Origin of the sequence: Rhodococcus sp. PAMC28707, assembly GCF_004795915.1 — a bacterium.
Lineage (GTDB): Bacteria > Actinomycetota > Actinomycetes > Mycobacteriales > Mycobacteriaceae > Rhodococcoides.
This window is the reverse complement of record NZ_CP039253.1, coordinates 1,265,032-1,321,607: the sequence shown is the minus strand read 5'-3', so window position 1 is coordinate 1,321,607 and position 56,576 is coordinate 1,265,032. Positions and strand designations below refer to the sequence as shown.

55 protein-coding genes (2 of these 55 only partly in view) are annotated in these 56,576 nt (G+C 62.6%); 28 read left to right on the top strand and 27 right to left on the bottom strand.

The features are described 5' to 3' along the window. The 3 genes from E5720_RS05955 to E5720_RS05945 form a co-directional block, all read right to left on the bottom strand. A protein-coding gene (locus tag E5720_RS05955) for a rhomboid-like protein (RefSeq protein ID WP_136169886.1) crosses the window boundary here: on the bottom strand, positions 1-331 show its 5' end (the start). 356 nt of this gene lie to the left of the window's left edge; the window shows 331 of its 687 coding nt (coding positions 1-331); its start codon is at positions 329-331; its stop codon lies off the left edge, out of view. Between the two features lie 86 nt (positions 332-417). Further along, positions 418-1,539 carry a phosphoserine transaminase gene (gene serC, locus E5720_RS05950; RefSeq protein WP_136169885.1) on the bottom strand — a complete coding sequence of 374 codons (1,122 nt, stop codon included), beginning with the start codon at positions 1,537-1,539 and terminating at the stop codon, positions 418-420. Positions 1,540-1,599: 60 nt separating this feature from the next. Beyond that, a complete protein-coding gene (locus tag E5720_RS05945) occupies positions 1,600-2,718 on the bottom strand; it encodes a citrate synthase 2 (RefSeq protein WP_136169884.1) in 1,119 nt (372 codons plus the stop codon). Positions 2,719-2,872: 154 nt separating this feature from the next. On the opposite strand from E5720_RS05945, the gene pdxH reads away from it, so the two are divergent. The 4 genes from pdxH to E5720_RS05925 all read left to right on the top strand — a co-directional run bounded on the left by pdxH (position 2,873) and on the right by E5720_RS05925 (position 6,791). Then, complete coding sequence (gene pdxH, locus E5720_RS05940) at positions 2,873-3,490, top strand: pyridoxamine 5'-phosphate oxidase (RefSeq protein ID WP_136172473.1); 618 nt, start codon at positions 2,873-2,875, stop codon at positions 3,488-3,490. Between the two features lie 59 nt (positions 3,491-3,549). Next, entirely contained in the window at positions 3,550-4,485 is a 936-nt protein-coding gene (locus E5720_RS05935; RefSeq protein ID WP_136169883.1) for an aldose 1-epimerase family protein, read from the top strand. After that, positions 4,482-5,420: a carbohydrate kinase gene (locus E5720_RS05930; protein ID WP_136169882.1), complete on the top strand. Its 939-nt coding sequence runs from the start codon at positions 4,482-4,484 to the stop codon at positions 5,418-5,420. Before E5720_RS05935 ends, E5720_RS05930 begins: the two co-directional genes overlap by 4 nt. A gap of 72 nt (positions 5,421-5,492) precedes the next feature. Continuing rightward, positions 5,493-6,791, top strand: coding sequence for a citrate synthase (locus E5720_RS05925; protein WP_136169881.1), 1,299 nt, complete (start codon positions 5,493-5,495; stop codon positions 6,789-6,791). An 81-nt stretch (positions 6,792-6,872) separates the two neighbouring features. Here the strand turns inward: E5720_RS05925 and E5720_RS05920 are convergent, their stop codons facing one another. Next, a complete protein-coding gene (locus tag E5720_RS05920; RefSeq protein WP_210730021.1) occupies positions 6,873-7,655 on the bottom strand; it encodes a carbon-nitrogen hydrolase family protein in 783 nt (260 codons plus the stop codon). Between the two features lie 203 nt (positions 7,656-7,858). Here E5720_RS05920 and E5720_RS05915 point away from each other — a divergent pair, with 203 nt between their 5' ends. Further along, on the top strand, positions 7,859-8,218 hold the full coding sequence (locus tag E5720_RS05915) for an FKBP-type peptidyl-prolyl cis-trans isomerase (RefSeq protein WP_136169879.1): 360 nt from the start codon (positions 7,859-7,861) through the stop codon (positions 8,216-8,218). A 21-nt stretch (positions 8,219-8,239) separates the two neighbouring features. On the opposite strand, the gene E5720_RS05910 is transcribed toward E5720_RS05915, so the two are convergent. From E5720_RS05910 to E5720_RS05895, 4 genes are all read right to left on the bottom strand, one after another. Next, positions 8,240-9,544 (bottom strand): HAMP domain-containing sensor histidine kinase, encoded by a 1,305-nt coding sequence (locus tag E5720_RS05910; protein WP_136169878.1) that lies wholly within the window; start codon positions 9,542-9,544, stop codon positions 8,240-8,242. After that, entirely contained in the window at positions 9,541-10,245 is a 705-nt protein-coding gene (locus tag E5720_RS05905) for a response regulator transcription factor (protein ID WP_136169877.1), read from the bottom strand. Before E5720_RS05905 ends, E5720_RS05910 begins: the two co-directional genes overlap by 4 nt. A gap of 13 nt (positions 10,246-10,258) precedes the next feature. Further along, positions 10,259-10,465, bottom strand: a complete 207-nt coding sequence (locus E5720_RS05900) for a hypothetical protein (protein WP_247596181.1) — start codon at positions 10,463-10,465, stop codon at positions 10,259-10,261. Positions 10,466-10,540: 75 nt separating this feature from the next. After that, a complete protein-coding gene (locus tag E5720_RS05895; RefSeq protein WP_168708287.1) occupies positions 10,541-11,692 on the bottom strand; it encodes a GGDEF domain-containing protein in 1,152 nt (383 codons plus the stop codon). A 111-nt stretch (positions 11,693-11,803) separates the two neighbouring features. On the opposite strand from E5720_RS05895, the gene E5720_RS05890 reads away from it, so the two are divergent. Further along, positions 11,804-13,132 carry a deoxyribodipyrimidine photo-lyase gene (locus E5720_RS05890; protein ID WP_136169874.1) on the top strand — a complete coding sequence of 443 codons (1,329 nt, stop codon included), beginning with the start codon at positions 11,804-11,806 and terminating at the stop codon, positions 13,130-13,132. A gap of 12 nt (positions 13,133-13,144) precedes the next feature. Here the strand turns inward: E5720_RS05890 and E5720_RS05885 are convergent, their stop codons facing one another. Together E5720_RS05885 and E5720_RS05880 are read right to left on the bottom strand one after the other, a co-directional pair. Then, positions 13,145-14,047, bottom strand: coding sequence for a DMT family transporter (locus E5720_RS05885; RefSeq protein ID WP_136169873.1), 903 nt, complete (start codon positions 14,045-14,047; stop codon positions 13,145-13,147). Between the two features lie 50 nt (positions 14,048-14,097). Then, positions 14,098-15,954, bottom strand: coding sequence for a propionyl-CoA synthetase (locus E5720_RS05880; RefSeq protein ID WP_136169872.1), 1,857 nt, complete (start codon positions 15,952-15,954; stop codon positions 14,098-14,100). Between the two features lie 232 nt (positions 15,955-16,186). On the opposite strand from E5720_RS05880, the gene E5720_RS05875 reads away from it, so the two are divergent. Further along, entirely contained in the window at positions 16,187-16,552 is a 366-nt protein-coding gene (locus tag E5720_RS05875; protein ID WP_136169871.1) for a hypothetical protein, read from the top strand. Here the strand turns inward: E5720_RS05875 and E5720_RS05870 are convergent. The 6 genes from E5720_RS05870 to E5720_RS05845 are packed head-to-tail and all read right to left on the bottom strand — an operon-like array spanning position 16,529 to position 22,619. Then, a complete protein-coding gene (locus tag E5720_RS05870; RefSeq protein WP_136169870.1) occupies positions 16,529-18,034 on the bottom strand; it encodes a carboxyl transferase domain-containing protein in 1,506 nt (501 codons plus the stop codon). The two genes, E5720_RS05875 and E5720_RS05870, sit on opposite strands and share 24 nt — an antisense overlap. 10 nt (positions 18,035-18,044) lie before the next feature. Further along, positions 18,045-19,238 carry an ABC transporter permease gene (locus E5720_RS05865; protein ID WP_136169869.1) on the bottom strand — a complete coding sequence of 398 codons (1,194 nt, stop codon included), beginning with the start codon at positions 19,236-19,238 and terminating at the stop codon, positions 18,045-18,047. Then, entirely contained in the window at positions 19,235-20,128 is an 894-nt protein-coding gene (locus tag E5720_RS05860; protein WP_136169868.1) for an ATP-binding cassette domain-containing protein, read from the bottom strand. Before E5720_RS05860 ends, E5720_RS05865 begins: the two co-directional genes overlap by 4 nt. 12 nt (positions 20,129-20,140) lie before the next feature. Continuing rightward, the gene (locus E5720_RS05855; protein WP_136169867.1) at positions 20,141-20,677 is read right to left on the bottom strand and encodes a hypothetical protein; all 537 of its coding nucleotides are present in this window, start codon (positions 20,675-20,677) and stop codon (positions 20,141-20,143) included. Then, complete coding sequence (locus E5720_RS05850; protein WP_136169866.1) at positions 20,674-20,946, bottom strand: helix-turn-helix transcriptional regulator; 273 nt, start codon at positions 20,944-20,946, stop codon at positions 20,674-20,676. Before E5720_RS05850 ends, E5720_RS05855 begins: the two co-directional genes overlap by 4 nt. A 38-nt stretch (positions 20,947-20,984) precedes the next feature. Further along, positions 20,985-22,619, bottom strand: coding sequence for an ABC-F family ATP-binding cassette domain-containing protein (locus E5720_RS05845; RefSeq protein WP_136169865.1), 1,635 nt, complete (start codon positions 22,617-22,619; stop codon positions 20,985-20,987). A gap of 269 nt (positions 22,620-22,888) precedes the next feature. Between E5720_RS05845 and E5720_RS05840 the strand changes: the two genes are divergently transcribed. From E5720_RS05840 to E5720_RS05830, 3 genes are read left to right on the top strand one after another with little or no spacing between them, the layout of a single operon-like run. Then, entirely contained in the window at positions 22,889-23,737 is an 849-nt protein-coding gene (locus E5720_RS05840; RefSeq protein ID WP_136169864.1) for an aldo/keto reductase, read from the top strand. A gap of 20 nt (positions 23,738-23,757) precedes the next feature. Continuing rightward, positions 23,758-24,600, top strand: coding sequence for a uroporphyrinogen-III synthase (locus E5720_RS05835; protein ID WP_136169863.1), 843 nt, complete (start codon positions 23,758-23,760; stop codon positions 24,598-24,600). A gap of 48 nt (positions 24,601-24,648) precedes the next feature. Beyond that, positions 24,649-25,440 (top strand): fumarylacetoacetate hydrolase family protein, encoded by a 792-nt coding sequence (locus E5720_RS05830; protein WP_136169862.1) that lies wholly within the window; start codon positions 24,649-24,651, stop codon positions 25,438-25,440. A gap of 21 nt (positions 25,441-25,461) precedes the next feature. Here the strand turns inward: E5720_RS05830 and E5720_RS05825 are convergent, their stop codons facing one another. The 5 genes from E5720_RS05825 to E5720_RS05805 all read right to left on the bottom strand — a co-directional run bounded on the left by E5720_RS05825 (position 25,462) and on the right by E5720_RS05805 (position 29,521). Continuing rightward, a complete protein-coding gene (locus E5720_RS05825) occupies positions 25,462-26,298 on the bottom strand; it encodes a mycofactocin-coupled SDR family oxidoreductase (RefSeq protein WP_136169861.1) in 837 nt (278 codons plus the stop codon). A 47-nt stretch (positions 26,299-26,345) separates the two neighbouring features. After that, positions 26,346-27,089 carry an SDR family oxidoreductase gene (locus tag E5720_RS05820; RefSeq protein ID WP_136169860.1) on the bottom strand — a complete coding sequence of 248 codons (744 nt, stop codon included), beginning with the start codon at positions 27,087-27,089 and terminating at the stop codon, positions 26,346-26,348. Further along, complete coding sequence (locus tag E5720_RS05815) at positions 27,086-28,027, bottom strand: 3-oxoacyl-ACP reductase (RefSeq protein WP_136169859.1); 942 nt, start codon at positions 28,025-28,027, stop codon at positions 27,086-27,088. The genes E5720_RS05820 and E5720_RS05815 overlap by 4 nt, the downstream gene beginning before the upstream one ends. Before the next feature lie 121 nt (positions 28,028-28,148). Beyond that, positions 28,149-28,631: a nuclear transport factor 2 family protein gene (locus E5720_RS05810; RefSeq protein ID WP_136169858.1), complete on the bottom strand. Its 483-nt coding sequence runs from the start codon at positions 28,629-28,631 to the stop codon at positions 28,149-28,151. After that, positions 28,628-29,521 (bottom strand): TIGR03619 family F420-dependent LLM class oxidoreductase, encoded by an 894-nt coding sequence (locus E5720_RS05805; RefSeq protein WP_136169857.1) that lies wholly within the window; start codon positions 29,519-29,521, stop codon positions 28,628-28,630. Before E5720_RS05805 ends, E5720_RS05810 begins: the two co-directional genes overlap by 4 nt. Before the next feature lie 209 nt (positions 29,522-29,730). Between E5720_RS05805 and E5720_RS05800 the strand changes: the two genes are divergently transcribed. Continuing rightward, positions 29,731-30,624, top strand: coding sequence for an IclR family transcriptional regulator (locus E5720_RS05800; protein ID WP_247596180.1), 894 nt, complete (start codon positions 29,731-29,733; stop codon positions 30,622-30,624). 72 nt (positions 30,625-30,696) lie between these two features. Here the strand turns inward: E5720_RS05800 and E5720_RS05795 are convergent, their stop codons facing one another. Beyond that, entirely contained in the window at positions 30,697-31,233 is a 537-nt protein-coding gene (locus E5720_RS05795) for a flavin reductase family protein (protein WP_210729962.1), read from the bottom strand. A gap of 195 nt (positions 31,234-31,428) precedes the next feature. Between E5720_RS05795 and E5720_RS05790 the strand changes: the two genes are divergently transcribed. The 4 genes from E5720_RS05790 to bphC all read left to right on the top strand — a co-directional run bounded on the left by E5720_RS05790 (position 31,429) and on the right by bphC (position 36,244). After that, on the top strand, positions 31,429-32,307 hold the full coding sequence (locus E5720_RS05790) for an alpha/beta fold hydrolase (RefSeq protein WP_136169855.1): 879 nt from the start codon (positions 31,429-31,431) through the stop codon (positions 32,305-32,307). Further along, complete coding sequence (locus E5720_RS05785; RefSeq protein WP_136169854.1) at positions 32,304-34,019, top strand: FAD-binding protein; 1,716 nt, start codon at positions 32,304-32,306, stop codon at positions 34,017-34,019. Before E5720_RS05790 ends, E5720_RS05785 begins: the two co-directional genes overlap by 4 nt. Positions 34,020-34,128: 109 nt before the next feature. Next, positions 34,129-35,307 (top strand): acyl-CoA dehydrogenase family protein, encoded by a 1,179-nt coding sequence (locus tag E5720_RS05780; RefSeq protein WP_136169853.1) that lies wholly within the window; start codon positions 34,129-34,131, stop codon positions 35,305-35,307. 28 nt (positions 35,308-35,335) lie between these two features. Next, positions 35,336-36,244, top strand: coding sequence for a biphenyl-2,3-diol 1,2-dioxygenase (gene bphC / locus E5720_RS05775; RefSeq protein ID WP_136169852.1), 909 nt, complete (start codon positions 35,336-35,338; stop codon positions 36,242-36,244). Positions 36,245-36,338: 94 nt separating this feature from the next. Here the strand turns inward: bphC and E5720_RS05770 are convergent, their stop codons facing one another. Genes E5720_RS05770 through E5720_RS05760 form a run of 3 tightly spaced genes read right to left on the bottom strand, consistent with a single transcriptional unit; the run spans position 36,339 to position 38,554 of the window. Next, positions 36,339-37,130, bottom strand: a complete 792-nt coding sequence (locus E5720_RS05770; RefSeq protein ID WP_136169851.1) for an SDR family NAD(P)-dependent oxidoreductase — start codon at positions 37,128-37,130, stop codon at positions 36,339-36,341. A 22-nt stretch (positions 37,131-37,152) separates the two neighbouring features. After that, the gene (locus E5720_RS05765) at positions 37,153-37,413 is read right to left on the bottom strand and encodes a hypothetical protein (protein WP_136169850.1); all 261 of its coding nucleotides are present in this window, start codon (positions 37,411-37,413) and stop codon (positions 37,153-37,155) included. Further along, positions 37,391-38,554: a Rieske 2Fe-2S domain-containing protein gene (locus E5720_RS05760; RefSeq protein WP_136169849.1), complete on the bottom strand. Its 1,164-nt coding sequence runs from the start codon at positions 38,552-38,554 to the stop codon at positions 37,391-37,393. The genes E5720_RS05765 and E5720_RS05760 overlap by 23 nt, the downstream gene beginning before the upstream one ends. 197 nt (positions 38,555-38,751) lie before the next feature. On the opposite strand from E5720_RS05760, the gene hsaA reads away from it, so the two are divergent. Beyond that, positions 38,752-39,918: a 3-hydroxy-9,10-secoandrosta-1,3,5(10)-triene-9,17-dione monooxygenase oxygenase subunit gene (gene hsaA, locus E5720_RS05755; RefSeq protein WP_136169848.1), complete on the top strand. Its 1,167-nt coding sequence runs from the start codon at positions 38,752-38,754 to the stop codon at positions 39,916-39,918. On the opposite strand, the gene E5720_RS05750 is transcribed toward hsaA, so the two are convergent. Beyond that, complete coding sequence (locus E5720_RS05750; protein WP_136172471.1) at positions 39,919-41,445, bottom strand: FAD-dependent oxidoreductase; 1,527 nt, start codon at positions 41,443-41,445, stop codon at positions 39,919-39,921. A gap of 232 nt (positions 41,446-41,677) precedes the next feature. Between E5720_RS05750 and E5720_RS05745 the strand changes: the two genes are divergently transcribed. The 5 genes from E5720_RS05745 to E5720_RS05725 all read left to right on the top strand — a co-directional run bounded on the left by E5720_RS05745 (position 41,678) and on the right by E5720_RS05725 (position 47,360). After that, positions 41,678-42,289 carry a TetR family transcriptional regulator gene (locus E5720_RS05745; RefSeq protein ID WP_136169847.1) on the top strand — a complete coding sequence of 204 codons (612 nt, stop codon included), beginning with the start codon at positions 41,678-41,680 and terminating at the stop codon, positions 42,287-42,289. 106 nt (positions 42,290-42,395) lie between these two features. Continuing rightward, a complete protein-coding gene (locus E5720_RS05740; protein WP_136169846.1) occupies positions 42,396-43,571 on the top strand; it encodes a steroid 3-ketoacyl-CoA thiolase in 1,176 nt (391 codons plus the stop codon). Between the two features lie 36 nt (positions 43,572-43,607). Further along, positions 43,608-45,800 (top strand): acyl-CoA dehydrogenase, encoded by a 2,193-nt coding sequence (locus tag E5720_RS05735; protein WP_136169845.1) that lies wholly within the window; start codon positions 43,608-43,610, stop codon positions 45,798-45,800. A gap of 40 nt (positions 45,801-45,840) precedes the next feature. Continuing rightward, complete coding sequence (locus tag E5720_RS05730; protein ID WP_136169844.1) at positions 45,841-46,713, top strand: MaoC/PaaZ C-terminal domain-containing protein; 873 nt, start codon at positions 45,841-45,843, stop codon at positions 46,711-46,713. Beyond that, entirely contained in the window at positions 46,710-47,360 is a 651-nt protein-coding gene (locus E5720_RS05725; RefSeq protein ID WP_136169843.1) for a PaaI family thioesterase, read from the top strand. Before E5720_RS05730 ends, E5720_RS05725 begins: the two co-directional genes overlap by 4 nt. Before the next feature lie 77 nt (positions 47,361-47,437). Here E5720_RS05725 and E5720_RS05720 read toward each other — a convergent pair whose 3' ends face one another. Further along, the gene (locus E5720_RS05720) at positions 47,438-49,099 is read right to left on the bottom strand and encodes a class I adenylate-forming enzyme family protein (protein WP_136169842.1); all 1,662 of its coding nucleotides are present in this window, start codon (positions 49,097-49,099) and stop codon (positions 47,438-47,440) included. Positions 49,100-49,367: 268 nt separating this feature from the next. On the opposite strand from E5720_RS05720, the gene E5720_RS05715 reads away from it, so the two are divergent. The 7 genes in view from E5720_RS05715 to E5720_RS05685 are tightly spaced (at most 53 nt apart) and all read left to right on the top strand, a layout consistent with a single transcriptional unit that may run on beyond the window. After that, complete coding sequence (locus E5720_RS05715) at positions 49,368-51,080, top strand: AMP-binding protein (protein WP_136169841.1); 1,713 nt, start codon at positions 49,368-49,370, stop codon at positions 51,078-51,080. Positions 51,081-51,133: 53 nt separating this feature from the next. Further along, positions 51,134-52,300: an acyl-CoA dehydrogenase family protein gene (locus E5720_RS05710; protein ID WP_136169840.1), complete on the top strand. Its 1,167-nt coding sequence runs from the start codon at positions 51,134-51,136 to the stop codon at positions 52,298-52,300. After that, the gene (locus E5720_RS05705; RefSeq protein ID WP_136169839.1) at positions 52,297-53,220 is read left to right on the top strand and encodes an OB-fold domain-containing protein; all 924 of its coding nucleotides are present in this window, start codon (positions 52,297-52,299) and stop codon (positions 53,218-53,220) included. Before E5720_RS05710 ends, E5720_RS05705 begins: the two co-directional genes overlap by 4 nt. Then, positions 53,220-54,332, top strand: coding sequence for an acyl-CoA dehydrogenase family protein (locus E5720_RS05700; protein WP_136169838.1), 1,113 nt, complete (start codon positions 53,220-53,222; stop codon positions 54,330-54,332). Before E5720_RS05705 ends, E5720_RS05700 begins: the two co-directional genes overlap by 1 nt. Continuing rightward, positions 54,329-54,763, top strand: a complete 435-nt coding sequence (locus E5720_RS05695; protein ID WP_136169837.1) for a MaoC family dehydratase — start codon at positions 54,329-54,331, stop codon at positions 54,761-54,763. Before E5720_RS05700 ends, E5720_RS05695 begins: the two co-directional genes overlap by 4 nt. Then, the gene (locus E5720_RS05690) at positions 54,760-55,938 is read left to right on the top strand and encodes a lipid-transfer protein (protein WP_136169836.1); all 1,179 of its coding nucleotides are present in this window, start codon (positions 54,760-54,762) and stop codon (positions 55,936-55,938) included. The genes E5720_RS05695 and E5720_RS05690 overlap by 4 nt, the downstream gene beginning before the upstream one ends. After that, positions 55,935-56,576, top strand: the 5' portion of a protein-coding gene (locus E5720_RS05685) for a MaoC/PaaZ C-terminal domain-containing protein (protein WP_136169835.1). 186 nt of this gene lie beyond the right edge of the window; 642 of the gene's 828 nt are visible here — the first part of the coding sequence; the start codon lies at positions 55,935-55,937; its stop codon lies beyond the right edge, outside the window. The genes E5720_RS05690 and E5720_RS05685 overlap by 4 nt, the downstream gene beginning before the upstream one ends.

Below are 56,576 nucleotides of genomic sequence, written 5' to 3'. Positions count from 1 at the left end.
GTCCGATCGCCACCAACGCCGTCGCTCCGACATGTCCGAGCAGGAAGGTACAGAGAAATCGCCTCGACCCGGACACCCATTCGGCCACGGCGAACAGGGCGGCAACCGAGGCAAGCCACAACCAGTTCACTTCCCCGTCGGTCAAGAACACGCTGGCGACGAGAGTGGCGATATGGCCGTCGGAAAGATTGTGCAGATTGGTGCTCGCCTCGCGGAGTACGTGCCACTGGGCGCGGGGGCGGAGCTGGGACAGAAATATCGCCGAAGCGATGGCAAGCGCGAGATACGCGATGGTGACACGCAACCTCGACAGAAGCGCGGAAACGGTCATCGGGCGCTCCCTCCGAGGTCGTTGCGCTTGCGAACGTATCTGCAAGTGTAAGCCTCGTCGGCAGCGCCCGAGCTGTGAGCGTTCTGCTAACTCAGTGTGGAAACGACCCAATCGATGCTCTTGGTCAGTGCCGTGACGTCGTCCGGTTCGATGGCCGGGAACATCCCGACGCGCAACTGATTGCGCCCGAGCTTGCGGTAAGGCTCGGTGTCGACGACGCCATTGGCGCGAAGAACCTTGGCTACCTGAGCAGCGTCGACCTTCTCGTCGAAGTCGATGGTGCCCACGACCTGGCTTCGGTGTGCCGGGTTCGACACGAACGGAGTAGCGAAGTCGCTCTTCTCCGCCCAGTCGTACAGGCGCGAAGACGAGTCCGCTGTGCGCTTGGTCGCCCAGTCCAGACCACCCTGGCTGTTGAGCCACTCGATCTGATTGGCGAACATCAGGAGCGTCGCCACTGCGGGGGTGTTGTAGGTCTGGTCCTTGCTGCTGTTGTCGATCGCGATCGGCAACGACAGGAAGTCCGGAACCCAACGGCCCGAAGTCTGGATTTCACTGACGCGCTCGAGTGCAGCCGGGCTCATCAACGCAACCCACAGGCCACCGTCGGCAGCGAAGCACTTCTGCGGAGCGAAGTAGTAGACATCGGAGTCGGCAACGTTGACCGGCAGACCGCCCGCCCCCGACGTCGCATCGATCGCGATGAGTGCGTTCTCGGAACCGGCAGGCCGGCTCACCGGGATTGCGACGCCCGTCGACGTCTCGTTGTGGGCCCAACCGATCAGGTCGACCGACGGATCCGAGGTGGGCTCGGGAGCACTGCCTGGTTCTGCCTTGACGACGATCGGATCGCCGATGAATGGGTTGTTCTTGGCGACCGAGGCGAATTTCGAGCTGAATTCGCCATTGGTGAGATGGAGGGACTTCTCGCGGATGAGTCCGAAGGCCGCGGCATCCCAGAATGCGGTGGTGCCACCGTTGCCGAGAACGACCTCGTAGCCGTCGGGCAGCGTGAACAGGTCGCGCAGGCCACTGCGCACCCGTGCGACGACGTCCTTGACGGGTTTCTGGCGGTGGCTGGTGCCGAAGACGGATGCGCCGACGTCGACCAAGGACTGCAGCTGCTCAGGGCGAACCTTGGAGGGTCCGCAACCGAACCGTCCGTCGGCTGGCAGGAGTTCGGTGGGAATGATCGGCAATTCGGCCATTGAGTAGCGCATCCTAGCGTCGTGGGGGATATGGCACCTACAGGGTAGTCGGACCCGTACTCAGGCGATCTGGCCCCACCCGTCGACGGATTCGGGGATGCGGGGCGCAGGCCCGGTATAGATGGCTGCCGGGCGTACGAGCTTTCCGAGTCGTTTCTGTTCCATGATGTGCGCGCACCAGCCGGCGGTGCGGCCACAGGTGAACATCGCGGGCATCATGTGCGGGGGAACCTCGGCGAAATCGAGGATCACCGCGGCCCAGAACTCGACGTTGGTTTCGATTGCGCGGTCCGGGCGACGTTCACGCAGTTCGGTGAGCGCGGCCTGCTCGAGCGCGGCAGCGGCCTCGTAGCGGGGTGCACCGAGTCGCTTCGCGGTCGCGCGCAGCACCCGGGCACGGGGATCCTGGGCGCGGTAGACACGGTGCCCGAAGCCCATGAGCTTTTCTTTGCGGTCGAGAATTCCCTTGACGAGTCCGCGGGGATCGTCGGTCTTCTCGACCTCTTCGATCATCGGCAGTACTCGAGCCGGTGCGCCACCGTGCAACGGGCCGGACATGGCGCCGATCGCTCCGGACAGTGCCGCGGCGACGTCGGCTCCGGTGGAGGCGATGACTCTCGCGGTGAACGTCGAAGCATTCATCCCGTGCTCGGCCGCGGAGACCCAGTAGGCGTCGATGGCCTCGGTGTGGGCCGGGTCCGGGTCACCCTTCCAGCGAGTCATGAAGCGGGCGGTGACGGTTTCGCACTGATCGATCTGCTTCTGCGGCACCGCCGGCTGGTGGATTCCGCGAGCGGACTGTGCGACGTAGGACAGTGCCATCACGGACGCGCGGGCGAGCTGGTCGCGGGCGGTGGCGTCGTCGATGTCGAGTAGCGGCTCGTAACCCCAGATCGGTGCGAGCATCGCAAGACCTGCCTGGACGTCGACGCGGACGTCACCGGTGTGGACCGGGAGCGGAAACGGCTCGGCGGGCGGCAGCCCCGAGCCGAATTTTCCGTCGACGAGCAGTGCCCACACGTTGCCGAACGTCACACGCTTGGATACGAGGTCTTCGATGTCGACGCCGCGATAACGCAGTGCGCCGCCGTCTTTGTCCGGTTCGGCGATGTCGGTGGTGAAGGCGACGACGCCCTCGAGGCCACTGACGAAATCTTCGGGGACCTGTTGAACAGCCATTGCCTGGACTCTCCTCGTAACCGTAGTGCCCGGCTCCAGCCGTAGTGCCCGGTCCGGGCCGCGTCCGGGCTTTCTCTTCAGGGAGAACTTTAGCCGGTCGTACTCGGGAGTAGCGTCTGGGTTCGTGCCGAACCGAGAACCACACCTTGCTGATTTGCGTGTCGACTACGGCACGGACACCGACCTCGACGTCGGCCGACTGCACAGCGGTTGGCTGCCGGTGGCGCAGGAGTGGTTGACCGAGGCCATCGAGGCCGACATTCCCGAACCGAACGCACTGGTCCTCGCCACCGTCGATGCCGCGGGACATCCGTCCACGCGCACGGTCCTCTGCAAGGGCCTCGACGTGGACGGCGTCGTCTTCTACACCAATTACGACTCCGACAAAGGCAGGCAACTCACCCACACGCCGTATGCGTCCGTGACGTTCCCGTGGATCGGTATCGGGCGTCAGCTGACCATTCGGGGCGCGGTCGAGCGAGTGTCCGCCGAGAACACGGCCGAGTACTTCGCATCTCGGCCGCGGGGATCGCAGTTGGGTGCATGGGCATCGCAACAATCGCGCCCGGTGAGTTCGAGGGCCGAGCTCGAGCAGGCACTCGAGAATGTGGACCGAAAGTTCGACGGCCAGGTGGTGCCCGTTCCTCCGCACTGGGGTGGGTTTCGGGTCCTGCCCGACACCGTCGAGTTCTGGCAGGGCCGAACAAACCGTCTGCACAACCGAATTCGCTTCACGGTCGCGACGTCGGTAGTCGAGCGACTACAGCCGTGACCTGCCTGCATTCGCTATAGAGACTCCTGAGAGGACTCCCAGCGTGGACAATGACACTCATGCCTGACGAACGAAGCGCCAGCGAGACCTACCGGTTGGTCAGTGGGAAGTATCGAGCCGAGATCGTTTCCACGGGTGCAGGCCTGCGGATGCTCGAGTTCGACGGCTCGCCGCTGACCGAGACGTTTCAGTCAGGTGAGAAACCGCCCCTGTCGGCCGGTTCGGTCCTCGCGCCCTGGCCGAACCGAGTCGCCGACGGCAGATTCACTTTCGGCGGTATCGAGCATCAGCTCGAGATCACCGAGCCTATCCGTAACAACGCCAGTCACGGATTCGTGCGAGGTGCCGAGTGGACTGTCGTCGATCGGGCGGACGCCCGCGTCGTACAAACGGTGGACATCGGTGAGCAGAAGGGATGGCCGTATCCGTTGACGTTGACCGTGGCGCACGAGCTGACACGCGATGGCTTGGTCGTCACAGCCACCGCGGAGAACGTCGGAAGCACCGCTGCGCCGTTCGGTATGGGTTTTCACACGTTCGTTCGCGTCGGGGACGTTCCGTTGGACGAATGCACCCTCGAGTTCTCGGCCGGCACCAGGTTGCAGCTGGATCCCAAGCGCATGCTGCCCAACGGACCTTCCGTCGAGACTGCCGGTACGGAATACGACTTCCGAACGCCGAGGTCGTTGAAGGGGGTCTGGCTGGATACTCCCTTCAGCGCCGAATTGCCCGACGTCGACGGCCATGCCCAGCACATTCTCCGGGCACCGGACGGGACCGCGACGGTGCTGTGGACCGACCGTGAATTCGACTGGGTGCAGGTCTTCACGGCCGATCCTGCGCACGATCAGGCGTATCCGGATCGGGGTCGAGCGTTGGCCATCGAGCCGATGACGTGCCCGCCCGACGCGTTGAACTCCGAGATCGATCTACTGGTTATGCAACCCGGACAGTCGTGGTCCGGGTCTTGGGGAATGGGGCACCGGTCAGCGTGACGATTCTTGTCTGCGGCGAAGCGCTCGTCGACCTCGTACCCGTGCACGAGGGCCCGTTGTTGTCGCCGAAGCTCGGCGGGGGACCGTTCAATGTCGCGGTAACTCTCGGTCGGCTCGGTTCCTCGGTCGCCTTTCTGTCACGGGTGTCGACGGATCCGTTCGGTGAGCAGATCCTCAACAGCCTGCGCGACGCCGGTGTCGACACTTCCTGGGTGCAGCGAGGGGCGGAACCGACGACGCTGGCGATGACGACGCTTGCCGACGACGGGAGCGCGCAGTACTCGTTCTATGCCGACGGCACGGCCGACCGTCTCGTATCCGATCCTCGCCAACTCCCCGAAGACATCACCGCGCTGTCTTTCGGCACATTGTCGCTGCTCTACGAACCGGGGGCTTCGGTGTACGCCGCGCTGCTCCATCGTGCCCACGACGCCGGGAAATTGACGATGCTCGACCCGAACATCAGGCCTGCGGCCATCGACAGTCCGAGCGGGGACATCACCGCCGACGGTTTCCGAGCGAGATTCAAGACCTGGCTGCCCGCCGTCGACATCTTGAAGGTCTCGGAAGACGATTCCCACTGGCTGGGATCAGGTCCGGAAGGTACTTCGGTCGACGATTGGCTCGCGAGCGGTGTCACTGCGGTGGTGATGACTCGCGGCGGAAACGGCATATCGGTGTTCACCGCGAAGGGCGAGATCGGCGTGCCCGGAGTCTCGGTGGATGTAGTCGACACCATCGGTGCAGGTGACACTGTTCACGGCGCTTTACTCCGCTTTTTGGAAGAGGAGAATATTCTCACATCTGGAGCATTGAGCGAGATGATCAAGGAAGAGTGGGAGCGAGCACTGAGATTTGCCGCACGGGCCGCAGCCATCACGGTTTCGCGTCCGGGGGCAGACCCTCCGTGGTCGTCCGAGGCGCCGAGAGACTAGATTTCTCTATCGACTGAAGATTGTTTCCGATCTAAGTACATGTCCGTTACCAGAGTTCGAGAGGGACCATTCGTGCCCGCTGAGAATGAAGCAAAAGCCACCCTCACCTATCCCGGTGGCGAACACGTCATGTCCATTGCCAAGGCAAGTGAAGGCAATGACGGTATCGAACTGGGAAAGCTGCTGGCTAGCACCGGCTACACGACGCTCGACGGTGGTTTCGTCAACACTGCGTCGACGAAGTCGGCCATCACCTACATCGATGGTGACAAGGGAATCCTGCGTTATCGCGGGTACCCGATCGAACAGCTTGCCGGTAAGTCTTCGTTCATCGAGGTCAGCTACCTGCTGATCTACGGCGAGCTGCCCACGGATGATCAGCTCGAGACCTTCACCGACAAGATCCGTCGACACACGCTGCTGCACGAGGACCTCAAGCGGTTCTTCGACGGTTTCCCGCGCAACGCGCACCCGATGCCGGTGTTGTCGAGTGCCGTCAACGCACTGTCGGCGTACTACCAGGATTCGCTGGACCCGGACGACCCCGAGCAGGTGGAGTTGTCGACCATCCGCTTGCTGGCCAAGCTGCCGACCATCGCCGCGTACGCCTACAAGAAGTCCGTCGGTCAGCCGTTCCTGTACCCGGACAACTCGAAGAGTCTCGTGGAGAACTTCCTGCGTATGACGTTCGGCTTCCCAGCCGAGCCGTACGAGGTCGATCCCGAAATCGTCAAGGCACTCGACATGCTTCTCATCCTGCATGCCGATCACGAGCAGAACTGTTCGACGTCGACGGTTCGTCTCGTCGGTTCCTCGGATGCAAACCTGTTCACGTCTATCTCCGGTGGCATCAACGCACTGTGGGGTCCGCTGCACGGCGGCGCCAACCAGGCAGTCCTCGAGATGCTCGACAAGATCAAGGCCGAGGGCGGCGACGCAACCGACTTCGTCAATCGTGTCAAGAACAAGGAAGACGGCGTGAAGCTCATGGGCTTCGGGCACCGCGTCTACAAGAGCTTCGATCCGCGCGCGACGCTGGTCAAGGAAACTGCACACACGATCCTCTCGAAGCTGGGCAACGGAGACGAACTCCTCGACATCGCACTCAAGTTGGAAGAGACCGCGTTGACCGACGACTACTTCGTCGAGCGCAAGCTCTACCCGAACGTGGACTTCTACACCGGACTGATCTACCGCGCGATGGGCTTCCCGCCGCGGATGTTCACGGTGTTGTTCGCCATGGGCCGGCTCCCCGGCTGGATTGCGCACTGGCGCGAAATGCACGAGGACCCGACCACCAAGATCGGGCGTCCGCGTCAGATCTACACCGGTTACACCGAGCGGGACTACAAGGATCTCGGTTCCCGCTAGTAGAAGAACCCTTACGAAAGCCGCCGCCTCCGGAAGGAGTCGGCGGCTTTCGTCGTATCCGTCGAGGGCAAGTGTCGAGGGCTAGAACTGCCGACGGTTTGCCAGCACCGGTAGTTTCGCGCGGATCGGTGCTACGAGTGCGGCATCGATATCTACGGTGAGTAGCCCAGGTGTGGCGTCGAGTTCACCGAGAATTTCCCCGGTCGGGGAGCTGACGACGCTGTGGCCGACGCCCAGTGGGGCCGTGCCCCCGGTGTTGTCGGGTTCGGCCTGATCACAGGCGGCGACGAAGGCCGTGGAGTCGAGCGCACGTGCTCGTGCCAGCAGTGACCACTGTTCGACCTTGCCGGGACCGGAGCCCCAGGATGCAGGAACGACGATAAGTTCCGCACCCAGATCTCCGAGCCGCTGGAACAGCGCCGGGAACCGCAGGTCGTAGCAAGTGGCGAACCCGACGGTGACGTCGTCGATCGTGAGAACCAGTGGATCGGACCCAGGTGCGACGGTGTCGGATTCGGCGAAGCCGAAGGCGTCGAACAGGTGGATCTTGTCGTAGTGTGCTTCGGTGGTGGGGCCGGTGATCAGCAAGGTGTTGCCAACTCTGCCGCTGTCGGCCGGGGTGAACATGCCTGCCACGACGGTGATACCGATCCGCTGCGCGATCTCGCGGACCGCGTCGGCCCACGGGCCGTCCAGGGGTTCGGCGATGCCTCGAATCGGACCCGAGAAGGATCGCATCATCGCCTCGGGGAACACGACGAGTGATGATCCGGCTGCGTAAGCGGCACGGGTGTATGACTCGATGATCTTCAGATTGTCGGCCGGTTCGGTACCGCTGGTGACTTGCGCGAGGCTGATCCGGATCGTTCTGCTCATCTTCGATCTCCTGATTCTCGTTCATCGAGTGCTGTTCGCAATGGTATGCAATTGCTGTTGTGAGCTGATCTGCGATCGTCGATCGTGTTCTTCGGATAGAGCTATCCGAAGGCAATGCGCTGACCTGCGAAAATAGAGTAAATCTCATACCTGCTCAGATCCGCTGACCTGCACAACGTAAAGTCGAGCGAATGACGAAACCAGTGATCGAGTTTCAGGCTGGACCTCCCCCCACCGATCTGGTCGTGGTGGACCTGGTCGAGGGTGACGGTGCCGAGGCTGTCGCAGGCGGCGATGTGGAAGTCCACTACATCGGCGTCGAGTTCGACTCCGGTGAAGAGTTCGACTCCTCGTGGAGTCGTGGAGAGTCGATTCAGTTCCCGCTGCGCGGCCTGATCCAGGGCTGGCAGGACGGAATCCCCGGCATGAAGATCGGCGGCAGACGTCAGCTGACCATTCCACCCGAGCTCGCATACGGTCCCGCAGGCGCAGGCCACCGACTCTCCGGCAAGACCCTCGTGTTCGTGATCGACCTGCTCGACGTCAAATAGGCCCTTCGGGCCCGTCGACGTTCACGCCAGGGTCTGGTCTTCGAGTTCGAGAACCAACCTGGCGCCTCCCGGCGGGCTGTCGGTGAAGTAAGCGCGGCCACCGTGCAGCTCGGCCTGCTGCTCGACGAGCGCCAGGCCGAGTCCGGAACCACCCTTGGCTGCGGAGGCGCCGCGGTAGAAGCGTTCGAAGACCGAACTCCGCTCCTCTTCCGGCAGGCCCGTTCCGTTGTCGTCGACGATGACGGTCACGCGGGTGCCGTCCCGTTCGATCGTGATGGTCACCGCGTCGGCTCCACCGTGGCGAACTGCGTTGGTCAGTGCGTTGCCGAGTGCCAGCCGAAGTCCGGTGGGGAGAGCGCGCATCGACACCGACGGTTCGGACTCGATGTGCACCCCCAATCCCGGATACTGCCGCATGGCGTCTTGCGCGGCGATGTCGCAGATCTCCACCACATCGCTCTGGACGCGGTCGCTGTCGCTGGACAACTCGCCAGAGGCCAGTCTTTCGAGTGCAGTGAGTGTAGTTTCCACTCGCCCCTGGGTGCGCTCGAGGTCGTTCAGAATCTCCTGTTGCTGAGCAGGTCCGAGATCGAGTGTGCTGAGGACCTCGATGTCGGTGCGCATTGCTGTCAGCGGAGTGCGTAGCTCGTGCGCGGATACTGCGGCGAAGTCGCGGGCAGTGGACAGTGCGGCGTTGGTGCGGTCCTGAGCGTCGTTGACGCGTTGGAGCATTCCGCCGATGGCAACGGCGAGTTCGTCGGCTTCGCGTACCCCGGTCTTCGTGTCGGGTGGCATCGGCGGCCGGGCGCTCACCTGGCGGGTCAGTTCGACCAGCGGTCGGACCGCGCGTCCGCCGAACAGCCATCCGAGTCCGGTCGAAACGGCAATCGCGCCGAGGCCGACGAAGATGACCTGCTTCTGCTGCTCGTCGGTGACCTGCTGTGCTTCGATGGCCGGGACCCCGATAGCGATCGAGATATCCGCCAGGGACACAGTTTTGGTCGTGTAGACCCGAAATCGCTGACCGTTCACATCGACGGTGGCCGAGCCTTCGCCTAGATCGGGAAGTTGTATCGGTGTCGAGGCGCGGACGGTGTCGCCGGTACGGATCGTCACGGCGAACGCCGCGGACAGTTGATCGAGGAATGTCTCGAGCACCGCAGCATTGGGAACGAGCGCCTGAGACGCCGTCGTCAACCGCTCGTCGAGCTGATTGACGTTGTTGCGTGAGATGGCAACCGAGGTCACCACTGCGAGAGCTGCAACGACGAGGGTGGCGCCCAGTGCCGTTGCTGCGGCGACGCGCGCTCGCAACGAGAACCTCATGAGGGGACCCGGAGAACGAATCCGACCCCTCGGACCGTGTGCAACACCCGCGGCGCGCCCCCGACTTCCAGCTTGCGACGCAGGTATCCGACGAAGACGTCGACCACATTGGTGTCGGCTACGAAGTCGTAGCCCCACACGAGTTCGAGCAACCGCTCGCGCGTGAGCACGACGCCCTTGTTGCGGGCAAGGATGGCCAGCAATTCGAATTCCCTTTTGGTGAGGTCGAGTTCGCGGCCGCCACTGTGCGCGCGGTAGCCGGGCAGATCGACGGACAGTTCACCGATCGAGATCTCCGACGTCGATGTCGGGGCGGGCGGGGGTGCACTGGCTCGTCTTCGCAACATGGCGTTGATCCGGGCGACGAGTTCGGCAAGGACGAAAGGTTTGGTCAGATAGTCATCGGCGCCGGATTCGAGACCGGAGATTCGATCGTCGACCGACGCGCGCGCACTCAGTACGCAGATCGGCACGTCGTTGCCCATTGCACGCAAGGCCTTCACGACACTCGCGCCGTCGAGAATCGGCATGTTGATATCCAGGACGACGACGTCCGGCGATCGACTCGCGACCACGGTCAGGGCGGCCGCGCCGTCGGCGGCGGTGATCACCGTGAATCCGGAGAGCTGAAGTCCTCGTTGGAGCGAGGACAGGACGTCGTCGTCGTCGTCGACTACTAGCACTGTCGCAGATTCGGGCACTGCCCCATTGTGCCTAGGCTGCCCAGCTGTCGACGGTCAACTGGCGTTCTTCGGGCGTTTTCGCGAAGAACGCCTCGAGCGCGCTCAGGCGGCTGAGGTCGGTGTCGAGCGACCATGCCACGGCGGGCGCCTGCGCGTACAGGGCTTGGTAGTACTTCTCGAAGGTGCACGTGCTGTTGACCAAGGACTGTGCGCCGGGGAATTTCGGTGTAGTTCGCAAGTCGAGTTCCTCTCCTGGGGTGTTTCCCAAGGTAAGAGGCATTCCTACGGCCACTGTGAACGTCGAGTGGGAGTTCTATGAGAATCGTTCGCCGAGGTCTGTGACGTCGACGACATCGCCTACGTGGGTTCGGTCGCCTCCCGCATTCTTAGCTGTGTACATCGCCTCGTCAGCACTGGCAATGAGCCGATTCAACAACAGTGTCGGGTCGGCTGCGAGCGTGCCCGGCACCGGCGCCGACAGTGATATCCCGACGCTCGCGGTGACCGCTGGTTGCGAGCTGGTCCGCACGACCGTTCGAAGGAGTTCGGCCCGGTGGGACAAGTTCACCGATTCGCCCGCGACTCGACGTTCCATCAACACGAACTCCTCGCCGCCCACGCGGGCGAGCGCGGCGTCGGGAACAGCCTCGCCCAATGCCTTCGACACGGCCACCAGTACGGCATCACCGGCTTGGTGGCCGTGGGCGTCGTTGACCGACTTGAATCCGTCGAGGTCGAGAAGGTAGACGACGAAGATCGTGCCGTCCTCCGATCCCGGCCGTCGGATCTCGCGATGAAGGCCGCGTCGGTTGAGAGTGCCGGTCAACGAATCGAATTCGGAGGCCTCGGCGTCGAGGGTCAGAATGCCCATCAACATCAGAGTCATGATCGGTACCGTGCTGATCACGGCCAGAATGGTGGCGGCGATCGTGATCACTTGAATGAGCGGAGTGCCGTCGATGATCTCTCGGACCGAGATGATCGTCACCATTGCGGCGGCCGAGGCCATGGTGAGTGCGAAGACACGGAAACCATGAAAGAACACGACGTAGCCGAGGATGGCTGCGTACGAAGAGCAGGCCATCAACCCGAGGAGCGGGCCAGACATCGTGAGCGCTGACCCGCCCAGAAAGATGCAGCTGGTGGTGACGAAACACAGGGACAGCCGAACGTCGAGCCAGGGCTGCGCCCGCCAGAGCAGAACGGCCCATCCGATGTCGACGACGATGACGACAACTGACATCGCCAGTAGACGCGGCTCGCTGGACGCACTTTCCCCCAACCGGAACAGCAGGGGTTGCATGCCGAGCACGAGCAACGTGACGACCACCGCGACCCGGGTGCTTCGAATGAGGCCGCGGTCGACGAGGTAGTCGGTGAACATGTCGTATCGGTGCGCCGTCTTCCAGATCCGAACCGATTCTGCGCGTGCCCGTGCGATCGGGGTGGCAGGGGTGCGTCTCACTGGCATGAAGATCGAAAGTCCATTCTCACGCAACGAACCGGGTGGTCGGTTACTTTAAGATACTTCCACTATCCAGGATTGTGCGGAGTGGGGATGGGTAAGACTGAACTTATGACACTCGTGTGGTTCCGCCGTGATCTTCGACTGGGCGACCTGCCGACCATCACGGCCGCAGCGGACTCGGGCGATCCCGTTCTCGGGCTCTTCGTCTTGGACGATCGGTTGTTGAAAGCCTCCGGCGGGCCGCGTCGCGACTTTCTGTTCCGCAGCCTGGCAGCGCTCGACGAGCAGATGGGCGGCCGACTGCTCGTCGTCCACGGCGATCCCGAGACCGTGGTGCCGAAAGTCGCCCGGGCAATCGACGCCGAGTGCGTCCATGTCAGTGCCGACTACGGTCCCTACGGACGTGAGCGGGACCAACGCGTCGGGAAGCAGGTGTCCTTGGTGGCGACGGGATCGCCCTATGCCGTGGCACCAGGGCGGGTCGTCAAGAGCGACGGCGAGCCGTACAAGGTCTTCACGCCCTATTTTCGGCAATGGCTGGACCATGGCTGGCGGGGACCTGCCGATACCTCGGCATCGACGCTCGACTGGATCGACCCCGCCGACGTGTCCGGTCCGCGACGGGTGCAGATTCCCACCGAAGGGGACCGCTCGGACTTCGCTGCCGGGGAGAAGGCCGCGTCGACCCAGTGGAGTGAGTTCCTGGACCGCGTGGCGGGGTACGACGACGAGCGCAACCGCCCCGACCTCGATGCAACGAGCCGTATGTCGGTCTACCTCAAGTACGGCAACATCCATCCGCGGACCATGCTGAAAGATCTGGGCGCGCTACGAAGTGAGGGCTCGGCCGCGTATCGACGGCAGATCGCGTGGCGAGATTTCTATGCGGACATACTGTTTCAGCGACCTGACAGTGCGCGTGAGAACTATGTGAAGAAGTTCGACAAGATCGAACTCGATTCCGGGAAGCAGGCGGACGAGGTGTTCGCGGCGTGGTGCGCGGGCCGTACCGGATTTCCGATCGTCGACGCCGGTATGCGGCAGCTGAATTCGGAGAAGTGGATGCACAATCGCGTACGGATGATCGTCGCGTCGTTCCTCGTCAAGGACCTTCATCTTCCGTGGTGGCGCGGTGCACGCTACTTCATGAACACCTTGGTCGACGGTGATCTCGCCAGCAACCAGCACGGGTGGCAGTGGACCGCGGGATCGGGCACCGACGCCTCGCCGTACTTTCGGGTGTTCAACCCGATCACTCAAGGCGAGAAGTTCGATCCGACCGGAGACTACGTGCGACGTTGGGTGCCCGAACTGCGCGGGGAGGAGGGAAAAGCGGTGCACACCTTGAAGTTCGGACGGCCCGCGGCTTATCCCGAACCGATCGTCGACCACAAGCATGAACGTGAGGTGGCCATCGCGCGGTTCAAGGCGCTCTAGCATCGAGGTGCTCTAGCGTCGACGCGAGACACCGACCCCGACGAGACAGATTGCCCCACCTACCACTGCGAGATAGTGCGGAATCTCGCCGAGCAGAAGCCACGCCAACGTGATGGTGATCGGTGGTACCGCGTACGTGGTGACGCCGAGTCGGCCGGCATCCATCCGTGTCAGCGCGTACGCCCAGGTGCTGAAGGCCAATGCCGTCGGTACCAACCCGAGGTAGAGCAGACCACCGACAGCGGCTCCCGACGCATCGGCGAGGTCGCCGATCAGAGCCGGCGCGAAGGGGAGTGTGCACAGAGTTCCGATCGCGCATGCCATCCACGTCACCTGCAGGCCAGGCACGGAACGCAGTACCGGCTTCTGGCTCAGTACACCGATCGCATACGTCACTGCGGACACCAGACACAATGCGATGCCGAAGAATCCGGCGTCGGTCTTCGTCGTATCACTCGTGGTGAGAGCTGTAGTGACCCCGACCATGACGGCACCCGCGAACGCAATGGCCGCACCGATGACGAGCCATCGGGGAAAGCCCTCGCCGAGGAGCAAGCCTGCGAACAGTGCGACCAGAATCGGGCCGATCTGAATGAGCATCGACGTGGTCCCGGCATCGACGCGCTGCTCGGCTGCGTTGAGTGCGACGTTGTAGATCGCGAACCAGAACACCCCGACGCTGAGAATCTGTAACCACTGAGTTCGGTTCGGCCGGACCCACTTGCCCTGAAGCAGCAGAATCGACCCCAACACCGTGCTCCCGATCAGCAACCGCCCCAGCGCGAGTGGCCCGGCGCCGAACGAGGTCCCTACACCGCGGATCGCCACGAACGCCGACGCCCATGCCACCACCGTGGTGATCACGGCAGCGACAGCGAGCCAGTCTGCTTTCGGTGAGATACCGAGCTTGCTCATGACGAGGACGCTACTGCGCCCGAGTCGATCGGGGCGCGCGAACCTCGCCGTCAGTGTCGGAGGAGCTTCTCCAGCGCATCCAGTACCGCCGGATCCTCGATGGTCGAGGGAACGCCGTACTCGTCCCCGGCGACGATCTGGCGCATCGTCTTACGCAGTATCTTTCCCGACCGTGTCTTCGGGAGCGCGCCGACGATGGTGACGTCGCGGAAGGTCGCGAGCGCCCCGATCTGCTCCCGCACCATCGCTACCAGTTCGGTGCGGAGTTGGTCCTCGGTGATCTGCTCGCCCGCCTTGAGGACCACGTAACCGCTCGGGCGTTGGCCTTTGAGGTCGTCGTGAATGCCGATTACCGCGCACTCGGCGACAGCCGGATGGCCTGCGAGGACGGCCTCCATCGAGCCTGTCGACAACCGATGTCCGGCCACGTTGATGACGTCGTCACTGCGACCGAGCACGTAGACGTACCCGTCGGAATCGATGTACCCGGAGTCGCCGGTCAGGTAGTACCCCGCAAACGTTTCGAGATACGAACGGCGGAAACGTGATTCGTCGTTCCACAACCCGACCAGGGTGCCCGGTGGCAATGGCAGTTCGATGACGATATTGCCTTCCTCGCCCGCCGAGACAGGGTTGCCGACGGCATCGAGAATGCCGACGCGAAAGCCCGGCACCGGCACTGTCGGCGAACCGGACTTGATCGGAAGTGGTTCCAAGCCGAGCAGATTGGCGCAGATCGGCCACCCGGTCTCGGTCTGCCACCAATGGTCCACGACCGGAATGTTCAGGATGCGGCAGGCCCATTCGTAGGTGTCCGGGTCGAGCCGCTCACCCGCGACGAACAACATCTTCAGCGAAGAGATGTCGTACTTGCTCAGCTCCGCTGCCTGCGGGTCCACCTTGCGTATCGCGCGCAGGGCAGTGGGTGCAGTGAAAAGCGCCCGAACGCCATGGTCGGCAACGACACGCCAGAACGCCCCGGCATCCGGCGTCCCGACGGGTTTGCCCTCGTACAGAACTGTCGTCGCGCCGGCGAACAGAGGACCGTAGACGATGTAGGAGTGTCCGACGACCCAGCCGACATCGGAGGCCGTCCACATGACCTGGCCTGCACCGACGTCGTAAATGTTGCTCATCGACCACGTCAAGGCGACGGCGTGCCCACCGTTGTCGCGGACGACGCCTTTAGGTTTGCCGGTGGTGCCGGAGGTGTAGAGGATGTAGAGCGGATCGGTCGCCTGCACCGGGATCGGATCGGCGGCGGTGGCGCCGGCGATCTCGGTGTCCCAGTCGAGCCAGCTGTGTTCGGTCGGTATCCCGTCGCGAGCTTTGACGATGACCTTCGGCGTTGCGGCCGTGGACATGTCGAGTGCCTTGGCGATGAGGGGGAGGTACTCGATGACGCGGGCCGGTTCGAAGCCGCCGCTCGCCGTCACCAGCAGGGTGGGCTCCGCGTCGTCGATGCGTGCGGCAAGCTCCTTGGCGGCGAAGCCGCCGAAGACGACCGAGTGCACGGCGCCGATACGTGCGCACGCCAGCATCGCGACCACGGCCTCGGGGATCATCGGCATGTAGATCACGACACGATCGCCGACCCGCACGCCGTGCACTAGTAGGACGCCGGCGAACCGTGATACTTCGCCGAGTAGTTCGGCATAGCTGTAGGTGCGCTGCACACCGATCATCGCCGAGTCGTAGATCAGCGCAGCCCGGTCGCCGTGGCCCGCGTGAACGTGGCGGTCGAGGGCGTTGTAGCAGGTGTTGAGGGTGCCGTCGGCGAACCATCGCTCACCGTCGAACGCCGTCGTCGGGGCGCTGTCCCAGTCGACGGCCTGCGCGGCGTCCAGCCAGAATTCCTCGCGTCGGTCGATGCTGTTGTCGAATGCTGTCCGGTATTCGCCGCTCATGGCGCAACCCTAGTTGGGCATCGGTTGCATGTGGGTACTTCTCCGGTGGCCGCCGGAAATTGCACACTATCGACCCGAGGCGCCCGAATCCCGTCGAATCGGGCCGATAGTGTGCACACAACAGTGCTACTTCGACCCCGACCGTCAGGGCGGCGTCATAGTCGGTGCCGCCGACGTTAGATTTCCGTCAAGTATCCCGAGCGGGCGGTCGGGTGAGGAAAGACTGAAGGACGTGACCCTCTTCGAACTTCTTCCTTCGCTTTCCGGTGCATCACGTCCCCGATTCGACCCGACCATGTGGCCGGTGGCGACGCATTACCACCTCGGTCGCTTGACGTTCGACGGGATGGCCGCCGAGGATGTCGCCGACTGCATGGGCACCCCTGCGGTGTTCGACGGTGTTCTGGTGACGAGGGTCCGCTCGGTCATCGCAGGCATCGTACGGATCGACGGCACGATCGACGACGTGGCCGACGCCGAGATCGCCGGCAGGCATTCGGTGGCAGGGCGTGAGTTCTTCGCCGTCGGCGACACCAAGATCGAACTACCGTCCGACGTTCGGGCAGGTGACGTTCTAGCGCTGGTTCCGAAGGCCTAAGGTCCGATAGCGGCTCAGGCGGGTGGTCGACCGTGTGCCCGGATCTTGCCGACTCAGGTCCTGTAGTTCGCGCGCGATGGCCCCGGCGACGCGAAGCGAGAAGTCGATCGGTTCTGCGGCAGCATCGGGGCTTTCGAGGACGATGGCGTCCACGATTCCCTCACGAAGCAGATCGACGGATCGGATGCCCTGCGACTCGGCCATGTCAGCGGCATGGCTGGTGTCGCGGTGCACGATGGCACTTGCACCTTCCGGTGGCAGCGGTGCAAGCCAGGCGTTCTCCGCGCACAGCGTGCGGTCCGCGGGTAGCAACGCCAGGGCGCCCCCACCGGTGCCTTGACCCAGAAGTACCGACACCGTGGGCGTGTCGAGGGTGACGAGATCGGATATGCAGCGGGCGATCTCGGGGGCAAGGCCACCTTCCTCCGCCTCCCTCGATAACGCTGCACCGAACGTGTCGATCACCAGAACCAGCGGAATCGACAGTTCTTCGGCGAGCCGCATGCCGCGTCGGGCTTCGCGAAGCGCACCCGGGCCCATCGTGGCGGTGACGCTGTGGCTGCTGCGATCGTTGCCGAAGACGACACACGCGATTCCGCGGAATCGGCAGAGCGACAACAGAATCGTGGCGTCGGATTCGCCCTGACCGGTGCCGCTCAGTGGGACCTGTTCGGTGGCTGCATGTTCCAGCAATTCGCGGACTCCGGGGCGGTCGGGTCGACGGGAGGCGATCACCGACTCCCACGCTGTGCGCTCTTCGACGTCCGCGACGAGGGGCGCAGGTTCGACTGTGAGCGCCGGTGCGGCATCACCTCCAACTACGCGCAGGATCCGCACGAGCAGATGGCGCAGACTCGCCACCGGAACCACGCCGTCGATGACTCCGTGCCGATACAGGTTCTCGGCCGTCTGGACGCCCTCGGGAAAAGCCTTGTCGTAGAGCGCCTGGTATACGCGTGGTCCGAGAAATCCGATGAGCGCTTCGGGTTCGGCGACCGTCACATGCGCCAATGAACCCCACGATGCGAATACTCCACCCGTCGTCGGGTTTCGCAGATAAACCAGGTAGGGCAGTCCCGCCTGCTTGTGCATCGTGACGGCGGCTGCGATCTTGACCATCTGCACGAAGGCGAGAGTGCCCTCCTGCATCCGGGTGCCACCGGACGTCGGCGACGCGATCAGTGGCAGCTTTTCGGCGGTGGCACGTTCTATTGCAACGACTATTCGTTCGGCAGCGGCCACCCCGATGGACCCCGCCAAGAAGCCGAATTCGCACGCGATGACCGCTACTCGACGGCCGTCGACCGTGCCGGATCCGGTCAGGACCGATTCGTCGACGCCAGTCTTGTCCCGGGCTGCCTCGAGATCTGCCGCGTAGGCGGGGCCGGGGGAGACGTCGAGGGGAGTGGTGTCCCAGGAGACGAACGATCCGCCGTCGAGAACTGCATCGAGTATCTCGGCGGCGGACGTTCGTGTGCTCATGGTGAGAAGCTTAGCGAGCGAACGCTTCTTTCCACGTGACGGTCTTGCCGATGCGCAGGATGGACCGTTGGTAGATCTTCGCGGCGACGACGGCGAGAGCTGCGGTGGTCGCGAGCATGATCAGCGCGGTTCCGACAATCTGATAGACCGGCGCGACTCCGGCGGCGATGCGTAGCGGCATCATGACTGCGGAGAACGGTGGGATCCAACTCAGCACACTGCTCAGGGTGCTCTCCGGATCGCCGACGGAATAGAAGGCGGAGAAGAACATTGCCATGATCAGCAGTAGCAGTGGCATGGTCGTGGAGTTGACGTCCTCCTGTCGCGAGACCATGGACCCGCCCGCCGCATAGAGCACTGCGAAGAAGGCGAAACCGAGGATGAACCAGCCGAGGGTACCGGCGAACACGCTGATCGCGGCGCCGGTGACGGTCAGAACTCCGGTGGCGAGACCGGTGCCGACTCCCGCGATTCCGTACAGGCCGAGTTGAAGAATTCCGACGGCGCCGATCCCGATTATCTTGCCCCACAGCAGCTGTAGCGGCCGCACGGTCGACAGGAGCAATTCGACGACACGCGAGGACTTCTCTTCGACGACACCCATTGCGACGTACATACCGAAGCCGATGATCTGCGCGTAGAGGATGAACACTGCCGACAGTGCCAGTGCGGTGCGCTGTCCCGCTTCGGGATCGGGCGGATCGATGGCGTCGACGGTGACGGTCGCTGACGTGGTGGCGGCGGTCAATGCGGCGCGATCGGCGCCCTGCGTTGCGAGTGCGGTGTCGGTCGCCTGGCTCTGGACGCTGCTTTCGATGATGGCCCGCAGTGTCCCGGTCAGTTCGGAATCGGTGATCGCGGTGTAGGCCCCTGCATTCTCGGGCACGAGTGCCACGGCAACGTCACCCGATTCGACGTCGCTCCGCGCGGCAGCGGCATCGGGGAGTTCGCGGACCTCGACTGGATTGCCGACGGCATCGCCGGTGGCCTGCAGTACCGACGCTATCGACTGATCGCCGACGACGCCGATGACGTCCCGGTCGTCGTCACCGCCGGAGAAGATGGAGAACGCGATGATGCCGCCGACGATGGCGGCGAGGATGATGATGTTGCTGATGACGAAGCTCTTCTTCATCACCTGTACCGCGAACTCGCGCTTGGCGATCAAACGTACAGCTCGGGTCGAGGTCAGTTTTTCGCTCATGCCACTACCGCCTCTCGAAACAGATCACTGAGCGATGGTTTGTGGACGGAGAATTCGTGTACTGGGCCGGTGGCCAGTGCGGCATGCAGGACGTCCTGATCGGAGGCGCCCTGCTTCAGGCTGAGCACGAAGTGTCCGTCGCGGTGACTCAGGGTGGTGACTCCGGCAATGCTGTCGGCCCATCCTTCGGTGGCGCCAGGCGCATGCACCTGCAGCTGTGCGTCGCCGGATCCACGGAGTTCGTCGACGGTTCCGACAGCCCGCATCGAGCCGGCGGCGATGATGCCGACCCGATCGCACAATCGCTGTACCAAGTCGAGTTGATGGCTCGAGAAGATGACGGGCACTCCTGCAGCGGCTTTCTCGCGTAACACCTCGCTCATGACGTCGACGGCTACTGGATCCAATCCGGAGAACGGTTCGTCGAGAACGAGAACAGCGGGGTCGTGTACGAGGGCCGCGGCGAGCTGCACGCGTTGTTGATTGCCCAGGCTCAGTGCGTCGACGGTATCGCCGAGTCGTGAGGATATTCCGAGTCGCTCGGTCCAGCGCTGTACCGCATCCTTGGCAGCAGAAGACGAGAGGCCATGGAGCTCAGCTAGATACGCCAGCTGGGGGCCGACCTTCATCTTGGGATAGAGCCCACGTTCCTCGGGCATGTAGCCGATCGTGCGACGTACTTCGAGGTCCACGGGCTTTCCGCCGAGCAAGACCTGTCCGGAGTCGGCGGACAGTACGCCGAGCGCGATGCGCATGGTGGTGGTTTTACCCGCACCGTTACTGCCCACGAAGCCGAACAGTTCGCCGGGGCGGACGTCGAAGCTCAGTGCGTCGAGGGCGATCGTGTCGCCGTATCGTTTGGAGATGGAGTCGATCGTGAGGGTGCTCATGGTCCCTTTCGGTCAGAGGTCTTCTGGATCGGGGTCGGGGGTTATCCACGCGAGAATCAAAGCGGGAGAGCAGATTCCGGTCAGCAATGCGGTCAGCGTCCAGAGTGCTCCGGCGTAGGCGAGACGATCGTTCTCGATCCAGGTCGAGAGGAAGATCGACGCCATGACTGCCACAAGTACCAGGCCCTGGGTCACCGTCAGCCCGATCGAGCGAGCTTCGTTGCGCTGCTGGACTTCCCACTCGTCGAGTGCGCCCACAGGAGCGTCGCTGTGTCGGCCGGACACCGTTTGCAGCATCGTCCACAGGACGAGGAACGCCGCCGTGGCCGGTAGCCAGGCGATGGGGGCGTACTGCCAGAACAGGGAAAGAATCGAGATCACCAGCAGGGTGAAGAGGACCGCAACGACGGCAACCCCGAGGACGCGTCGACGACGCTGGGTGCGCCACGTCGGGAGCCAGTTGCGCGTCTTGGCATCGTTCTCCAGAAAGCGTCTGGTTCGAAATGTCTGGTAGCGGGTCAAGATGTCCGCGGCGTCGGGTGTGGTCATGGGTTCTTCTCCCTTCGATACAACTCTGCGGAGAGCGGTCCAAGTTCTTCTCGCGAGAACACTGCTTCCACGGGCAGGTGGAAGACATCGCAGATTCGCAATGCGAGATCGAGACTCGGGTAGTGGTCACCACGTTCGAGGGCGCCCACAGTCTGGGGGTTCACTTCGACGAGTTCGGCAAGTTGCGCGCGGCTCATCTTTCGTTCTGCCCGCAGGACTCCCACCCGGTTGTAAATCGGGAGCGTGTTCCCACGCTTTATGGGGCTCATGTATCAAAGTGTTGTATAAACCCAACGATTCGTCAACCCTACATTTCTGACAACTTCCCGTCGGACATCACCCAGCGTCGCGTACTACGCACCGTGGAGAGCATCCGTCGATCATGCGTGACCAGCAGCAATGTTCCTTCGAAGTTCTCCATCGCCCGCTCGAGTTGCTCGATCGCCGGGAGGTCCAGATGGTTCGTCGGCTCGTCGAGTACCAGAAGATTGACCCCCCGCGCCTGCAACAAGGCCAGGGCGGCACGGGTTCGTTCACCCGGAGACAATGAACCCGCGGGCCTCAGTGCGTCGTCCCCACGGAGACCGAATTTCGCCAACAGAGTGCGGACTTCAGCGTCGGGCCAATCGGGAACTGCGGCACTCAACGAGTCCGACACCGTCGCGACACCGGTGAAAAGCTCACGTGCCTGATCGATTTCGCCGATCGCGACACCCGAGCCCAGTGAGGCGGTGCCCTCGTCCGGCACCAGCTTGCCCAGCAACACCGACAGCAACGTCGTCTTACCCGACCCGTTCTCGCCGGTGATCAGAATGCGATCACCCCACTCGATCTGCGTTGTAATCGGTCCGAAAGTGAACGCCGGCCGAGTAACCACAGCACCGCTCAGCACCGAAACGACGGTGCCGCTACGCGGAGCGCTCGCGATCTCCATCCGCAGTTCCCATTCCTTGCGCGGTTCCTCGACGACCTCGAGTCGCTCGATTCTGCGTTGGGTCTGCCGAGCCTTCGCCGCCTGCTTCTCGGTCGATTCGGCACGAGTCTTACGCGCGATCTTGTCGTTGTCGGGCGCTTTACGGCGAGCGTTGCGAACCCCGGACTCCATCCAGTTGCGCTGCATCTGCGCGCGAGATTCCAGCGAGGACTTGGTGTCGGCGAACTCGTCGTACTTCTCGCGCGCATGCTGCCGAGCGATCTCACGCTCGGCCAGATACGACTGATAGCTGCCGTCGTAGACGTCGATTCGGTGCTGCGCCCGATCCAGTTCGACGATGCCGGTGACCGTGCGCTCGAGGAACTCACGATCGTGACTGACAACGACGATCGCCGCACGGGTGTCGACGACGAAACGTTCCAACTGCTCCAACCCAGCGAGGTCGAGATCGTTCGTCGGCTCGTCGAGAAGCAGGATGTCGTAACGCGCCAGCAGGATCGCTGCCAACCCGGCTCGGGCCGCCTGCCCACCGGAGAGCGAGGTCATCAAGACCTCTCCGCCGGTGTCGAGACCCAAATCTGCCAAGACCTTCTCGGCGCGCTCGGCCAGATCGGCACCGCCGAGCGCGAGCCACCGCTCCAGCGCCGGCGTGTACAGATCCTCGCCATCGCCGGATCCGAGTGCCTCCGCCGCAGCGTTCATCGACTCCTCGGCCACACTGACGCCCGTCCGGCGGCCGAGGAATTCGACAACCTTCTCACCAGGAACACGCTCGGGTTCCTGCGCGAGATAACCGACTGTGGCATCGGGCGGAGAAGTGTAGATATCGCCCTCGAAATCTGCGGTTCCGACGCCTGCCAACAGCGTCAACAAAGTGGACTTACCGGCCCCGTTGGCACCGACAAGTCCGATGACGTCCCCCTCGGCGACGGTGAGGAAAAGGCCGGAGAAAAGCGTTCGATCGCCATGGAAAGCGGCAAGATCATCCACGCGCAAGGTTGCAGTCACGCTGCAAGTATCTCGTGGGTCGTTCCGCAGGCTCCACTCCCGGTATCCAACGGGTCGTTCCGCAGGCTCCACTCCCGGTATCCAACGGGTCGTTCCGCAGGCTCCACTCCCGGTATCCAACGGGTCGTTCCGCAGGCTCCACTCCCGGTATCCAACGGGTCGTTCCGCAGGCTCCACTCCCGGTATCCAACGGGTCGTTCCGCAGGCTCCACTCCCGGCATTCCCAGAGCTTCGGGAACAGACTCGTCCGGTCACCCGTTGGCACTCGTATGACCTTTTCTTCCGAGACCAGTACCGTCCCGACAATCGTGCTCAACGACGGGCATGCAATTCCGCAGCTCGGATTCGGTGTGTGGCAGGTTCCGGACGACGGTGCCCAAGCTGCAGTAGCCGAGGCCCTCGAGGTCGGCTACCGAAGCATCGACACCGCAAAGGTGTACGAAAACGAAACCGGCACCGGTAAAGCTGTCGCGGAGTCGGGAATCTCCCGCGACGAGCTGTTCATCACCACCAAGCTGTGGAACGACGACCAGGGATACGACTCGACGCTGAAGGCGTTCGACGCCAGTATGGCCAGGCTCGGGCTCGACTACCTGGACCTGTACCTCATCCATTGGCAGCAGCTCGATCGCAACAAGTACATCGAGACGTTCAAGGCTTTCCAGAAGCTGAAGGCAGACGGCCGTATCGGCTCAATCGGCGTCTCGAACTTCACCATCCCGACGCTCGAGAAGCTGATCGAGGAGGTCGGGGAGACGCCGTCGGTGAACCAGATCGAAGTTCATCCGCACTTCGTGCAGTCCGAACTGCGCGCGTTCCATACCGAGAAGGGCATCGCTACCGAGGCATGGAGTCCGCTGGGTTCCGGAACCGTCCTGGACGACCCGGCGCTCGCCCCGATCGCCGAAGCACACGGGGTAACCCCAGCTCAGGTCGTACTTCGTTGGCACATCCAACACGGAAACGTGGTGATCCCCAAGTCGGTGACCCCGAAGCGGATCGCGAGCAACTTCGACGTGTTTGGCTTCGAGTTGACCAACGACGAGGTTGCGCAGATCAATGCACTCGATACCGCCGACGGGCGTACCGGCCCTGATCCGGACAAGTTCAGCAGCTAGTTCGCCACTAGGGTGGCCCCATGGCCTTTCCGCTTGCAGGCAAGACGATCGCCCTCACGGCCGAGCGCCGGGCAGAAGAGTTCGCGGTGATGCTCGAGCGTCGAGGTGCGGCCACAGTGCACGTACCCGCGATTCACGTGCTGCCACTGCTCGACGATTCCGAACTGCGTGAGGTGACGTCGGGCATCATCGCGCAGCCACCGGAAATGGTGGTGATCAGCACGGCCGTCGGTTTTCGTGGGTGGCTCGACGCGGCCAAGGGGTGGAACACCGAAGACGAGCTTCTCGAAGCACTCAGGGCCTCGCGCATCATTGCGCGAGGCCCCAAGGCGCGGGGCGCGATCCGCGGCGTCGGGCTACGTGAGGAATGGTCGCCGACCACCGAAGCCTCGCAGGAGGTGGCCGACCACCTCGAAGCCGAAGGTATTGCCGGTGTCGATGTCGCAGTTCAACTGCACGGCACCATCACCGAATGGGAACCTACGATTCATCTGAGCGAATCGCTCGCCCGCCTCGGCGCGAGGGTGCGTCCCATTCCCGTCTACCGCTGGATCCGGCCGGTGGATCAGCGCCCACTGGTGGACTTGTTGGGCAAGATCGTCGATCACGACGTGGACGCCGTTACCTTCACCAGTGCCCCGGCAGTCGCGTCCCTGCTGTCGACGGCGAAGGACAACGGAATGCTCGAGCAGTTCCTTGCGGCGCTGAAGGGCCCGGTCGCGGCGATCTGTGTCGGCCCCGTCACCTCTGCCCCCCTCGACGTGCTCGGTGTCCCGACGCGGATGCCGGACCGCGCGCGGCTGGGCAGTCTCGCCAAGTTCGTCATCGAGGAGTTGAGTCACCAGCCGTTCCGTCCCGCCTGATGGGACAGAAGCTGGGCCCTGTGCAGTTCTGCGCATAACGTCACAGGCATGACTACGATCGAACCTCATACGATCAGCGAAGCTGCTGACCGCCTTGCGACCGCGACTGCGACTTCCACCCCATGTTCACCCGTCCGGGACCTCATCGGCAGCGAGGACGTGGACGCCGCCTACCTGGTCCAGACACGCAACATCGAGGCGCTTGTTGCATCCGGCCGCACTGTCGTGGGACGAAAAATCGGTTTGACTTCGCCCGCTGTGCAAAAGCAGATGAGTGTCGATCAACCTGATTTCGGTGTTCTTCTCGACGACATGGATTGCACGCAGGACGACGCAGTCGACTTCACCCGGCTACTGCAGCCGCGGATCGAAGCCGAGATCGCCTTCACTGTTTCCCGTGACATCGACGTCGCCATCGATGCCGATACTGCTCCGGATTACGTGAACAAGGTATTTGCGGCATTCGAAATCGTCGACAGCCGAGTGGTCGACTGGGACATCAGCTTGGCCGATACAGTGGCAGACAACGCTTCTTCTGGTCTGTACGTTCTCGGAGATTCCTTGGACCGCACTGACGCCCCGAATCTCGAAGAGGTCGAGATGACGCTGTACGCCGATGGGGAGCAGGTCTCGACGGGCAAGGGATCCGATTGCCTCGGCAGCCCATGGGCAGCATTTGCGTGGTTGGCGAACACCAGCTTGTCCTACGGTTCGCCGCTGCGTGCGGGAGAAGTCGTTCTATCCGGTGCCCTCGGCCCGATGGTCTCGGTGACCGCAGGCTCGACCTACTTAGCATCCATTACCGGAATCGGTGACGTCACAGCGGTATTCACTGCGTGACGTCACCGACTCGGGTGTGCGTCAGCCGGTGACGCGCGCGGCGTTTCCGGCGTCGACCGGAAGCACCGTGCCGCTGATATGTGCACTTGCTTCTGCGGCGAAGAACAGGACGACGCGGGTGATCTCCTCCGCGTCGAGCCACGGCACCGGCTGCGCATGCAGGGTTTGGAAGATGGGCGCTACGTCGTCTGCGGTCGGCTTGTCCAGGTCCGGCCGCATCATCGCGTACAGGGAATCATTGTGAATCATGGGAGTCGAAATGTTCCCGGGTGCAATCGTATTCACTGTGATTCCGTGTTGTGCCAGATCCAGTGCGGCACTCTTGCTGAGTCCGATGACCCCCCACTTCGACGCTGCGTAGGCGGCCATATTGGTGTTTCCGGCGCGGCCCAACATCGACGAGATGGTGATGATGCGGCCATATCCACGACTGATCATTCCGGGTGCGACAGCACCGATGGTATTGAAGACTCCGGTCAGGTTCGAGCCGATCGTTTCTGCCCACTGAGCCTCGGACATCGACTGCACCGGCGCGGCGACCGATACACCGGCATTCGCGACAGCGATGTCGATGCGGCCCAGTTCGGACTCGGCGCGCTCCACTAGGGAGTTCATCGCCTGTCGGTCGTTGGTGTCGAAGGTGGCACTGATCGCCTTGCGTCCAGTTGCCTGCACGAGCCGGACCGTCTCGTCGAGATCCTCCTGTGTGGCAAGCGGATACCGCACGACGTCGCGGTCCTCGCAACGATCGCACAGCACCACGTCGGCGCCTTGTTCAGCGAAAGCGATTGCGTGAGAGCGTCCTTGGCCTCGTGCTGCACCGGTGATCAGGGCAACTTTTCCGTCGAAACGTTCCATGTGTCGTTTTCCTCCTGGTTGGTTTCTACCTCGGTGGTCGATCGACGTCAGCGCAGTTTGTTGCTTCCGCCGTCGGCCATCAGTGTCTGTCCGGTCATGTACTTGGAATCTTCGGAGGCGAGGAACACTGCGACCGGCGCGATATCGGTTTCGGGATCTCCGATTCGCTGTAGCGGGACCTTGGCGGCACTCGCTGCGGCGCGCTCCGGGTGGGCAGCCTGCCAGGCGCGCACACCCTCGGTTGCTGCGAAGGGGCAGAGCACGTTGACCCTGATGCCGTCCACAGCCCACTCGTTGGCCGCAACGCGACTGAGCCCTCGAATTGCTTCTTTCGCTGCGGCATAGGAGGCCTGAGTGGGCATTCCGTCCAAGCCCGAACCGGAGGCGAAGTTGATCACCGATCCGGAGGACGCTTTCAGGTGGGGGTAGCAGGCCTGCATGAGGTGCACCGTGGGGTAGAAGCCGGTATTGAACGACAGATCGAACATCTCACTCGTCGTATCGACGAGCAATGCTTGCCGTGACGCGTGAGCGTTGTTGACCAACACATCGACGGATCCGAAGGCGGCGACCGCAGCGTCGCAGATCGTTTGTGCCGAGTCGGGAAGCGAGATGTCGATGCACATGAACTCGGCGCCCGGGCCCAGTTCGGCACTGAGTGCGGCTCCCTTATCTTCGTCGATGTCGACGAAGAACACATTGGCACCTTCACGGGCGAAGACGGTGGTGATCGCGCGGCCGATGCCGCCTGCGCCGCCCGTGATGATTGCCGTTTTCCCTTGAAGTCTCATCGGATGTCCATCGAATCGACGGCTGCCAATGCGGTCTTCTCGAGTTCTGCCACGCTGTATGCGGAGTAGGTCTCGTATTGTCCGCGACCGGAGAAGTACGGTGTCAGATTGTCCGACAGTTCATCGATGGTGAATTTCGAACCTGTGGTCTGGAACGTGTTCTCGACCTTGGGTGCTGCCATCAGGGCTACCATTCTGCCATAGACGACGAAGACCTGTCCGGTGATTTCGTTCGAAGCTTCGCTGGCGAGGTAGTGCACTAAAGTTGCGACCCGGTCGGGGGAAAGCGGATCCTCGATCGCTTCCGGATCGGTGTTCTCCCCGAATGCCTGAGCGGTCATTGCAGTCCGCGCACGAGGGCAGATTGCGTTCGCCCGAACGCCGTAGCGCGAAAGTCCCTGAGAAGTCGAGAGCGTGAGGGCTACGATCCCGGCCTTGGCTGCGGAGTAGTTCGGTTGCCCGGCGGAGCCGAAGAGGAAGGCCTCCGAAGAGGTGTTGACGACCCGACCGTAGACCGGGCCACCGACCTGCTTCGAGAGTGCTCGCCAATGAACTGCGGCGGCATGGGAGGTGGCAGCATGCCCTTTGAGGTGCACCCGGATGACATCGTCCCAATCCGATTCGGTCAGGTTGAAGATCATCTTGTCGCGAATGATCCCGGCGTTGTTGACCAGAATGTCCATCGAACCGAAGTTCTCGTTCGCCGATTGCACAAGTCGTTCGCCCAAAGACCAGTCGGAGACGTCCCCGAGGACCGCGATCGCTTGTCCGCCTGCGGCGATGATTTCGTCGGCGACGGATTGCGCATTGTCGCCGATGTCGTTGACGACGACTGCGGCACCCGCAGCCCCGAGGGCCATTGCTTCTGCACGGCCGAGTCCGGCACCTGCGCCGGTCACGATCGCTGTTCTTCCGGTCAATTCGAGTGCTGTGTTCACGAAATGCCTCCATTTCAAAATTAGAGTTGATTCTATTTCTAGCGGATATAGCGGGAATACGCACGCTTTCGGTACGTGATTCGAGCTTCGGAATCTCCTGGTCGGTCCGAAACCGTCCTGGTCAGTCCTGAACGCCCTTGGCCAACAGTTCGCGAGCTTCCGCGCGGCCGTCGAGCAGGCGGTTCGTACGTCGCGTCACCTTCCACTGTCCGTCGATCTTGGACAATTCCCACCGGTTCGCGGTGATCCGAGCGACTCGGTAAGTGTCACCGTCGTTCAGGATCAACTGCGATTTGCACGTCACGACGGCCTGGTGTCCGTCCAATTGCACGTGTCCGGGTTCGAGCAGGTGGGCGCAGCCGCCATGGATGTAGCCCTGATGCGCGCGGGAGCGAACCATGGCCGAAATCTCGGCGTGGCCATTCAGAACGCCGGTGTCGACGTCGTACACCCCGTCTTCGGTCCATAGGCGTGCAACGGCCTCGGCCGAGCCGCTGTCGACGGCGGGGCCATAGGTGGCCAGCAACTTCGTGATCGCGAGCGTGTCCTCGAGGGCCTCGACTCGATCGACGAGGTTCTGCAGCAGCTGGTCGGTGTCTATCATGGTGTTGCCCCGATCTGGTTCGAATGGAACTCCACGCCCAGCTCGTCGCCGATGTCGCGGAGGGCGGACAGTTGATCGCAGTAGTGATCGGCGCCCGTCGCGTGGATTGCGGCGCTCACGATGGTGGCACCGGCCTGGCGTCGGCGCTCGAGCGAGTCGGCGACTGCGGCTCTGTTGCCGAGTGGGTCCACCGGCGCGCCTGCACTCAAGACCACTTCGAAATCGGCTTGCTGCTCACCCTTTGCAAGCATGCGTTCGAGGTCGCTGAGTGGTAAGCCGAACGGAACCCAGCCGTCGCCTTGTGTTCGGGCTCGTCGAAGCGAGCGGGGGGTCCGGCCGCCGATCCACAGGGGCACTCGTGTCTGGACGGCATGGGGCTCGACCACGAGTTTTTCGAAATCGTAGTGGGTTCCGTGATACTCCGGATTCGATTGCGACAACGATGCCCGTAATGCCGCCAGCGCGTCGTCTGCGCGAGCTCCGCGGCCCTCGAACTCGGCGCCGAGTAGGTCGAACTCCTCTTGGAGACTGCCGACTCCGAGACCGAGTATCAGCCGGCCGCCGCTGACGACGTCGAGTGTTCCGTAGCGCTTGGCAATGGCGAGTGGGTGGTGATAACCGAGAACCAGAACCTGGGTGGCCAGCTTGATTCGGCCGGTGTGCGCGGCGAGGAACCCGAGTGTGGCCAGCGGGTCCCAGTAGGTCGCACCGCGCTCGGCGGCGATATCCACCGGTACGGCAACGTGCTCACTGCAGGTCAGGTGATGAAATCCGAGCTGGTCGGCTTGGCGCGCAATGCGCACCAGCTCTTCGATGCCTGCGCCCGCCTCCCACTCCGCGGCACTGCTCGGGTGTTGGACGACGATCGGGGACGTTATGCCAATGTGCATCGGTGACCCTCCGAGGTTGGCCGAGAAGGTTGCATACCTCCATCTTTAGTACCTATGGCCGTTGGATGCGGCGGTAGTTCCCGTTCACCGGACTCGATGCCGACATCGGGAGGGCGGACCCTCTTCTCTACGAGGCGAGCAGCTGCTACCATTTCAAGAATTCATTTCAATTTTACCGGCAGGGTTACTGCCGATTGCGGAGGCACCGGATGAACTCGGTCGGTCCAGACACCTCAACACCCGGTGCTGCAGAAAAAAAGGATCTACCGCCTTCGATGGTGGAACGCATGACGTTGATCCTCGATGCGTTCGATGGTCGCGCTTCCCGCCTGACGCTGGAGGAGGTGGCTTGTCGTACGGAGCTGCCCAGGTCCACCGTGTATCGAATCCTCGATCAGCTGGTACGTCTGAACTGGGTCGATCACGCCAGCTTCGGCTATTGCCTCGGTCGCCGTTCGATCGGTCTCGGTGGAGGCGACAACAACCACAGTCAGGTCCGGGCTGCGGCCGCACCCCTGCTGCACAACTTGCACGTGCGCACCGGAATGGTCGTGCATCTCACCGTCCTCGACGGTGGCATGAGCGTGTACCTCGACAAACTCGGTGGCCGCGGTGCGACCGCCATCCCGACCAGGGTCGGTGGACGTGTCCCCGCCCACACGACAGCGAGCGGAAAAGCGATGCTTGCGTGGTTGGACCCGGAGGAAGTGGATCGTCTGCTCGGGGAACGCCTCGACCGTAGTACCGACACCACCATCTCCGACATCACCACGTTGCACCGAGAACTCAACCGCATTCGGCAGCGGCGCGGTTTGGCATTCGAGCGGGGTGAATCCGTCCGCGGGATCGGGTGTGTCGGTGCTGCTGTCCGAACGGTCGAAGGGCCGGTGGCCGCAATCTCGCTTTCCGGCGATGCGGGAACCGTCCAACTGGAACGGGTTGCTCCACTCGTCGTCGACGCGGTCCGCGAAGTCACCAATTCCATGTTTCCCGCCCTCGAAAACTCTCGCCGACGTTCTCTCGTTCCGCACGCGCAAGAGCACTCCTGGTCGACCGAAACGTTGGACCAGCTGTTGTCGGTTCAGTCCGGTCACTGGCTCTGATGTGCAAGCGTCGAACCTTGCTCGACTCTTGCACATCGGAAGTGCCCGCTGAATCGGCATAGTTTTCGCGGCTCAGGTGCCCGAGATGCCGGCCGTGTCGGCGAGTCCGAAGGCTCCGCGGTAGAAGACCATCGGGCGCTGTTCGCCGAGGGCTTCGAGGCCGAGAACTCGTCCGATGGCAACGTCGTGGTCACCGGCACGGTGGACAGTCTCCACTTCGCAATGCACGCGCGCCAACACGTCAGGCAAGGCAGGAGTTCCCCAAGCCGATCGTGTCCAGTCCAGACCCTCGAACTTCGTTCCTCGACTGGAGCCGAAGCGAGAGCACATGTCCGCCTGGTCCTCGCGCAGCACGTTGACGGTGAAACGGCCGATGTCTCGGATTCTCGGCCAGGCACGCCCACGGTGATCGGCGCAGAACAGAATCAGTGGAGGTTCGAGTGAGACCGACGCGAACGACTGGCAGCAGAACCCGATCGGCCCATCATCGGAGAGACCGGTGATCACGGTGACGCCACTGGCGAAGTGGCTCATGGCGTGGCGCATCTCGTGCGGCGTCGGCGCAGTGTTGACGGTGGTGAGGTCGGACTCCATCGACTCGATCGACATCGCGCACCTTTCGGTTTCGTTGTGTCGCCGAGGAATTCGGCGATCCGGCTCCAGGTTAGGCAGCACCGTGCATACCCCGAAATTGTCGTCTCGTTCAGTGGAATCGGTCGGTGACGCCGCTCGCGCAGATCGGGTGGTCTCGCTGACCGGGATGAAAGGCGATCCAGCGGCCTGCTGGTGGCAACGTGTGCTCACATGACCAATGTCTCGAGTGTCCAGGAAGGCTCGAAAAAGGAGCTTCGCACCGATCTCGGAGTACTTCGGTACTACGAAGCCGGCGACGGCCCACCCCTGGTGCTGCTGCACGGATCGGGCCCCGGCGTCACGGGTTGGCGAAACTTTCGCGGCAACATCGATATATTCGCCGAGCATTTCCATACCTACGTGCTCGAGTTTCCGGGTTTCGGTGTCAGCGACGACTTCGGTGGACATCCGATGGTTACGGCCATGGACGCAGTTGCGCGATTCCTCGACGGCCTCGGCCTCGACAAAGTTGCTTTGCTGGGCAACTCGATGGGCGGGATAGTCGCGACTCGATTCGCCATCGAACACCCCGAGCGAGTCTCGAAGCTGGTCACCATCGGTGGCATCGGAAGAAATATTTTCAGTCCCGGACCGGGTGAAGGTATCAAACTGCTGATGGAGTTCACCGACGACCCGACCAGGGATCGCCTCATCTCTTGGTTGCACTCCATGGTGTTCGACCCCGCCATGGTCACCGAGGAACTCATCGAGGAACGGTGGGTTCAGGCAACCGATCCCGAGACCCTCGCGAGTGCCCGAAAGATGTACAGCAGCGCGGCGTTTGCTGCGAATGCGGCAGCCGCTGCGAAGTCGACGGAGGCACCGTACTGGGCTCAGCTGCACCGCGTGCAAGCGCCTACCCTGCTGACCTGGGGTCGAGATGATCGCGTGAGTCCGATGGACATGGCGCTGCTGCCGATGCGCCTGATACCCAATGCCGAACTACATGTATTCCCGAAGTGTGGCCATTGGGCGATGATCGAACAGAAAGCCGCCTTCGAGAGTGCAGTAATTGCTTTTCTTCTGAGAGAGGACGCCGTCCAAAAATGAGTATCGATTCAGAACAGTTCGACGAAACAGTCGATTTCCTCATCGTGGGAAGCGGCGGCGGAGGTATGGCCGCCGCAGTAGCGGCAGCCAATCGCGGTCTCGACACACTCGTCATCGAAAAGGGTGTGACATTCGGCGGTTCCACTGCAATATCCGGCGGCGGCATTTGGATCCCGAATGCTCCTACGCTCGTGAACAAGGGTGTCGTGGACTCCCGTGAGTCGGTTCGTACGTACCTCGACAGCATCACCGTCGGCACCGTCCCGGCAGAGCGTCTGGACGCGTTCGTCGACAACGGACCGGCGTTGATGCAGCTGCTGGACCAGAGTCCGCACATGAAGCTGTACTGGGTCAAGGGCTACTCCGACTATCACCCCGAAAACGAAGGTGGCAGCGCACTGGGCCGCACCATCGAATGCCAGCCGTTCGATACCCGTGCACTCGGCGACGACGAGAAGTTCCAGCGTCCCAACAGCATGAAGGGCCCGCTCGGACTCTGGGTCACCTCGAAGGATTACCACGACCTCGCGATGGTCAAGCGTACGTGGAGGGGTCGTCGAGCGTCCATGGTTGCGGCGTGGAGGGTGGCGTCGAACGTCGTTCGTCGACGCCACATGGCGACCGGTGGACGCGCTCTGGTGGCGCGACTGCGGATGGTCCTCAAAGACTCCGGTGTCCCGGTATGGCTGCAGACCTCGATGACCGAGCTCATCGTCGACGACAGCGGAGTGGTACGTGGAGTCGTGGCCCAGCGCGGTGACGACACGATCCGCATCGCGGCTCGAAAAGGCGTCCTGCTCGCTACCGGCGGATTCGAGCACAACTTGGAGATGCGTTCGCGCTACCTGCCAGAGCACGGAACGGCCGACATCAGTTCCGGTGCTCGCGAGAACACCGGTGACGGAATCGTTGCAGGCCTTGCCGTCGGCGCCGACGTCGCATTGATGGACGACGCATGGTGGATGCCGTCCGTTCTGCATCCGATGGGCGCGGTCATCCCGTTGGTCTCCGAGCGCTGCATCCCGCCGTCGGTGATCGTCGACAGCAGGGGACAGCGGTTCACCAACGAATCCTCCCCCTACGTGAACTTCGTTCACGACCAGCTCGAAGGTGGTCACGTTCCGGCTTGGTTCGTGATGGACACCAAAGCGCGTTCGCGTTACCCGTTTGCACAGGTTTTGCCGGGAATGCCTTTTCCTCAGGGTTTCTACGACTCGGGGGTCGTCCACAAGGCCGACACTCTCGCGGAACTTGCCGCGAAGATCGACGTTCCTGCCGACGCGCTCGCCGCCACCATCACTCGATTCAACGGGTACGCGCGGTCGGGCAAGGACGAGGAATTCGGTCGGGGTGACAGCGCCTACGACCGCTATTACGGCGATCCCACCATGAAGAACCCGTGTCTCGACGAGATCGATCGCGGTCCTTTCTACGCAGTTCGTTGCGAGCCCGGTGATCTTGGAACGAAGGGCGGGCTCAGCACCGACGCTCATGCCAGGGTTCTTCGCACCGACGGTTCCACAATCGAGGGCCTCTACGCGACCGGTAATACATCCGCATCGGTGATGGGGAACGAGTATGCGGGAGCGGGGGCGACGATCGGACCGGCGATGGTCTTCGGTTACATCGCGGCCCAGCATGCCGCCGATACACAGGGCACGGTTTCGTCCGTCGATCGAGCAGATTCGAACGGTCGCACCAAGCGTGCTTGATCCGCTGCGGGGGACCGTTTCGTCCGAAGTGGAAAAAATGCAGTACAACGGAGAAGACGACAGCCTGCGCCCATCCGGCCGGGCAACGAAGTAGAAAGCCGAGATCATCATGGGTCAGGTTCTTGACAGAATCGAACAATTCGCCGACGAGATTCGCGCAGAGGGCGTCGAGGGAGACAAGCTGATGCGCTTGTCCGATGTCTCGGCGAAGCGCCTTCGGGACGCCGGGGTCATGCGCATGCTGGCGCCGAAAGAGTATGGCGGATACGAGTCTCACCCCCGCGAATTCGCAGAGACCGCGATGGGTATCGGTGCTATGGACGGTGCCGCAGGCTGGGTTACCGGGATCGTCGGGGTCCATCCGTGGGAGCTGGCATTCTTCGACCGCAAGGCCCAGGACGAGGTGTGGGGCGAAGACAACGATATGTGGATGGCCTCGCCGTACGCACCGATGGGCATAGCTACACCTACCGACGGCGGCTACATCCTCAATGGGCGGTGGTCGTTTTCTTCGGGCACCGACCATTGCGGTTGGATCATGATCGGTGCCGCAGTGGGTGACGCCGAAGGTAACCGCACGATGCCCCCGACGATGCTGCACGTGTTGCTTCCACGCTCGGATTACGAGATCGACCCGGACAGCTGGAACGTGGTCGGTCTGCGCGGAACCGGATCCAAGGACCTCATCGTCAAGAATGCGTTCATTCCGGATTACCGGACTCTGCGTGCGGACAAAGTGATGAGCGGCATGGCGGCCAAAGAGTTCGGCCGAGAGCAGACTCTGTACAACTTCCCCTTCTCGTGCATCTTCCCACTCGGAATCACTTCCTCACTGATCGGTATCGCCGAAGGCGCTCTTGGATGTCATCTCGACGCGCAGCGAGATCGGGTAACAGTGTCGGGAACAGCCATCAAAGAAGATCCGTATGTGTTGTTCGCTATCGGCGAGGCAGCTGCGGAGATTGCGGCCTCCCGTGCCGCGGTACTCGAGACCGTCGATCGCTTCTGGGATATGACCGAGAAGAAGCAAGAGGTCACCTTCGAGATGCGAGCTATCGGCCGTCGGACTCAGACTGCTGCAGCATGGCGAGCAGTACGGGCAGTGGATGAAATTTTCGCCCGTTCGGGTGGTGGCGCTCTCCATGTGAAATTCCCGATGCAGCGGTTCTGGCGTGACGCGCATGCGGGCCTTTCGCATGCTGTTCACGTTCCCGGTTCCATTTTCCATTCCTCGGCTTTGACACAGCTCGGCGGTGAGCCGCAAGGCATCCACCGCTCGATGATCTGACAAGCCTCCTCGACGAAAGGTACTTACGATGACGGAAATACGCGGTCTGGGCTATCTCAGAATTCAGACGCAGGATGTACCCCGCTGGCGCGAACTCGTTGTCGACGGGTTGGGAATGGCCGTCGGATCGGGGCCGGAGGCCGATGGCCTCTACCTGCGCGTCGACGAGCGTCGATCCAGGCTCATCGTGTTGCCCGGTGACACCGACAAGGCTCTGGCCGTGGGCTGGGAGGTCCGTGATCAGTTCGCTCTTCAGCGCGTACGTGAAGCGGTGGAGAAGTCGGGACGAGCTGTCGAGGTCCTGTCCGAGGAAGAATCGCTCTACCGCGATGCCGAGCAAGTGATCGCATTCGACGACCCGTCCGGCACCCGTGTCGAGGTGTTCTTCGGAGCGGTTCTCGATCACAGCCCGGTGGTAACCCCGCACGGTGGACGGTTCGTGACCGGTCCGCAGGGACTCGGCCATGTCGTTCTGCCGACTCCGGCAATCGACGAGACATACGCGTTCTATACCGACGTGTTGGGATTCCTGCCACGTGGTGCCATCCGCGTCGGTCCCCCCGGGGCCGGACCTGCACGCAGAGTGCGGTTCATGGGTGTCAACGAGCGTCATCACAGCCTGGCATTGTGCCCGGCCCCGCACAGCCAGGATCCAGGCATGGTGCATCTGATGACCGAGGTCGACACTCTCGACGCGGTGGGTCAGGCTCTCGATCGGGTAGCGAAGCTGGGATTCTCCATCTCCTCCACGCTCGGTCGCCACACCAACGACAAGATGGTCTCGTTCTACGTCCGCGCACCAGGCGGATGGGATCTCGAATTCGGCACCGAGGGCAAGCTCGTCGACGAGAAGCACTACTCCTCGGAGGAAATCACCGCCGACAGCTATTGGGGACATGACTGGTCCGGGTCCGAGACGCTGGCAGCGTTCGCGTGATCTCCGCTCGCTGACCACAGTGCAAAGAAGAGCGCTGCGCATTCAGATGAATGCGCAGCGCTTTTCTTTTCGGTAAATACTTGCCGAAAAGAATTCAGCCTCGGTTGAGTAGCTTCCTCATACCTGCGGCAGCTTTTTCGACGATCTCTCCGCGCGGGAACCCGCTGCGGCTCTTGGCGGTCTCGTAGTGTCCACCGGCGACCCAGATAGGTCCGTCGGCGATGTGCTCGAGTCCTTCGCGGGCAACATCGACGGGCTCGGAGACACGCATCCCGGGAATATCGAAGTTCAACCCCGCGCGCGCCATGGCTGGGGTCCGTGTCACGCCGAGGACCAGGTCGACGACGTGCACTCCGAAGGGCGCCAGCTCGAGCCACAGGCCTTCGGCGAAGATACGACCGAAAGCCTTCGAGGCCGCGTACACGCTCTGATGTTCGGACCCCAAATAGCCGGCCATCGAACCCACCAAGATGATGCCGCCGCGGCCGCGCTCGCGCATCGCAGCACCGAAGTAATGCGACAAGTGCAGTTGCGCGGTGATGTTGAGGTCGATCACTTGTTGGAAACCAGACAGGTCGCCGGTGACGAACTCATGCCCGTAGCTGTTCGCGCCTGCGTTGAAGATCAGCAACCCTACTTCGAGGTCCTCTGTCGCTGTGCGGATACTCTCGACTGCATCGGCGGAGAGCAGATCGAGTGCCAGCGTCCGAACCTCGACGCCGTTCGCACGCACGCGAGATGCGGTCTCCTCGAGCGGGCCGGGCTTGCGAGCGATGAGAACGAGGTTGAAACCGGCCTTGCTCAACTGGTCGGCAAATTCCGATCCGACGCCTTCGGAACCGCCGGCGATCACCGCCCAGGGACCGTACTGCTCGATATCGATCATGGAAGAGCCTTTCTGAAGAATGTCAGTCGACGACGATCGGCGTCGGAACAGGATCGCTGTCGGTGACGACGATGTCGCCGCGGTTGGCAGCATCGACGATGCTTGCGCTCAGTGCGTGACAGCCACGGCTGGGTGCACCGAGCCGGCCGTCATCGGGAGCGTCATTGTCGATTTCACGGCAAAGAGTGCGAGCTGCCGCGTCCCACTGGATCGATGTGTGCTCCCAACTGTTCTTCGCAACGAGCACCTGCGCACTGCACTCACTGCACCGAAGCGGTTGCATTCTGCTCCTCCAATTTCCGAGCGACGTTGGCTTCGACTTCCTTCTTCCACGACTCGACAGGACGTGTGGTGTCCAGCTCGAACTCGAATCGTTCCGTCATCTGAGGAGTGACGTCGGCTACGTCGACGTAGAACTGCTCGTACCACCGGCGAAGCTGGTAGACCGGACCGTCTTCCTCGCAGAGCAGCGGGTTCTCGATGCGTGACTTGTTCTTCCAGATCTCGATGTCCTGTTCGAAACCCTTGGCGATGAAGGTTCCGAAGTTCCTCGCCGTTTCCTCGGCGGCATCACCTTGGAGTTCGGCGGACTTCTGCACGATCATTCCGTACTGCAGAACGAACTTGTTTGCGCTGACCGGGTAGTGGCAATTGATCAGGACCGAATTGACGTCGTGGGTATCGAACTTGTACGTCAGGTCATCGACCATGAAGGAAGGTCCGAAATAGGTTGCATCCGAACTGTTGCCGAGCGACTTGGGCTGGCCTTCCGTGTTCGGACGCATGTCCTCGCGTGACTGTCCGTTCATGTACTGGCTGGCGACGTGCCCTTCGAAGACATTCTTGAAGTAGGTGGGGAAGGAGTAATGCACGTAGAAGAAGTGCGCCATGTCGACGATGTTGTCGACGACCTCACGGCAGTTCGTGTCCACCTCGGTGCGATACCAGACCCAGTCGGACCAACCATCGTCGAGTGCGCCTTCGATGCGGGGAATGGTCACCTCAGCGGGCGGGGCATTGCCCTCGGGATCGTTCCACACGAAGAACATGCCGTCCTGGTCGAGGACATGCCACGAACGTGTACGTGCCAGCGGGGGCACGCGACGCGCGTAAGGAATGCTCTTGCATTTTCCGTTGCTTCCCCAACGCCAATCGTGGAACGGGCAGGCGACCTCGTCACCCTTGATCGTTCCCTGAGTGAGGTCGCCACCCATGTGGCGGCAGTATCCGTCGAGGACGGCGAGCGTGCCCGAGCTGTCGGCGAAGACGACAAGCTTGGTCCCGAAGGCCTCGATGGAGTGGGGCTTGCCGTCCTTGAAGTCGGCCGACAAACCGATGCAGTGCCAACCGCGGGCGAAGCGCGTGGGCGCGGCGCCGGCTTCGATCTCTCGTACTTCTTCGCTCGTGTTCTGCTGGATGGTCACAGTGATCCCGTCCTGTCTTGTGGAGAAGTCAAACGGCGATCTGGTCGTTGCCGTGTTTGTAGACGACGCTAGGTGACCTCCGACACCGAAGTCGGAGAGTTCTCACTGGACGGGACTCGGACTTTTCGGAAACAATTCGTGCTCTCGATCAGCGACCCGTCCGCTCGATGGCAGCGGAACCGGATTATCGTTCGAGTATGACTACCGACGTCCTGGGTGCTGTCCGCGATCTACTGCCGACGATCGCCGAGGCAGCAGTCAAGGTCGATGAAACCGGACGTGTGTCGGATCAGATGATTCACGAGCTGGGTAAGACTGGGGTCTTCAGGCTGCTTCAACCGAAACGGTACGGCGGTACCGAGTCCGATCCGGCGACATTCTTCGAAGCGGTTCGGATGATCTCGGGTGCCTGTGGATCCACCGGGTGGTTGACTTCCGTCCTGGGAGTTCACCCTTGGCATCTCGCTCTCTTCGACGATCGAGCGCAGAGCGATGTGTGGGAACCCGACAACGGCACGCTCGTTTCTTCCGCGTACGCACCGGTCGGGCGGCTGCACCCAGTCGAGGGCGGGTACCGCCTCAGTGGGGAATGGCTCTTCTCCTCCGGGTGTGACCACGCGTCGTGGGCGCTGCTGGGTGCAATCGTGATAGGCGAGGGGGGGCGCCCCTTGGACTTCCTCACCGTCCTGGTTCCGCGCTCCGACTACCGCATCCGGGACGTGTGGGACGTGATGGGAATGCGCGGCACCGCCAGCAACGAGATCGGCATCGTCGATTGCTTCGTCCCCGAGTACCGGACCAAGAGCAACTACGAAACTGCGCAGCTTCGCGGTCCGGGCCAGAAAGTGAACCGGGGACCGCTGTACCGACTTCCGTTCGCCACGATCTTCACCACTGCGGTTGCGTCGCCCGGAGTCGGAATCGTTGCGGGATGCTACGAACGCTATCTCGCCAACATGCGTGAGCGGGTGCGTCTGAGCCTCGGTGGCGGGCAGTTCGTACATGATCAGTTCGCCCAGGTCGCCATTGCCCGCGCATCGTCGGAGATCGATGCAGCGATTCTGCAGTTGGAGCGCAACGTTCGCGAACTGTGGGAATTGGCACTCGAAGGCGAAGAACTACCGATGTCGATGCGTCTGCGTGCGCGACGTGATCAAGTGCGAGCGACCGAGCGTGCGGTGGAGGCGATGGACCTGTTGTTCAAGTCGGCAGGGGGCCACTCGTTGTACCGCGGGAATGTGATCGAACGGGCGTGGCGCGATGTCCATGCCGGAAGTGTCCACGTGGCCAACGAGGCCGAACGTGCTTTGGCGTTGTTCGGCCAAGGCGCGTTCGGCCTCCCGGTAGAGGACAACTTGGTCTGATCAGGCCAGCATGGCGCGAACTGCTCGGTAGGCGAAAACCATTGCGGTGCCGAGCGGCACGCCTGGGCCTGGGTACTTCGCGCCACTGAGGGAGGCGCTGGTGTTGCCGGCAGCGTAGAGACCCGCGATCGGTGTGTCGTTCTCACGCAGCACCCGAGCGTCGACGTCGGTGCGCACGCCGCTCTTGGTTCCCAGGTCGCTCAAGACAATTCGAGCGGCGACGTACGGACCCTTCTTCAGCGGCGTCAAAGCCGCATTCGGCTGTTCGGGAACGGGCCGGCAGAAGAACATGTCGTAGGGATCCTCGCCGCGATGGAACTGCTCGTCGATACCGGTGCTCGCGTATTCGTTGAACTGCTCGACGGTGTTCCGGAGAACCTCGGGTGCAACCTCGAGCAGTGTTGCCAGTTCTTCGATCGTGTCGGCCATGACCCACGTACCGGCTTCGAGATGAGCGTCCGCGGCCACCGACGGAATCGAAATGGTCGGAATCACCGGTCCGCTGTCGGCTGCCTCGAATACGAGGTATGACCGCTCGCTGCCGTGCTCGATCATCGCGCGACCGAACTGGTCGTACGGAAGCGACTCGTTGAGGTAGCGCTTGCCGGCGTCGTCGACGAGCAGTCCACCGCGGACACCGACCATGAATGCCGCTGACCCATCCGGCAAGGCGACGCCGGGGCAGTACCACGCTTCCCCGGCCAATGTGGTGTCTGCGCCGATTCGGACCGCAGCCTGAATTGCATCGCCGGTATTCGAGCCTTGCGCTGCCATGCTCCACCGTGCGAGACCCGGCATCGACTCCGCATCTCGCAGTGGCTGATCCTTTTCGATACCGCCTGCAGCGAGCAGGATGCCGCGACGCGCGAGGATGCGCAGTGTCTTCCCATCGGGTCCGGTAGCCAGTGCGCCGACTACTGCGTCGTTCTCGACGATCAGCTCCGTCAACGCCGTCTCGGTCAGCACCCGAGAGTTACCCGTGCTTTCCAGAGCCAACAACAGGCGAGAGATCAGTGAACGTCCACCGCCGAGCTTGCCTTCGGGGTGCGGCGCTCCTTCACGATCTGCATCGAGTTCGGGTCGGACGCGCTCGAGCAGATCGCCGACGGCGGAGGGCTCGATGTCGAGGGCATTGATCGCCCGTCCGGAATCCATTCGGCCGGGCGCGCGGAAGTAGTCCGGGAACGGACGCCATTCGAATTCGATGTTCGGGTTCTTCTCGAGTAGATCGACGACGGCGGGTGCCGTCGAGACGAATGCCTCTTGCCGTTCGACCTCGTAATCACCGACGACAGCTCGAAGGTATTCCCGGGCCTTCGCCGTCGAATCTCCGATGTTCGCGCGTTCTTGCACGGCGGTGCCGGGTAGCCATACGGCTCCGCCGGAGTACGCGGACGTGCCACCGAGTAGTGGTGTCTTTTCGAGGACCAGCGTGTCCTGGCCCGCTTCTGCGGCACAGTACGCGCCGGTCAGAGCGCCGCCGCCCGAACCGATGACCAGGACATCGCACTCGATCGACTCGTGCATGGTGGTGTTCTCCGTTTCGAAGTGCCCGCGGTGATGATGCGTGTACTTCGACATGCGGGCGGGTCGAAGTACACGAAGATGCGGTTGTCTACGCAACAGTAATTTCATAGGTTGCGTGCCGTGGGTCTCACTGAGCGGGCAAATGTCGAAGAATCCGAAGCGAGATGTCAAAATCGAGCAAACCTACCGTTGCGTAGGCCCAGCGTGCGAAGTCTTGGGGGGATGAACGAGAGTGCCGAGAATTGCCGAAGTTCGCGACGCCGCAGAGCCGAGTTCGGTCGAGCAGCACGCTCGGCACGTCCGCATAATCCAGGCGGCGGCAGCACTCGGGGCCGAGAAGGAACTAGCACGCGTCCAGATGCACGACGTAGCCAAGTCTGCGGGGGTTGCCATCGGGACGCTGTACCGGTACTTCCCGTCGAAGACTCATCTCTTCGTTGCCGTGATGGTCGATCAGATCGACCGGATGGGTTCGGGTCTCACCAAAGGGGCATCCGCCGCAGCGCGGCCCAGTGACGCGGTGTACGACGTACTGGTGCGCGCCACGCGTGGGTTGCTGCGCCGGCCGCTGCTGTCGACGGCCATGATTCAGTCCACGACGGCTTCCAACGTCGCGGCCGTACCCGATGCGGCGAAGGTCGATCTGGCGTTCCGTCAGCTCCTGCTCGAGGCGGCCGGAATCGAAATGCCCACCGAATCGGATCTGACGGCCCTTAGATTGGTCGTGCAACTGTGGTTCGGGGTCATTCAGTCCTGCCTGAACGGACGCGTGTCGTTCCTCGACGCGGAGCACGACATTCGCCGAGGATGCGATCTGCTTCTCGTCGACCTGTCGCCCCGCTGAACAGTGGACGCGTAGTGCTCGAATTCAGTGCAGTACCGTAAAAATAGAATACATTTCAGAAAATTCGACGTCGCCTCGCGCGGCGGTAATGTCTCGAGGAGTCGACATGCTTGCTCAGAACACCCCGGTGATCGTCGAGGCGGCCAGAACACCTATCGGACGCCGACGAGGGGCCCTGTCGGGCGTGCACCCCGCCACGCTCCTCGGCGTGGCGCAGCGCGCAGTTCTCGACCGATCTTCCGTCCCGGCAGCAAGCGTGGGTCAGGTCGTCGGCGGTTGCGTCACCCAAGCGGGCGAACAGTCGAACAACGTGACTCGGCAGGCATGGCTGCATGCCGGACTGCCCTACGGCACCGCGTCGACGACCATCGATTGTGCCTGCGGGTCATCCCAACAGGCCGTACACGTGATCGCCGGCCTTATCGCATCCGGCCAGATCGACGCCGGCATCGGATGCGGTGTCGAGGTGATGAGCCGGGTCTTCCTCGGTCAAGCCGCTACTCCCGAAACTGGAAACCCGTATCCGCCGGACTGGACCATCGACATGGGTGACCAGTTCACCTCGGCGCAACGCATCGCCGATCTTCGCGGAATCACGAGGCAAGACGCCGACGCGTTGGGCCTGCTCTCGCAGCAGCGGGCCGGCCGCGCGTGGGCAGATGGGGTCTTCGACCGCGAAATCGTCCCGGTCGACGTTCCAGTCCTGGGCGAAGATGGCGCCCCCACCGGCGAGAGCGTGCGTGTGGAACGCGACGGGGGACTGCGTGAGACGAGCGCGGCCGCCCTCGCCGGACTTGCGCCCGTGATGCCGAATCAGATTCATACCGCCGGCAATTCTTCACAGATCAGTGACGGCGCGGCCGCAGTGCTGCTGATGAGCGAGGCACGGGCACACGAGCTCGGAGTCCGTCCGCGTGCACGGATTCTCGCCTCGGCAATGATCGGCTCGGATCCTTACTATCACCTCGATGGTCCGATCGAGTCCACCGCGCTAGTACTCGAACGCGCCAAGATGTCGCTTGCCGACATCGATCTGGTCGAAATCAACGAGGCCTTCGCTTCGGTGGTGTTGTCCTGGGCCCAGGTTCACGGCGCAGATATGTCCAAGGTCAACGTGAACGGCGGCGCTATTGCGCTGGGACACGCAGTCGGTTCGACCGGAGCTCGGTTGATCACCTCGGCGTTGCACGAGCTCGAACGTTCCGACAAGTCCACCGCGTTGGTGACGATGTGTGCCGGTGGTGCACAGTCCACAGCGACGATCATCGAACGCATCCGGTAAGGGCGCGCCCTACCGACGAGAGAGCCGAGACTTTTCATGACAATGGCGTTGACCGAACAAGAACGGGACCTCACCGACGCGGTTCGCGCATGGGCAGCCCGTACCGTGACCTCCGACGTTCTGCGCAGTGCAGTCGATGCCGAGACCGAGGAGCGCCCCGCCTTCTGGAGCTCGCTGGCTGCTCTCGGCGTGCTTGGCCTCCATTTGAAGGAAGAAGATGGCGGCGCAGGTTGCGGATTGAGTGAAACTGCCGTGGTAGCAGAGGAACTCGGCAGAGCCTTGGTTCCGGGGCCGTTCCTCTCGACTGTCCTTCTCAGCGCGGTACTCGACGAAGCAGGTCGCAGCGAGGAGCTTGCGGCCCTGGCCGACGGCTCGACGATCGGGGCGATATCGCTGCACCCCGGTTCGTTGCGTCTGACTTCCGACGCGAACCAGTCGGTACTCGCCGGTGCATCGGATTTCGTCGTCAGTGGCCAGATCGGTGATCTCTTCTTGCTGGCCGCGCTCGATGCAGAGAACAAGACGGTTTTCGTCCTCGTCCCGCGAGAGCGCCTCGAGATCGCTGCCGTGGAGAGCTATGATCTCCTGCGGCGCAATGCAACTGCGACTGCGCGCAGTCTCGCGCTCGAGCCCGGCGACATCCTCTCGATCGATGCCCGTCGCGTGTTCGATCTGGCGGCAATTCTCTTCTCCGCAGAGGCTTCGGGTGTTGCAGACTGGGCGGTGCGCACCGCCGGTGACTACGCCCGAACGCGCCGACAGTTCGGGCGAATCATCGGTCAGTTCCAAGGCGTCAAACACCGCATCGCGCGCATGCTCATTCGCAGCGAGCAAGCACGCGTGTGCGCATGGGACGCCGCCCGTGCGGCGGACGCAGGTGCGCCTCCTGCAGAGGTGTCGCTTGCTGCTGCTGTCGCGGGAGCTACCGCGCTCGATGCTGCATTCACCTTGACCAAGGACTGCATTCAGATCCTCGGTGGAATCGGATACACCTGGGAACACGACGCGCACCTCTACCTTCGGCGGGCGCAGACCCTACTGCTCATGCTCGGATCGACCGCGTCCTGGCGTTCTCGGGTGACGGTTGCGACGCTCGCCGGGACCCGGCGTTCACTCGAAGTGGAGCTTCCACCGGAAGCCGAACAGGTTCGCGCGAAGGTGCGATCCGAGCTTGCTGCGATTGCCGATTCCGACGATGCCGATCGCATCCGATTGTTGGCAGAAAAGGGCTACGCAGCTCCACATTTTCCGGCACCGTGGGGTCGAGGGGCAGACGCCGTCGAACAACTGGTGATCGCCGAGGAATTGGCCTCGTTCTCTCTCGTTCCGTACGACATGATCATCGGTAACTGGGTGGTGCCCACGCTCATCGAGCATGGCAGCCCCGAACAGGTCGAGAAGTTCGTCCCGGCGAGCCTGCGCGGAGACATTCGTTGGTGTCAGCTGTTTTCCGAACCCGGTGCAGGCTCCGACCTCGCCGGATTGAGTACCAAGGCGACCAAGGTGGACGGCGGCTGGCGATTGCAGGGCCAGAAAGTCTGGACGTCCATGGCGCGTGAAGCGCACTGGGGGATCTGCCTCGCGCGCACCGACGCATCGGTGCCGAAGCACAAAGGTTTGTCCTATTTCCTCGTCGACATGCGCAACAGCCCTGGGCTCGACATCCGACCTCTCCGAGAGATCACCGGCGAATCGTTGTTCAACGAGGTCTTCTTCGACGACGTGTTCGTTCCGGACGAAATGTTGGTGGGGGAGAGCGGCGCCGGATGGAAATTGGCTCGAACGACACTCGCGAACGAACGAGTCTCGTTGTCGAACGATTCCTCTCTCGGCTCGGGCGGTGAGGCGTTGTTGAGTCTCGCCGCCGAATTGCCCAGCGGCCTCGACGCCCAGCAATCGGCAGTTCTCGGTGAAGTTCTGTGTGACGCCCAATCCGGGGGATTGCTCGCACTGCGGACCACGCTGCGGACACTTACCGGCGCCCAACCCGGAGCGGAATCCTCGGTCGCGAAAGTTATCGGCGTGGAGCACATTCAACAGGTGTGGGAAGTGGCGATGGAGTGGGCCGGACCGTCGTCTCTGGTCGGTGAGCAGCCCCGAAGTTCCGCGCAACACATGTTCTTGAATGCCCAGTGCCTGTCGATAGCGGGTGGCACCACCAACGTTCAGCTCAACATCATCGGCGAACGGTTGCTGGGCCTGCCGCGGGATCCCGAGCCAGGTAAGTGACCATCCGACAACCACACTCGAAAGATCGAAGGAATTCCTAATGGCTATAGACCTCGCTACCGCCCTGTCCGCAGAGCCGACAGTGCGCGAGATCTCGTGGACCGACCGAGATGTGATCCTCTATCACCTCGGCGTCGGTGCGGGAGAGAACCCACTCGACCCCGGTCAACTCGGCTGGGTGTACGAAAAGAACCTCTCCGTGCTGCCGACCTTCGCTCTGGTTGCTGGAGGAGGTATTTCAGCGGGTGTCTCCAAGAGCACAGGCCTGCAGATGCCGGGCGTCGAAGTGGATCTGCGCAAGCTTCTGCACAGTGGCCAATCGTTGGCTGCGCATGCACCGATACCGACGACCGGCAGCGCCCAGATCACGACGCGTGTGGCGAACATCTGGGACAAGGGCAAGGCGGCAGTGATCGAACTCGAACATGTTGCGACCGATATGGATGGCCGTGCGCTGTTCACGACGGTGATGCAAATTTGGGCTCGTGGTGAGGGTGGCTTCGGTGGCGAGGCCGGACCGGACACCACTGACACCGTGCCGGATCGGGAACCGGATCATCTTTTGCAGTCTTCGACTCGTCCCGACCAAGCGGCGCTCTATCGACTCAGTGGTGACCTCAATCCTCTGCACATAGACCCGAGCTTCGCCGCGGCAGTAGGATTCGATCGGCCCATCCTGCACGGCCTCGCGTCCTACGGGATCGTGTGCCGGACAGTGGTCGACCGTCTGCTGGACTCCGACCCGAGCCGAGTTCGTAACTTCTCGGTCCGTTTCGCCGGGCCGTTGTATCCGGGCGAAGTACTGGAGACCGCCGTCTGGGACGAGGGCGGACGATTGATCCTCCGTACGAGGGCTCCCGAGCGCGATGGACAAGCCATCCTGACCCACGCATCCATGGAAGTAGTCTCATGATCACCGGTTCGCACCCCACGTATGAAACCAGTCCCTCGGGTACGGTGCTGACCTCGGTCAGCAACGATTCCGCAGTCGATCGAGCCACTCAAGCGGCACGCCGAGTGATCGATGCTCTGCTGCGTACCGATCGCGGCAACGCGAACCTCGAGCGGGTGACAGAGGAGCTGATCAGTGTGGCCCAGCACTTGGAGAGCCATGCGCCCGCGGTGGAAGAGCGACTGATCGACATGTGGAACGGCGAGGGCGTGACGCGGCACGACCCGGCGACCGGTCTCGAGAATGCGATCGCACCTCCGCTCGTGCTGGAAGGCAAGTCCGACGGATCGGTCGAAGGCACTGTCGTCTTGACGCTCGCATACCAGGGTCCTCCGGGACACGTGCACGGAGGAGTGTCGGCACTGCTGCTCGATCACACGCTCGGGGTCGCCAATGCGTGGGCCGGAAAAGCCGGCATGACAGCACAATTGAATCTTCGCTACCACTCCCCGACACCGTTGTTCGAGCCACTGACTGTCACTGCCAAGCTCGATGCAGTCGATGGCCGCAAGATCAACACGGTCGGCTATATCAGGACCGCAGACGGACGGGTATGCGTATCCGTCGAGGCATTGTTCATCGACAAAACGGTGCCACGTCCACGCTGACCCGAGTGGGCAAGCTGGAAAACGAACGGCGTCGCACAGGGTTCCCACCCGGTGCGACGCCGTTGTCGTGACTTCTCTTACAGGCTGATGTCGCGCCTCGACAGTTTCCCGGTTGCGTTGCGGGGCAAGCTGTCTCCGGTGATTCGCCAGCGGGTGGGTACCTTGAAGTAAGACAACCGCTCCGCCGTCCACTCGCGCAGTTCGCTTTCCTCGAGCACAGCGCCTGGCCGAAGAACCACGACCGCGGACACCTCTTGGCCGAGATCGGTGTGCGGCGTTCCGATGACCGCGCATTCGAGCACGTCGGGGTGTTCGTCGAGGCACTGCTCGATCTCGACTGGATAGACGTTCTCTCCACCACGAAGGATCAGGTCCGAACGCCTGCCGGTCAGTCGAAGTCTGCCGTCCTCGATCAACCCGAAGTCTCCAGTCCGCAACCATCGTCCCGGTGCAATCGCGGCTTCGGTTGCCGCTTCGTCTTCCCAGTATCCGAGCATCACGAAGGGACTACGTACACATATCTCGCCCTCGGTGCCGTCAGGAAGCCATTCACCGAACGGATCACGGATCTCGAGGCTGACGGTGATGATGGGTCGGCCCAGGGTTCCGGGATGGCGCTCGAGGTCCGGCCCGGCGGCGACGGCGATGGCCGTGCTGCACTCGGTCAGGCCGTAGCTGTCCACCAGGGAGTTCTTGGCGAACGGAACCTCTTGGCGCAAGCGTTCTTTGAACGCGATCGACGAAGGCGCGGACGCAAGTGCGAACGAGGTCAGCGAGCTCAGATCGAAGCGGTCGAGATTGCCGTGTTCGACGAGACGGGCAGCCATGGTGGGCACCGCGCCCCAGTCCGTCACTCGCTCACGTTCGACGAGGCCGAGGATGGTGTCGACGTCGAAGGCGCCTTCGTTCATGACGACCGCGCTGCCGGTTGCGAGGCGAGGGATCACGAGATTGTGAAGGCTGGCGATATGGAACAAGGGCGAGGTGAGTAGGTACTTTTTATCGCTCGGGAGCGACGGATCGAAATCGACACCTTTGAATGCGGCGACGATAGCGTCGCTGAATCGGTGGTAATCGACCACCGCGAGTATATTTCGCTGTGAGTGCAGGGCGCCCTTGGGCTTGCCGCTCGTGCCGCTCGTATAGAGGATTGCTGCGGGATCGTCTTCGTCGACAGCGGTGACCGGGAGCGGGGCGCCGCGGTACTGCTCGATGATCTTCGGTAGGTCTTCGTGCATCGTCAGGACCGGGATGTCGAGCTTCATCTCGGCCAGCGTTGCGGCGCGTTTGGCGTCGGCGATGATCACGCTGGGCCTGCTGTGCTTCACACCGTATTCGATTTCGCGGGGAACCCACCAGCTGTTCAAAGCGACCGTGATGGCGCCGAGCGACTGCGTGGCCCAGAACGCAATGACCCATTCCATCGAATTGGCGCCGAGAATTGCTACGCGGTCTCCCTTGCTCACCCCGTAGTCCTCGCGCAGAGCGGTCGCCAACGCGGCGGCGGCGGTGGCGTGTTCGGCGTAGGACAAACTGCGGTCCGCAGTGATGAGGTAGTCCCTCTCGCCCCACTTCGCCGACGCCGCCAGCAGTTCGCCCACTCCCCGCGTCCGGTTCTTCATCACGGGCATGCGAGTTCCCAGTACCGATTCCTCGGCCAGTTCGAACCTCCCGCCGGGTCCGGTGAGCCGGGTGATCACCTGATCGAGGTAGAACTGCGGATCTGTAGAAGCGGTCATCGAAGGGCCTTTCGTCCTCGGGCAGGTGTACCGCCACAAGATGGCATGTAAGCACGCAGTGGCAGACGGTCGTTGCCACTGAGCGAGACTCCCCCCCGGGCAGTCACCATCCGCAGATACGTTACGGGAGTAATCGGACTTGGAGGACAGTTATGACTTTAGATCTCGACTTGCCCACCGTGCAGGTCGATCGTTCGGCGCCGACCACATTCGTGCCGATCCCGCTGCGTAGCCGCATCATCGAAACAACGACGACAGAGATGTGCGCATGACCCAGGATTTGGCCTCCGAGAAGAAGACCACCGTGCAGGACGGCGAGGGGCATCGCGGGACCATCGCGGAGATGCTTCTCGATCGACTGGGCGATCACCACGACGGACTACGAACCCGCGAGCAGGACTGGACGTGGCACGAGGTAGTCCTGGAGAGTGCAGCGCGCGGTGCGCTCGCCGAGTCGATGCGCGTCGACGGACCGTTCCACATCGGTGTCCTGCTCGAGAACACTCCTGAATTCGTGTTCTGGCTCGGTGGCGCGGCGCTGGTCGGTGGAACGATCGTCGGGATCAATCCGACAAAGCGGGGTGCGGAACTCGAAGCCGAGATTCGCTACGTCGACTGCCAGTTGATCGTCACCGACGCTGCCGGTATGACCATGCTTTCCAGCCTCGATCTGGGCCTGACGCCGGATCGGTTCGTAGTTGTCGACGAGCCCGAATACCTCGACAAGTGTGCAGGTTTTATGCAAGAGGCGCCGGTAGCAGCACCGTCGGTCGATAGTTCGAGCCTGATGTTGTTGCTGTTCACCTCCGGGACGACGGGCGCATCCAAAGCGGTCCGCTGCAGTCAAGGACGACTTGCCAGGCTCGCCTACACCAACTCGGCCAAGTACGGACATTCGCGCGACGACGTCGACTACTGCTGCATGCCGTTGTTTCACGGCAATGCACTGATGGCGCTGTGGGCCCCGGCTCTCGCCAACGGCGCAGTCGTGTGCTTGACCCCTAAGTTCTCCGCGTCGGGATTCCTGCCTGATGTGCGATTCTTCGGCGCGACCTTCTTTACCTATGTCGGGAAGGCCCTCGCCTACTTGATGGCGACACCGGAGTCCGAGGACGACCACGTCAACACACTCGTCAGAGGATTCGGTACCGAAGCGTCCCCGGAGGACAAGGGGGAGTTCGTCAGGCGATTCGGTGCCGAACTGTTCGAGGGTTACGGATCGAGTGAAGGCGCCGGTTCGGTAACGCTGGATCCGAATGCACCGGCGGGCGCGCTCGGTCGTCCCGCTCACAAGAACATCGCAATCGTGGACCCTGAGACGCGTGAGAAGAAAGGGCTCGCCCGGTGCGACGAGTACGGAAGGGTTCTCAACCCAGACGAGTCCATCGGTGAGATGGTCGATATGGCCGGCGCGTCGGCCTTCGAGGGCTACTACAAGAACGAGAGCGCCGTCTCGGACCGGCTGCGGCACGGCTGGTATTGGACGGGCGACCTCGGCTACATAGACGAGGACGGCTTCATCTACTTCGCCGGACGCAAGGGCGACTGGATTCGGGTCGACGGTGAGAATACCTCGGCGCTGATGGTCGAGCGCATCTGCCGGCGCTACCCGTACGTCATTGCCACCGGCGTCTACTCGGTGCCGGACCCGCGTTCGGGTGATCAGGTGATGGCTGCGCTGGAGGTGCCCGACGTCGAAGCCTTCGACGCCGCGGACTTCGCATCGTTCCTCACCGCGCAGGACGACCTGGGAACCAAGTCGGCGCCGCGCTTTCTTCGAGTTTCGGCGAACCTGCCTGTGACAGGTTCCAATAAAATTGTCAAAAACAAGCTGCAGCAGCAGAATTGGCGCTGCGAAGACCTGATCTTCCGGTGGGAGGGTCGAGGGGCTCCTCAGTACCGGTTGATGACCGAAGAAGACAAAAACCTGTTGGAAAAGGAATTCGACACCTATGGGCGTCGACGGTTCCTGTCCGCCTGAGTCGATCCACCCATTGGTAGTGACCGCCGGAGTCAGGCACGAGGAGTATTGAGATGGATCTCAAGGAAACACCAGAACAGAGCGCTCTCCGACAGGAGTTACGCACATATTTTGCAGAGCTGCTGCCGCCGGAGAAGCGACGCGTCGCCGGAGAGCAAGGTGTCGGAGGTGAGCACTTTCGGGAGATAGTGCGGTTGCTCGGCAAAGACGGATGGCTCGGAATCGGCTGGCCCGTGGAGTTCGGCGGCCAGGGACGCTCTGCCGAGGATCAGTTCGTGTTCTTCGACGAGGTTCAGCGGGCCGGACTGCCGTTCCCGTTCGTCACCGTCAACACGGTCGGTCCGACGCTGATGAAGTTCGGTACCGAAGAGCAGAAGGAACGCTTTCTGCCCGGCATCCTGGCGGGTGAGATCGTTTTCGCCATCGGCTACACCGAGCCCGAGGCAGGCACCGATCTCGCGTCGCTGCGGACGAAAGCAGTCCGGGACGGTGAGGACTGGGTTGTCAACGGCAACAAGATCTTCACCAGTGGCGCCAACACGGCCGATTACGTGTGGCTCGCAGCCCGCACGGACCCGGATGCTCCGAAGCATCGCGGGATCTCGATTCTCATCGTGCCCACCGACGACGAGGGCTTCAGCTGGTCGCCCATCAACACCGTCGGTGGATTGATGGTCACCTCGACGTACTACAGCGATATTCGTATCACGGACGCCGAAGTGGTGGGCGAGATCAACGGAGGCTGGCAGCTCATCACGGCGCAGCTCAATCACGAACGGATCGGCCTCGCCGCGCTCGGCGGCCGAACACTCGGTCTCTGGCGTCAGGTATTCGACTGGGCGCAAGACAACGGTGCACTCGAGATTCCCTGGGTACGTATCGAATTCGCACGCACCCACGCCAAGCTCGAGGCGATGCGGCTGATGAACTGGAAGATGGCCGCTGCCGTCGCACAGGACACCTTGTCCGGAGCGGACGCGGGCGCCATCAAGACCTACGGCACGGAGACGCACATCGAGGTCTACCGCGCACTGCAGGGCATCCTCGGTGCAGTGGGGCGTCTCCGGCCCGGTTCTCCCGGTGCAGTTCTCGGCGGCCAGATCGAACAAATTTCCAGGCAATCCGTCGTGAACACCTTCGGCGGTGGGGTCAACGAAGTCCTGCGCGACATGGTCGGCACGATGGGCCTCGGCCTGGTTCGCGCCAAGAGGAACGCATGACCGAGGTGAGCGCGCGCCTGCGCGAATTCGAGGGCGCGGTACTGGTCCCACCGACACTCGGACCGGACCCGGTGAATGCGCCGATGATCAGACATTGGACGGAGGTCATGGGGGGCGGGGACTCGGCGGTTGGGGATCCCAAGCATGCCGACGGTTCGGTTGCACCCGCCGCCATGCTCCAGGTGTGGACGATGAAGTCCTACACGGACAAGATGTCCGGAGTCGACCCTTCGCCGACCTGGACCGAACTGATCGCGATCCTCGACGACGCCGGATTCACCTCGGTGGTCGCCACCGATTCCGATATGGAGTTCTTCCGAGAGCTACGTCCAGGTGACCATCTTCAGGTGTCGGAAGTTGTCGAAGCAATTTCCGAGGAGAAGAAGACCGGGCTCGGCGTCGGGCATTTCATCACCACGCTCAAGACGTATCGCGATACCGACGACTTGGTCGTCGGCACACAGCGGTGGCGTACGTTGCGGTACCGGCCGGCTCAGAAAGCAGTTGCTCGCACCCTGCGACCCCGTCCGGCGCTGAACGACGACAATGCGTTCTGGTTCGCAGCCGCCCTCGAACACCGGTTGGTGATACAGCGTTGCGCGTCCTGCGGTGTGCTTCGACATCCGACCGGTCCGATGTGTGGACAGTGCCAATCCACCGACTGGGACACCGTGGACGCGTCAGGGCGCGGTCATGTGTACAGCTTCGTCGTAAACCACCACCCACAGATCGATGCCTTCGATTATCCGTTGATCGTCGCTGTCATCGAACTCGAGGAGGGCACTCGCTTGGTCGCCAATATGACCGGCATCGAGCCTGCGGACGTCACCATCGACATGGCCGTCGAGTTGACCTGGATCGACGCCGACTCGGATCTGACTTTGCCTGCCTTCCGGCCTATTTCATCTCAGGAGCACTGATGGATTTCAGTTTCAGCGAAGAGCAGCGCACGATCGGTGAACTTGCCGGCGATGTCTTCGGAGCGCGCGCAAGCACCGACCGAATCGTGGTCGTGGAGGCCTCGACGGATCGGATCGATCGGGACCTGTGGGACGAGCTGGGCCGCACCGGCGTGCTCGGTGTCGCGGTAGGTGAAGAATTCGGTGGAAGCGACCTCGATTTCTCCGCACTCTGCGTCGTGCTGGTCGAACAAGGGCGCCGGGTTGCACCGGTCCCACTGTGGCCACACCTGGTGAGTGCGTTGGTCATCGGCGAGTTCGGAACCGAGGAGCAAAAGAGCGAGTGGCTCCCCGCCGCATCCGATGGCTCGAAAATTCTGACGGTCGGACTCGAAGGTTTCGGTCCCTTCGGCAGCGGTGCACCGTCCATGACCGCCGCAGAGGTCGACGGCGTCTGGCGCGTGACCGGATCGAAGGTTGCGGTCCCGTCGGTGCATGTGGCCGCAAGAGTTGTGGTCTCCGCCGAGACTCCCTCGGGCCCAGCGCTCTTTCTGTTGGATCCGTCCTCCGAGGGTGTGAGCCGCCAGGACAACGAGTCCACGACGCACGAACTCTGCGCCGATATCACCGCCGAGGGCGCGCGCGCCGATATTCTCGGTGCAGCTGACGGTAGTGCGGTCGGTCGGATCGAGTCCTACGCCGAAATCGCTTTGGCTGCAGTTCAGTTGGGTGTCGCCGAAAGTGCAGTGACGCAGGCGGTTGCGTATCTGAACGAACGAGTCCAGTTCGGTCGACCGCTCGCCACGTTCCAAGCGGTGGCCCATCAGCTCGCCGACTGCTATATCGACCTCGAAGCCATGCGCGTCACCCTCTGGCAGGCAGCCGGGCTCCTGTCTGCGAAGCAGGACCCGGGTACCTCGGTGTTGGTGGCCAAGTGGTGGGCCAGCGACGCCGGAGCGCGAGTCGTGCACCGAACCCAGCATGTACACGGTGGTATCGGCGTGGACACCGACTACCCGATTCATCGCTACCTGCTGTGGGGCAAGCAGATCGGCGCCACGCTGGGCGGCGCGGCGTCCGACCTGAACCGGCTCGGCGACCTCTTGGCGACCGGGGTCGAGGTCATCGCATGATCAACCCCGCGGTAAGTGGTCGAGTCTCGAGTGATTGTGCAGTGGGAGAGGAACTACCGGAGTCGGTCGTGCCGATCACGCGTGCGCTGATCGTCGCAGGTGCGCTTGCGACGCGCGACTTCCAAGACGTGCATCACGACGCGGTGCAGGCGGTCGCGCGTGGGTCGAAGGACATCTTCATGAACATATTGACCACCAATGGTCTGGTGGGACAGTTCGTCAGCGCGTGGGCGGGTCCTGCTGCGACCGTGCGAAGAATAAAGGTCCGGCTCGGGGCGCCCAACTATCCTGGAGACGATATGCATTTGAGTGGAACGGTGTCCAGCAAGGACGGCGACACGATTGTGGTGGCAGTGCGCGGCCGCAACAGTCTCGGTGATCATGTCAACGGGACTGTGACTGTCGCATATGAATCCCCGGGTGCTCGATGAGTAGCCAGTTGTCCGGTGCTGCAGCCATTGTCGGAATCGGTGCGACCGAGTTCTCCAAGAATTCCGGGCGCAGTGAACTTCAGCTCGCCTGCGAGGCCATCGTCGCAGCTTTGGCGGATGCCGGTATCGATCCTGCCGAGGTCGACGGGTTGTCCACCTTCACTGCCGAGACCAACGGCGAGGCGATCGTTGCTCGCAATACCGGTCTCGGTGAACTGAAGTTCTTCTCGCGCATCGGATACGGCGGCGGCGCTGCATGTGCCACCGTGCAACAGGCAGCGATGGCGGTCGCCACGGGCGTCGCCGACGTCGTCGTCTGTTATCGCGCGTTCAACGAACGGTCCGGTACGCGTTACGGCTTGGGTCAGCACGACCGGCCGATGGACAGTACGGCCGATAGGGCCGCGTACGCGTGGCTGACGCCGCAGGGCTTGTCGACTCCTGCTCAGTGGGTTGCGATGTTCGCCCGTCGTTACATGCACGAATACGGCGCGACCAGTGAAGACTTCGGCCGTGTCGCCGTGGTGGCCCGGGCACATGCCGCGGTCAATCCCGCCGCGTGGTTCTACAACCGGCCCATCACACTCGAAGATCACCAGAGTTCTCGATGGATCGCCGAACCGCTGCACTTGCTGGACTGCTGTCAGGAAACCGACGGGGGACAGGCATTGGTCATCGTGTCTGCCGAGCGTGCACGGGATCTGAAGCACGCCCCGGCGATAATCCGAGGTGCTGCGCAGGGATCGGGTCGAGATCAGCACATGATGGCGAGCTACTACCGCCCCGAGATCACCGGCATCCCCGAAATGGGAGTGGTGGCGAAGCAGTTGTACGGCCAGAGTGGGTTGACGCCTGCTGATATCTCTGCCGCAATCCTCTACGACCACTTCACTCCCTTGGTTCTTCCGCAGCTCGAGGAACTGGGCTTTTGTGGGCGCGGCGAGGCGAAGGATTTCATTCGCGAAGGAAATCTCGATATCGGTGGATCCTTGCCCACCAATACGCACGGAGGCCAGCTGGGGGAGGCCTATCTACACGGGGTGAACGGTATCGCCGAAGCCGTGCGCCTACTGCGCGGGACGTCGACTACCCAACCGAACGAAGTGAACAACGTACTGGTCACCGCCGGTACAGCCGTGCCCACCAGTGGGCTGATCCTAGGACGCGAGCAATGAGCCTTTCCGAGCAGACCCCCACGTCCCCGGACCAGTGGAAGGGCGTGGATCTCGGCACCCGGACGGTGTCCTACGAAGAGAAGGACGCCATCCTCTACGCGCTGGCGGTGGGTGCAGACGCCGGCCAGTTGGATCTCGTCTTCGAGAAGAATCTTCGTGTTCTGCCCACCTTCGCGTTGACCCTCGCACAATGGGCGCCCGACGAGTTGGGCTCACGCGGCGGCTTCGACACCACCACTGCACTTCACGGCTCACAAAGCATGGAGGTCATCGCCCCGCTGCCCACGAGTGGTTCGGTCACCATGCGGGCATCGGTGGGCGAGGTGTGGGACAAGGGCGCGGCGGCCGTGTTCGAGGTAAAGGTCGAATCGCCGTTCTTCGTGGCAACCTGGGCAATCTTCGCGCCGGGATCGGGTGGCTTCGGCGGCGAGCGAGGACCGGCGAAAACGACCCGACCCGAGCAGAGTCCTTCCTCGACCGATGTGCTCCGCACCAGCTCGAATCAAGCTGCGTTGTACCGCCTCACCGGCGATCGTCACCATATCCACATCGATCCGGCTGCAGCTGAGGCCATCGGCCAGCCGCGACCGATCATGCATGGTCTCTGCACTCTGGCGGCGAGCACTCTTGCACTTGCC

What these genes read in the sequence shown, in the direction of transcription:
- E5720_RS05690 (WP_136169836.1), top strand. Translation starts at nt 54,760, where the DNA reads ATGAGTAGCCAGTTGTCCGGTGCTGCAGCCATTGTCGGAATCGGTGCG.
- bphC (WP_136169852.1), top strand. Translation starts at nt 35,336, where the DNA reads ATGACGGAAATACGCGGTCTGGGCTATCTCAGAATTCAGACGCAGGAT.
- E5720_RS05880 (WP_136169872.1), bottom strand. Translation starts at nt 15,954, where the DNA reads ATGAGCGGCGAATACCGGACAGCATTCGACAACAGCATCGACCGACGC.
- E5720_RS05805 (WP_136169857.1), bottom strand. Translation starts at nt 29,521, where the DNA reads ATGCACATTGGCATAACGTCCCCGATCGTCGTCCAACACCCGAGCAGT.
- E5720_RS05780 (WP_136169853.1), top strand. Translation starts at nt 34,129, where the DNA reads ATGGGTCAGGTTCTTGACAGAATCGAACAATTCGCCGACGAGATTCGC.
- E5720_RS05800 (WP_247596180.1), top strand. Translation starts at nt 29,731, where the DNA reads ATGAACTCGGTCGGTCCAGACACCTCAACACCCGGTGCTGCAGAAAAA.
- E5720_RS05915 (WP_136169879.1), top strand. Translation starts at nt 7,859, where the DNA reads ATGACGAAACCAGTGATCGAGTTTCAGGCTGGACCTCCCCCCACCGAT.
- E5720_RS05770 (WP_136169851.1), bottom strand. Translation starts at nt 37,130, where the DNA reads ATGATCGATATCGAGCAGTACGGTCCCTGGGCGGTGATCGCCGGCGGT.
- E5720_RS05890 (WP_136169874.1), top strand. Translation starts at nt 11,804, where the DNA reads ATGACACTCGTGTGGTTCCGCCGTGATCTTCGACTGGGCGACCTGCCG.
- E5720_RS05750 (WP_136172471.1), bottom strand. Translation starts at nt 41,445, where the DNA reads ATGCACGAGTCGATCGAGTGCGATGTCCTGGTCATCGGTTCGGGCGGC.
- E5720_RS05830 (WP_136169862.1), top strand. Translation starts at nt 24,649, where the DNA reads ATGACTACGATCGAACCTCATACGATCAGCGAAGCTGCTGACCGCCTT.
- E5720_RS05725 (WP_136169843.1), top strand. Translation starts at nt 46,710, where the DNA reads ATGATCACCGGTTCGCACCCCACGTATGAAACCAGTCCCTCGGGTACG.
- E5720_RS05695 (WP_136169837.1), top strand. Translation starts at nt 54,329, where the DNA reads ATGATCAACCCCGCGGTAAGTGGTCGAGTCTCGAGTGATTGTGCAGTG.
- E5720_RS05790 (WP_136169855.1), top strand. Translation starts at nt 31,429, where the DNA reads ATGACCAATGTCTCGAGTGTCCAGGAAGGCTCGAAAAAGGAGCTTCGC.
- E5720_RS05835 (WP_136169863.1), top strand. Translation starts at nt 23,758, where the DNA reads ATGGCCTTTCCGCTTGCAGGCAAGACGATCGCCCTCACGGCCGAGCGC.
- E5720_RS05710 (WP_136169840.1), top strand. Translation starts at nt 51,134, where the DNA reads ATGGATCTCAAGGAAACACCAGAACAGAGCGCTCTCCGACAGGAGTTA.
- E5720_RS05910 (WP_136169878.1), bottom strand. Translation starts at nt 9,544, where the DNA reads ATGAGGTTCTCGTTGCGAGCGCGCGTCGCCGCAGCAACGGCACTGGGC.
- E5720_RS05935 (WP_136169883.1), top strand. Translation starts at nt 3,550, where the DNA reads ATGCCTGACGAACGAAGCGCCAGCGAGACCTACCGGTTGGTCAGTGGG.
- serC (WP_136169885.1), bottom strand. Translation starts at nt 1,539, where the DNA reads ATGGCCGAATTGCCGATCATTCCCACCGAACTCCTGCCAGCCGACGGA.
- E5720_RS05715 (WP_136169841.1), top strand. Translation starts at nt 49,368, where the DNA reads ATGACCCAGGATTTGGCCTCCGAGAAGAAGACCACCGTGCAGGACGGC.
- E5720_RS05840 (WP_136169864.1), top strand. Translation starts at nt 22,889, where the DNA reads ATGACCTTTTCTTCCGAGACCAGTACCGTCCCGACAATCGTGCTCAAC.
- E5720_RS05795 (WP_210729962.1), bottom strand. Translation starts at nt 31,233, where the DNA reads ATGTCGATCGAGTCGATGGAGTCCGACCTCACCACCGTCAACACTGCG.
- E5720_RS05720 (WP_136169842.1), bottom strand. Translation starts at nt 49,099, where the DNA reads ATGACCGCTTCTACAGATCCGCAGTTCTACCTCGATCAGGTGATCACC.
- E5720_RS05885 (WP_136169873.1), bottom strand. Translation starts at nt 14,047, where the DNA reads ATGAGCAAGCTCGGTATCTCACCGAAAGCAGACTGGCTCGCTGTCGCT.
- E5720_RS05820 (WP_136169860.1), bottom strand. Translation starts at nt 27,089, where the DNA reads ATGAGACTTCAAGGGAAAACGGCAATCATCACGGGCGGCGCAGGCGGC.
- E5720_RS05730 (WP_136169844.1), top strand. Translation starts at nt 45,841, where the DNA reads ATGGCTATAGACCTCGCTACCGCCCTGTCCGCAGAGCCGACAGTGCGC.
- E5720_RS05700 (WP_136169838.1), top strand. Translation starts at nt 53,220, where the DNA reads ATGGATTTCAGTTTCAGCGAAGAGCAGCGCACGATCGGTGAACTTGCC.
- E5720_RS05705 (WP_136169839.1), top strand. Translation starts at nt 52,297, where the DNA reads ATGACCGAGGTGAGCGCGCGCCTGCGCGAATTCGAGGGCGCGGTACTG.
- E5720_RS05765 (WP_136169850.1), bottom strand. Translation starts at nt 37,413, where the DNA reads ATGCAACCGCTTCGGTGCAGTGAGTGCAGTGCGCAGGTGCTCGTTGCG.
- hsaA (WP_136169848.1), top strand. Translation starts at nt 38,752, where the DNA reads ATGACTACCGACGTCCTGGGTGCTGTCCGCGATCTACTGCCGACGATC.
- E5720_RS05810 (WP_136169858.1), bottom strand. Translation starts at nt 28,631, where the DNA reads ATGATAGACACCGACCAGCTGCTGCAGAACCTCGTCGATCGAGTCGAG.
- E5720_RS05865 (WP_136169869.1), bottom strand. Translation starts at nt 19,238, where the DNA reads ATGAGCGAAAAACTGACCTCGACCCGAGCTGTACGTTTGATCGCCAAG.
- E5720_RS05860 (WP_136169868.1), bottom strand. Translation starts at nt 20,128, where the DNA reads ATGAGCACCCTCACGATCGACTCCATCTCCAAACGATACGGCGACACG.
- E5720_RS05735 (WP_136169845.1), top strand. Translation starts at nt 43,608, where the DNA reads ATGACAATGGCGTTGACCGAACAAGAACGGGACCTCACCGACGCGGTT.
- E5720_RS05870 (WP_136169870.1), bottom strand. Translation starts at nt 18,034, where the DNA reads ATGAGCACACGAACGTCCGCCGCCGAGATACTCGATGCAGTTCTCGAC.
- E5720_RS05785 (WP_136169854.1), top strand. Translation starts at nt 32,304, where the DNA reads ATGAGTATCGATTCAGAACAGTTCGACGAAACAGTCGATTTCCTCATC.
- E5720_RS05945 (WP_136169884.1), bottom strand. Translation starts at nt 2,718, where the DNA reads ATGGCTGTTCAACAGGTCCCCGAAGATTTCGTCAGTGGCCTCGAGGGC.
- E5720_RS05740 (WP_136169846.1), top strand. Translation starts at nt 42,396, where the DNA reads ATGCTTGCTCAGAACACCCCGGTGATCGTCGAGGCGGCCAGAACACCT.
- E5720_RS05850 (WP_136169866.1), bottom strand. Translation starts at nt 20,946, where the DNA reads ATGAGCCCCATAAAGCGTGGGAACACGCTCCCGATTTACAACCGGGTG.
- E5720_RS05825 (WP_136169861.1), bottom strand. Translation starts at nt 26,298, where the DNA reads ATGGAACGTTTCGACGGAAAAGTTGCCCTGATCACCGGTGCAGCACGA.
- E5720_RS05855 (WP_136169867.1), bottom strand. Translation starts at nt 20,677, where the DNA reads ATGACCACACCCGACGCCGCGGACATCTTGACCCGCTACCAGACATTT.